The following is a 57,671-nucleotide window of genomic DNA, read 5'->3' as shown; positions in this document are numbered from 1 at the left end:
ATAACTTATTTTAGTAAAAAATTCATTGCGAACTTTGCGAAAACCTTTGTGAACTTTGCGGTTAAAAATAATACAATGAACAAAATATACAATCCAAAACCAGAAACGTGGTCTAGTATTTTAGAACGACCTACAAAAACGGTAGATGATATTGAAGCTACTGTAAAAGAAATTTTCAAAGAGGTACAGAAAAAAGGGGATGAGGCTGTGACCAAATATACCTCGCTTTTTGATGGCGTTACAGTAGGCACAATGATTGTTACTGAAGCTGAAATTCAAGAGGCTATCTCAGCAGTACCGCAAGAGTTAAAAGAAGCAATTGCTTTGTCAAAGGCTAATATTACGGCTTTTCACCGTGCTCAAAAAACAGAGCGTGTTGCTGTTGAGACCGTAATTGGCGTTTCATGCTGGCAAGAAAAAAGACCTATTCAAAAGGTAGGTTTGTATATTCCGGGAGGAACAGCGCCCTTGTTTTCAACAGTGTTGATGCTTGCTGTTCCTGCTAAAATTGCAGGTTGTAAAGAAATTGTTTTATGCTCTCCACCTGATAAAAATGGGCAAATTAATCCTGCCATCTTATTTGCAGCACATTTGTGCGGAGTTACAAAAATTTTAAAAGTAGGAGGCATTCAGGCTATTGCAGGATTAACATTTGGTACAGAAACGATTCCTAAAGTATATAAAATCTTTGGGCCTGGAAATCAATTTGTAACCGTTGCAAAACAGTTGGCTACACAATTTGGCGTAGCAATCGATATGCCAGCAGGCCCCTCAGAATTACTGATTGTTGCTGATGATTCAGCGGTTCCCGCTTTCGTAGCATCCGATTTATTATCGCAAGCAGAACATGGAGCAGACAGTCAGGTTATTTTAGTTTCAACATCTAAAAAACTGATTGATGCCGTTGAAGATGAAATTCAGCTTCAAATAGAGCAATTACCACGTAAAGAAATTGCCGAAAAAGCTATCGCCAACTCCAAATTAATTTTTGTCGAAAATGATGAAATTGCTTTGGATTTAATAAACGAATACGGACCAGAACACTTTATTGTATGCACCGCCAACGATAATTTTTATATTGACGAAATAGAAAATGCAGGTTCTATTTTTATAGGAAATTATACCCCAGAGAGCGCAGGCGATTACGCATCTGGTACCAATCATACTTTGCCTACAAACGGGTACGCAAAAAACTATAGTGGTGTAAATTTAGATAGTTTTACAAAAGCAATGACGTTCCAAAAAATTTCTGAAAAAGGAATTCAAAATATTGGTAAAGCTATTGAAATCATGGCCGATGCCGAAGGTTTACAAGCTCACAAAAACGCAGTTACACTACGATTAAAAGCAATAGAAAATGGAAAATAATTTTGATATCAATAATTTGGTTCGGGAAAATGTAAAAAACATGAAGCCCTATTCATCTGCTCGAGATGAATTTGAGGATTTTGATACTGCCGAAATGATATTTTTGGATGCCAATGAAAATCCGTTTGAAAATGGAGTAAATAGATATCCAGATCCACAGCAAGCGAATGTAAAAGAGGTTTTGGCAAAGCAAAAAGTTGTCAAATCAAATCAGATTTTATTAGGAAACGGAAGCGATGAAGTACTTGATTTACTTTTTAGAGCTTTTTGTGAACCAAAAATAGACAACATAATTACATTGCCACCAACGTACGGAATGTATGGTGTTTTGGCCAATTTGAACGCAGTAGAAAATAGAGAAGTTCTTTTAACCGAAGATTTTCAGCCAGAGATTGAAAAAATCATGGAAGCGGTTGACGCCAATACCAAAATGATATTTTTATGTTCGCCAAACAACCCAACGGGGAATTCGTTTTCTGACGAGAGTGTAGCGTATCTTTTGCAAAACTTTAAAGGGTTAGTGGTTATTGATGAAGCCTATATTGATTTTTCTAAAAAGGACAGTTGGATTAATGAATTAGATGAATATCCTAATTTGATCATTACGCAAACGCTTTCAAAAGCATATGGTTTAGCTGGAATCCGATTGGGAGTTTGTTACGGGTCTGCAACAGTAATTTCGGTTTTGAATAAAATAAAACCACCATATAATGTAAACGAACTTACTCAAAAAAGAGCTTTAGAGCGATTAGAAAATATAGATATTATTAAATCTGAAGTAGATTCAATAATAGAGCAAAGAGAAGAGTTGCTTAAAGTTTTACTTGATGTAAAATTTGTTCAAAAAATCTATCCAACAGAGGCTAATTTTATCTTAGTAAAAGTAGATGATGCTAATAAAAGATACGCTGAATTAATTGCAAAAGGAATTGTAATTCGAAATAGAACTACACAAGCACTTTGCGAAAATACGTTACGTTTGACAGTAGGAACAGAACAAGAAAATAAAAAATTAATTGAGGTGTTAAAACAACTTTAAACCTTAAACTTTAAACTTTTTTTAATGAAAAAAATACTTTTTATAGACCGTGATGGAACGATGGTTTTGGAACCAAACGATTACCAATTAGACAGTTTTGAAAAATTAGAGTTTTACCCAAATGCTTTTCAATATTTGGGTAAAATTGCCAAAGAATTGGACTTTGAATTAGTAATGGTGACCAATCAAGATGGTTTAGGTACCGCTTCGCATCCCGAAGAGAATTTTTGGCCCGTACATAATTTGGTAATGAAAGCTTTTGAAAATGAAGGTGTTGTTTTTAGTGACGTTTTAATTGATAAAACATTCCCACATGAAAATGCTCCTACACGCAAGCCAGCAACAGGCTTACTGACTCAATACATCGATAATCCAGCATACGATTTGCAAAATTCATTTGTAATTGGTGACCGAATTACAGATGTGGAATTAGCGAAAAACCTTGGTGCAAAAGGAATTTTCATCAATACGGATGAAGCTTTAGGAAGTGACGAAATAGCTTCAAAAAGAGAAGAATTGGACTCAGTTATTGCGCTACAAACCACGGATTGGAAGACGATTTATGAGTTTTTAAAACTAGAAGAACGTTCAGCAACCATTTCAAGAAAGACAAATGAAACTGATATTTACATCAATTTAAATCTAGACGGAACAGGTAAGAGTAAAATTGAAACCGGAATTGCGTTTTTTGATCACATGCTGGACCAAATTGCACGTCATGGTCAAATGGATTTAGAAATTTTAGTAAAAGGTGATTTAGAAGTAGATGAACACCACACTATTGAAGATACTGCAATAGCTCTTGGAGAAGTTTTTGCAAAAGCATTGGGTAATAAATTAGGAATAGAACGTTATGGTTTTTGTTTACCAATGGACGACTGTTTAGCACAAGTGGCTATTGATTTTGGTGGTAGAAATTGGCTGGTTTGGGAAACCGAATTCAAACGAGAAATGGTAGGTAAAATGCCAACTGAAATGTTCTTTCACTTCTTTAAATCGTTTTCAGATGGTGCCAAGGCCAATATCAACATCAAGGCTGAAGGGACCAATGAGCACCACAAAATTGAAGCGATTTTTAAAGCTTTTGCAAAAGCGATAAAAGTAGCCGTGAAGCGTGATACCGAAAAAATGATTTTACCAAGTACGAAAGGGATGCTTTAATAAGTCATAAAGTCAAAGGTCTAAAAGTCAAAAGTCCCTTAAAAGGATTTTGCAAATGACTTTAGGACTTTCGACTTTCGATTTTAAGACTAAATAAATGAAAATAGTAATTATAAACTACGGAGCCGGAAATATACAAAGCATTATGTTTGCTATAGAACGTTTGGGTTTTACAGCTGCGCTTAGTAATGATTGGAAGGAAATAAAAGCTGCAGATAAAGTGATTTTTCCTGGAGTTGGTGAGGCAAGTTCTGCGATGAAAATGCTTGTAGATAGTGGTCTTGATGTATTGATTCCTACTTTGAAACAACCTGTTTTAGGGATCTGTTTGGGTATGCAATTGATGTGCAACAAATCCGAAGAAGGAAACACTGCTGGTTTGGAAATTTTTGATGTAGATGTGGTTAAATTCACTTCAAAAGTAAAAGTACCACAAATGGGGTGGAATCAAATTTATAATTTGAAATCAGATTTGTTCAAAGGAATTTCTGAAAATGAATACATGTATTTGGTACATAGTTTTTATGCGCCAAATTGCTCCGATGCCATTGCTACAACAAATTATGAAGTAGAATATGCCTCAGCATTGAAGAAAAATAATTTTTACGGAACACAATTTCACCCCGAAAAAAGCGGCGATGTTGGCGAACAAATTTTAGGGAATTTTTTAAAATTATAGGATTGAAAAATTCAAAGATTGAAAAATTAAGGAGTCAAAAATTTAATTGACTAACAGTATTAATCTTTAAATAATTCAATTATTAAATCTTTAAATTAAAATAAATGAGAATAATACCAGCAATAGACATCATCGACGGGAAATGTGTCCGTTTGTCCAAAGGAGATTACAACACCAAGATTATTTACAACGAAAACCCGCTAGAAGTTGCAAAAGAATTTGAAGCGCACGGAATTGAATATTTACATTTGGTAGATTTAGATGGAGCAAAATCAAGCCAGATTGTTAATTATAAAATTTTGGAACAAATTGCAACACAAACCAGTTTAAAAATTGATTTTGGAGGTGGTTTGAAAGCTGATTCCGATTTGAAAATTGCATTCGAAAGTGGTGCGAATCAAATTACTGGTGGCAGTATTGCTGTGAAAAATAGAGAACTATTCGGAAAATGGATTGCAGAGTACGGTGCGGATAAAATCATTTTGGGAGCAGATGCTAATAATGAAAAAGTCGCTGTTTCAGGCTGGTTAGAAGATTCAAATGAAGATTTGATTCCGTTTATTCAAGACTATCAAAGTAAAGGAATTCAATATGTAATTTGTACCGATATTGCTAAAGACGGTATGCTTGAAGGACCATCATTTGATTTGTATGCTAAAATTTTGGCAGAAGCCAAAGGAATAAAACTAATTGCTTCAGGAGGAATTTCGACTTTTGATGAATTACCAATACTAGCTGAACTTGGTTGTGAAGGAACTATTATTGGCAAAGCAATTTACGAAGGACGTATTTCATTGAAACAATTGGAACAATATATATTAAACAAATAGATTATTTCGCGAAGAAGCACAAAGAAGACGCAAAGATTCGCCAAGATTTTTGTGTATCTCTGCGAAACCTTTGCGAATCTCTGTGTAACAACAAAAAATATGCTTACAAAAAGAATAATCCCTTGTCTTGACATAAAAAACGGAAGAACCGTAAAAGGTGTCAACTTTGTAGACTTACGTGATGCCGGTGATCCTGTTGAATTGGCCAAAATCTATTCGGATGAAGGAGCTGATGAATTGGTTTTTCTAGACATTTCGGCAACCGAAGAAAGAAGAAAAACATTAATTGATTTGGTTCGAAAAGTAGCTGCAACTATTAATATTCCATTTACAGTTGGTGGCGGAATTTCCTCTGTTAAGGACGTCGATGTTTTATTGCAAAATGGAGCTGATAAGGTTTCGATAAATTCATCGGCTGTAAAAAATCCGCAGTTGATCAATGATTTGGCACAAAAATTTGGAAGCCAATGTGTTGTGGTTGCAATTGATGCCAAGCAAATAGAAGGTCAGTGGATTGTGCATTTAGTAGGTGGTAAAGTACCTACCGAATTGAATTTATTTGATTGGGCAAAAGAAGTTGAGCAACGTGGCGCAGGTGAGATATTATTTACCTCGATGGATAATGACGGAACTAAAAATGGTTTTGCAAATGAGGCTTTGGCCAAACTTTCGGAACTAGTTAATATTCCAATTATTGCATCGGGTGGTGCAGGAAACATTCCGCATTTTGTAGATTCATTCCTAGAAGGAAAAGCTGATGCAGCCTTAGCAGCTAGTGTGTTTCATTTTAAAGAAATTGAAATCAAAACATTAAAAGAAGCTCTTAAAAATAACAATATTGAAGTACGAATTTAATATTTTTACTTTAAGACATTCGACTTTAAAACTTTAGACTTAAAATTATGAACATAGATCTCTCAAAAAAAACAGACGGATTAATTCCAGCCATTATTCAAGATAGCGATACGAAAGCCGTTTTGATGTTGGGTTACATGAACGAAGAAGCATATCTTAAAACTATCGAAACACAAAAAGTAACTTTTTTTAGCCGTTCTAAACAAAGACTTTGGACAAAAGGTGAGGAGAGTGGTCACTTTTTAAACTTGGTTGATATAAAAAATGACTGCGATGGCGATACTTTATTAATACAAGCAAAACCAGTTGGACCAACATGCCATACAGGTGCAGATACCTGCTGGCAGACAGAAAACAAAGCTGATTATGGGTTTATTTCACGCTTAGAACAAACTATCGAAACCCGAAGAGAAAAAGCTGACTCTGAAAAAAGTTATGTTGCTTCTTTATTCCAATTAGGAATTAACAAAATAGCCCAAAAAGTAGGGGAAGAAGCAATAGAAGTAGTTATTGAAGCCAAAGACGATAATGATGATTTATTCTTGAGTGAAAGTGCTGATTTATTGTTTCATTATTTGATTTTGCTTCAAGCCAAAGGATTCAAATTAAACGATGTAGTAGATGTATTGAAAAGTCGTCAGAAATAATCTGACAAAAAAATAAATTGTAACCCAATAGAGAATTTTAATCTATTGGGTTATTTTTTTAAAGTAGTTTTCATTTGCACCTGTCTTATTAAAAGAGATAGAGAAACGGTATGTAGACCTTTTTAAAAATCTTTTTAAATAATATTTAGGCAACATTACTTTTAAGTTTAGCTTTAAATTGTTTTTATATCTTCGTGTACATGAATAGTATTGTGCTAACCGTTTGAATCTCCCTTTTATGAAAAAATTTGTTTGCATTTTTAGTTTTTTAGGATTGTTAAGTTGTAAATCACAAATTCCTTCAACAGCAAGTCAACCATTAAAAACTAATGAAAACACTAGCTTTACTATTGCTTTTGGTTCCTGTGACAATCAAAAAATTAAAAATGAACTCTGGCCTGAGATAAATAAAAACAATCCTTCAGTTTGGATTTGGGGTGGAGATAATGTGTATTCGGATACAGAAGACATGCAGTTTCTTAAAAACAATTATACTATTCAGAAACAAGATCCTGAATATCTAAAATTCATTGATGGCAAAATTATTCTTGGAACTTGGGATGATCATGACTATGGCGCTAATGATGCAGGAGAAGAATATCCATACAAAAAAGAAAGTCAGCAACTATTTTTAGATTTTTTAGATACTCCAAAAGATGCTCCAGAACGAAGTAGAGAAGGAGTTTACAGTTCAAAAACGATTGAAGTTGATGGGAGTAAAATTAAAATTATCGTATTAGATACCCGTTATTTCCGAACAGCGTTAACCAAAGATCCTAATTCAAAAAAGCGTTTTAAGCCTAATAAATTTGGCGAAGGAACTATACTTGGACAAGCGCAGTGGGAATGGTTATCAAAAGAGCTATATAATTCAGATGCGCAATTCCATGTGATAGTGAGCAGTATTCAATTTTTATCAAACAAGCATGGCTTTGAAACATGGGGAAACTTTCCGCATGAAGTTGAAAAACTAGAACAATTACTGGTTTCCTCAAAAGCAAAAGGGGCTTTTATCATCTCTGGAGATAGACACATTGCAACCTTTTCATCAAAAAATGTAGCGGGTTTGTCCTATCCTCTTGTAGATTTTACTGCAAGCGGATTAACTCACACCTATACTGCATTCTCTGGTGAAGAAAACCCTTATGTACAAGGTGAAGTTGTTAAGGAGATTAATTTTGGTTTATTAAAATTTGATTTTAAAAATCATAAAGTCTTAATGGAAATTCTTGGCAGAGAAAATAAAACATTACAAAATTATTCTGTTTCCTTTTCGAAAAATTAGGGAATAGTTGTTTGTTTTTGATTCTAAACTCTATTTTTGTACTAAATAATTGCACTATGAAAAAATATTTTGGTTCTATTTTAATATCCTTTTTACTTTGTAATTCGGTCAATGCTCAAGGTTTATTAGATGAAAAAGCACCTTTATTTACTAGACAAGATACCCTTAGAGGGAGTATTACTAAAGAAAGAGCTTGGTGGGATGTAAAAAGGTATCATCTTGATATTAAAGTAAATCTTAAAGACAGCACGATCACAGGCTCAAACACTATAAAGTATCAGGTTGTTCAGGAATACAACAGCATGCAAATTGATTTGCAAACCCCAATGAACATTTACAAAGTTACCCAAAATGGGAAAAACTTGGAGTTCAAAAGGGAAGGCAATGCTTTTTTTATTGCATTAAAGGAACCTCAAGTAAAAGGAAGCATTAAAGAACTTACTGTTTTTTATGGCGGAAAACCTAAAGTGGCTGTAAATCCGCCGTGGGATGGAGGAATTACTTGGAAAAAAGATAAAAATGGCAATCCATTTATAGCCTCATCATGTCAGGGATTGGGAGCAAGTGTTTGGTGGCCTAATAAAGATCACATGTATGATGAAGTAGACAATATGCTCATTAGTGTTAATGTTCCTGCTAATTTAACAAATGTTTCTAACGGGCGCTTGCAAAGTGTAAAAACCTTGAAAGATGGAACTAAAACCTATAATTGGTTTGTAGCTAATCCTATAAATAATTATGGTGTAAACATCAATATTGGGGATTATGTTACTTTTTCTGAAAAATTCAAAGGTGAAAAAGGAAATTTAGATTGTACGTATTTTGTTTTGAGAGACAATTTGGCGAAAGCTAAAAAACAATTTCAAGACGTTCCTAAAATGTTAAAAGCGTTTGAACATTGGTTTGGACCTTACCCATTTTATGAAGATAGTTATAAATTAGTTGAAGCTCCATATCTCGGAATGGAACATCAAAGCAGTGTTACGTACGGAAATGGTTATCAAAATGGATACCGTGGAAGGGATTTAAGCGGAACTGGCTGGGGATTAAAGTTTGATTTTATTATCATACACGAGTCTGGTCACGAATGGTTTGCCAATAATATCACCTATAAAGATATTGCAGACATGTGGATTCACGAAAGTTTTACGAACTATTCTGAGAGTCTCTTTTTAGAATATTACTATGGAAAGGAAGCTGGATATACTTATGTTAGAGGTCTTAGAAATATTATTGAAAATGATAAACCTATCATTGGTAAATACGATGTAAACAATGAAGGTTCAGGGGATATGTATCCTAAAGGAGCAAATATGTTGCATACTATACGTCAATTAGTGAATAACGATGAAAAATGGAGAGGAATACTAAGAGGTTTGAACAGTACTTTTTATCACCAAACGGTAACTACCAAGCAAATTGAGGATTATTTAAGCAAGCAAGCAGGTATTGATTTGTCGATGGTTTTTAATCAGTATTTAAGAGATACTCGAATACCAAAATTAGAATATACAGTAAAGAATAACCAGTTAGCATATCGCTGGACAAATAGTGTCACAGGTTTTAATATGCCAGTAAAAGTGACTCTAAATGGTAAAGAAGAATTGCTTCATCCAGAAACAGAATGGAAAACTATCCCACTAACTAGTGACAACCTAAAAGTGGTAGTAGATCCAAATTTTTATGTTACTAATTAACTAAAAACACATTACTGATAAAAAAAGGGATGCATAAAGTATCCCTTTTATTATTCGTAATATCTTATAATCAATATCTAATATTGATATTTTGTGTATTCTTTTGTTAAGTTGAATACTCTATTTTAAAACTGGATTTTCAAACAGTTGTACTTGACTTTTTAACCTTTCAACCAGCATGCTCATCATTCGTTTGTTTAAATTAGAGCTATTATTGGTGTAGATTTCATATTCAGAAATGGTAAATAATCCCGAAATCATTCCTTTGAGCGCATTTCTAAATTTAATGTCCTTTTGAACCGCATTATCTATAGTTTTCATTTTCTTATCTAAAGAGAAATTATTGAAATCTATTTTATTTTTTTTTAAATAATGTGAAAAAGAAGAACATATTATTTCGTTCTGTAATTTTAAAATAGGGCGAAGTACTTCATTTTGAAACGTTTCTTCAAGGGTGGATTGATTTGTAATCATCCCAATTGATTTTCCTCTGAATTCTTCTAGAAATAGATCTCTTGCTTCCATTTTTTTCTTTAAAATTAAAAAATATAAAAGTAAAAAAGGTTTATTTTTACAAGTAAATTTTAAATGATGAGATTTCACACTAGGAAATGGGTAAAACCCGAAGATTTAAATCCCAATGGTACTTTGTTTGGTGGAAAACTGCTTGCTTGGATTGACGAAGAATTAGCTTTGTATACTATTGTGCAGCTAGAAAATGCAAGAATAGTAACCAAATATATGTCTGAAATAAATTTTAGAAGTTCAGCAAAACAAGGGGATATCATAGAAATAGGTATAGATGTTATCAAGTTTGGAACCACATCAATTACTTTAAAATGTGAAGCTCGTAATATGATGACACGAGAAACCATTATTTCTATTGATCAAACCACAATGGTTAATGTTGATGAGCATGGAAAACCTAAACCCCACGGAAAAACTTCAATTGAGTTTGTAAAAGACAGGTTGTAGAATCTGTATTTTAATTGTTCAATTCAATTTTAGATTCGAATATTTCTAAATCAAAATAACCAACAGCAGCTATGATGTGATCAAAAATATCAGACATGATGTATTCATAGTTTTCAAAACGTTTGTCATAAGAGAATGCATATACTTCTAGAGGAACACCATGCTCTGTAGATTGCAATTGTCTACAAAGCATGAGCATATCTTTGTTAAGTCCAGGATAATTGAATAAATATTCGGTAATGTATTTTCTAAACAAGCCTAGATTGGTCAAATTACGACCATTTATAGCTAGTGATTTATCTATTTTATTTTCAAGATTGAATCTTTCAATTTCATTTTTTCTTACGTCAATGTAGTGGCTAATCAAGTGTATTTTTTTTAAATCAACCAGCTCTGCTTCTTCAAGAAAGCGAATGCTACTTGTTTTAATTAAGATGTGTCGTTTAATTCTTCGTCCATCTGAGTTGAGCATTCCACGCCAGTTTTGAAAAGAATCTGAACTCAAACTATAGGTAGGAATTGTAGTGGTAGTATTGTCAAAATTTCGAACCTTAACGGTAGCTAAATTGATTTCAATTACATCTCCGTCTGCGCCAAATTTATCCATCGTAATCCAATCCCCAATTCGAACCATATCATTTATAGAGACTTGCACACTCGACACAAAACCTAAAATTGTGTCTCTAAAAATCAAAATGATCACCGCAGATACGGCTCCCAAAATAGTTAAAAGTTCGCCTTTGTCAATATCAAATAGCTTGGATATAATTAATGTAGTACCGATGACCCACAATAAAATCATGATTACCTGAATAAAACTATCTATCGGTTTGTCACTGTAACGAGGTTTTAGTTTTAAATAATCTCGTAAAGCATTAAAAATAGTTCTGATAATCCACAATACGAGGACAATAATATAAATCCCAACTATTTTTGCAAAAATCCCTTCCCAATATTCAAATCGGTCTAAAATTACGGGTACCGATTTGTAAATAAATAAAAGCGGTATTAAATGCGCAATGTATTTTGCCGTTTTATTTGAAACCAGTAAATCGTCAAATTTTGTTTTAGTTTTTTGAGCAATTATAGCTAGAATAGTTACTAGTAGTAGTCTAAAAATAAGGTAAATAACATAAGAAAGTACACAAAGTACAATAATATTAAGCAGCAAACTTAAATAAGATGCAGCACTACTTCCCAAACCTATTTTGCGTAAAATGGGGTAAATAAAAGTGAAAATTTTCTCGATGTATTTAAACATTTTTCAGGTATTTTCTTTCTATGTAAAAAGTACCAAAAGGAGGAATAGAGGCTATGCAAATGATAAAATATTTTTTAAAATCCCATTTTTCAGTAAATTTTAAAACAGTAGCTAAAACTATATAAGCAGTAAATAATACGCCATGAGCCATTCCTATGTGTTTTACATAAATAGGATCATTAAATATATATTTCATTGGCATGGCAAAGAAAAACAGCAATAAAGCAGAAATTCCTTCAATGATAGCGGTGATTTTAAAAATTTTAAGCATTTGTATTTTTTTATTTTGAACACAAAATTAAGTATAAACATTGATTTTAGATGCTAAAATCACAAAACTAAATTACTTTTGTATGCATAAACTTTGATAATGAGCAAACGCGATTTAAAAAAATATTTAGCTGAACTGAATAAAGAACAACTCGAAGAGCAAATCATAGAGTTGTACGAGAAATTTAGTCCCGTAAAAGTCTATTATGATTTCGTTTTTAATCCAAAAGAAGACCAGCTATCTAAAGAAGCTAAAGTAAAAATTGCTTATGAATATTTTCCAGTAAAAAAATCAGGTAGGCGAAGCCGACCTAAAATGAGACGTTCTGTTGCTCAAAAATACATCAAGCACTTTATATCCTTAGGGGTTGATCCTTTTGTAATAGCTGATTTAATGCTGTATAATATTGAAATTGCACAAACTTTTGCTTCAGAAAATGCAATCAAACAAGATCTTTTTTATAAAAGTATGTTCAATTCCTTTGAGCAAGTCGTAGTTTATTTAATAGCAAACGCCATTTTAGCTGATTTTAAAGCGAGACTCAACCAAATACAGCATACTGTTATAAATCAAAAATGGTACAATATCTCTGAATTTGATGCTATTATGGATAGATTAGAGTATTAAAAACTTTCCTTAATTTAAATTAATTAATCAGATGCGGTTTTTTTTAAATAAAATTGACAATTAAACTGTTTTTTAGGTGTATTTTTGCAAAAATCCAATAATTAGCAATGTCCCAAAACACCTTAGAAATAGAAATAGAAGACAAAAAACAACTCTACGCATACCAACAAGGCGATATTGATGCCATTTTTGAGCGTATAGATAATGCACCTCCACAACACCATTTATTATATCAGTTGCCTACTGGTGGTGGAAAAACAGTTGTTTTCTCAGAGATTGTTCGCCGTTATTTATCTCAACATGATAAGAAAGTTGTAGTCCTAACTCATAGAATTGAGTTGTGTAAGCAAACTTCAAAAATGTTGAAAGGTTTTGATGTAAAAAATAAAATCATCAACAGTAAAGTAAAAGAGTTACCGGACCAAAATGACTATTCTTGTTTTGTTGCCATGGTAGAGACTTTGAAAAACCGTATCAATGATGATAAATTACACCTAGATAATGTAGGTTTAGTAATTATTGATGAGGCACATTACAACTCTTTTAGAAAATTATTAAGTTCTTTCAAGAATGCTTTTATACTAGGAGTAACCGCAACTCCATTGAGTTCTAACATAAAATTACCCATGCACGAGAGCTATGATGAATTGATAGTAGGTGATACTATAAGTTCATTAATAGAAAATGGTTTTCTTGCAAAAGCAATTACGTATAGTTATGATGTAGGTTTGACTTCTCTTAAAGTAGGTATAAATGGAGATTATACCGTAAAATCTTCGGATGATTTGTATACCAATATGGCTATGCAAGAAAAATTACTGCATGCTTACACCGAAAAATCATTGGGTAAAAAAACCTTGATTTTTAATAATGGTATCAATACATCTCTTTATGTCTACGAAACCTTTAGAGAAGCTGGTTATGCCATAAGACATTTAGATAATACCAGCAGTAATGAGGAACGAAAAGACATATTACATTGGTTCAAATATACTCCGGATGCTATTTTAACCTCAGTAGGGATTCTTACAACAGGTTTTGATGAGCCTACTGTTGAAACCATTATCTTAAATAGAGCTACTAAATCTTTAACTTTATACTATCAAATGATAGGCCGTGGATCTAGAAAATTACCTGGCAAGGACAGTTTTAATGTAATAGATTTAGGTAATAATGCAGCCCGTTTTGGACTGTGGAGTGAACCTGTAAACTGGCAACACATCTTTAAATCTCCTGAGTTCTATCTAGAAAACTTAAGAGACGACACTGAAATCGAAATGTATTTTAAATACACGATGCCTCTAGATGTGCGAGCCAAATTCAGTAAAACCGAAGTTGTAACTTTTGATGTAGAAGAGGAACATAAACTTATTATAAAACTAAACTTACGTTCAAAGGAGGTTTTGGATAAATCATTAGATCAACATGCAGCTATGTGTGTTGACAATTCCGAAACGTTACAAGAAGCAAAAGCTTTAGGTAAATTATTAGATGATGATATTGAATGCCGTATCAAGCGTTATGCAAAATGTTTGAGTCAGTGCAGTAAAAACTATAGAGAATGGTTAGTAGATGATTACAAACTCAAATTGGTTCTTTTAACGGGTAAAAAATACCGAGAAAAAATCATGAATGAACCTGATGAAGATTAATTTCTTTATTAGGAGCTAATCCTGCTGTACACTGTATCTTTTGTGGTCTCAAAAAAGAGACCACAAAAGGATGCCGTTCCCATCAGGGCTAAAATTTCGTTACCAAAGAATTATTATTTTAAAATACAAAAACAAATGCAAAAACAATTCTCAGATTTAGGATTAGCAACACCCGTACTTAAAGCAATAACCGAATTGAAAATTGTTATTCCTACTGAAATTCAAGTACAAACCATTCCTTTGCTACTCGCAAATAAACACGACTTGGTAGGTATTGCAAAAACCGGTACCGGAAAAACAGCTGCATTTGGACTTCCTATTTTACAATTGATAGATACTAGTGTAGCAGCCATTCAAGCCGTAATTTTAGTGCCAACTAGAGAATTGGGGCACCAAATCTTTAAAAATTTAGAAGATTTTGCAAAATACATACCTCAAGTTTCTATAGCTGCAACTTGTGGAGGAATACCCATAAAACCGCAAATAGAAAGACTTACTTTGCCTACACACATTGTTGTAGCAACACCAGGACGACTAATTGATTTGATACAACGTAATGCCATTAACCTAAAAGAAACGAGATTCTTAGTACTCGATGAAGCGGATGAAATGGTCACGATTCTAAAAGAAAGTCTTGATGAAATTGTGGCACAATTACCTAGTTCACATAAAACATTTTTGTTTTCGGCAACGATGCCGGGTACAATTAAGCAATTGATTCAAAACTATTTGAATAAGAATGTTGTGCAAGTAAGCGCTAACATGGAAACAATAGGAAATCAAGGGATAGATCATCAATACATTGTAGTAGATCCTATCGAAAAGCTTGATGTTTTAATGCATTTCTTGAACTCCAAAGAGGGTGAACGTGGAATCATTTTTTGTAAAACAAAAGCAGCCGTAAACAAATTGGCCAAAAACTTAGCTATAAATAGATTTTCATCAGGTGCCTTGCACGGCAGTTTGTCTCAAGGTATTCGAGATCGAATTATGGAGCAGTTTCGTGAAGGCCACATTAATATTTTAGTCGCAACAGATCTTGCAGCTAGAGGAATAGATGTAAAAGAAATTTCATATGTTGTAAATTATCATTTACCTGATGTATACGATGCTTATGTACACAGAAGCGGTAGAACAGCAAGAGCAGGAGCAAAGGGTCTAGCCTTAACTGTGCTACAACAAGAAGAAGTTGTTGAAATTGCTGATTTTGAAAAAGAATTGGGCATCAAATTTTTACCTTTTGCTAAACCGAACAAAGCAAGTATTGAAGAAAACAATACGTTCTTGTGGGCCAAGCAAATTTTTAAGACCAAACCCAATCACGAGGTTGCAGCTGAATTAAAAGAAAAAATAAAAACGGTTTTCCATCATTTAACGAAGGACGAACTGATTGAAAAATTAATAGCAAATCAAGTGCTACAAACTAAAAATGAAGCACAACAAAAATTAGAAAAACCTATCAAAAAACTAAAAAAGTAAGTTTTCTACAAAAAAAGATACAACTAGTACACCCTCAATTTAAATAGAGGGTGTACTAGTTTTTTTTATTCTTTTTTTGCCTAAAATCAAGATTATTAATGCAATTATGGTAGAAGCGGTTAAGATAAAAACCATAGGCAAAATTGAATTCTTAACAAATAAACCTACCGCAAACGATGCCACCGCACCCAAACCTAACTGAATGGCGCCCATTAATGCAGAGGCACTGCCAGCATTTTTTTCAAAAGGAGCAAGAGTGAGTCCCGCAGTATTTGGATTAGAGATTCCTAAACAGGCCAAGAATACAAAAAGCATGGCTATGGTTTCATACAATCCTAGCAAATTATTTACAGCCAATATTAAAAAGACTATACTAATAATGGATTGTATTATTAATGCACCTACAATCATTTGTTCACTTCTAAATTTTCTTAACAATAAAGAATTTAACTGACTTGCACTAATAAAGCTTAAAGACATAAAAGCAAATATCCAACCGTACGTTTTTGCATCTACCTTATAAATGTCCATAAAAATAATAGGAGAGGCAGCCACATAAGTAAACAACCCAGAGAAAGCAATTGCTCCTGCAAACGCATAGGTATAAAATTGTGGTACCTTAAGTATTGAGATAAATCCGCTAACTATTGGTTTAGGTTTTAAGGAAATTGAAGTGTCAGGTACATAAGTATTAGGTAAACCTATTTGTGCAGCTAGTAAAATTAAAATCCCCATACACATCAAAATAAAAAATACGGTATGCCATCCAAAATCTTCTGTGATATAACCGCCTATAGTAGGAGCTAGCATTGGCGAAAGCCCTACCACTAACATTAATAGTGAAAATACTTTGGGAATATCTTTAACTGGAAACAAATCCCTTACCATAGATACAGACGCCACCGTTGCAGCACAACTACCTATGGCTTGAATAAATCGTAAACCAATAAAAGTATCAATATCTGTAACAAATACGCAGCCTAATGAAGCCAAAATATAAACCAACATTCCTATGAATAATGGCTTTTTTCGACCAAAACGATCTAACAATGGTCCATACAGCAACTGACCTGCTGATATTCCTATAAAATAACTGGATAATGTCAAGGATACATTTGCCACGGTGGTATTCAAATCTTTTGCAATACCCGCAAATCCGGGTAGGTACATGTCAATTGAAAAAGGACCAAGGGCTGTTAAAGATCCTAGAATAAGTATTAATTTGATGTATTGTGAACGTGACATTACATTTTGTACCTTCATATTTTATTTTTTGCAAAAGTAGCCAATATAAATGGGATGCTACGGTTGTTTATTTTTTTAAAAGCAAAACAAATCCAGATACAAATAAGAGCGAAAGCATGATTTTTTTTAACATAGTATCATTCAAAAAAAGATATACCTTTTTTCCCAATACTAAAGCCAAAATAAAAAAAGGCAATACATAAAGGGAGTTGTACAGTTGTTGCCACGTTAATATTCCTTCAAAAGCAAGAACAGGAATTCTAAATAACGTAATTAAACCAAGAACCCCAAACATTGTTGCTCTCATAATCTTCACATCCGAAGTTTCATTTTTAACAATGATCAAATATAGTGGTCCACCAGTGGAGAAAAGTCCTGAAAAAAAACCTCCTAAAAAGCCAAAGAGAAACTTCATTTTAGAAAATAATTTGATTTCTTTAGCACTACGCAAACTATTTAAGACAAACAAAATAATGAAAATTCCTAAAGCTTTTTTTAATATTATCGGTTGTCCGTAGGCTAAAACAATAATGCCTACAAGCAAACCAAAAAAAGAGGAAACAGCTAATTTTTTTAATAAATCTAAATTAATGTTGTGCCACTCTTTATAAACATGAATTGGAGTAGAAATCATGTAAAAAATAGATAAATATCCCACAGCGTCTGGCAATGGCATGGCAAATAATAAAAAAGGCAATGCAATTAGAGCGCCAGCAAATCCAGTAATTGTTTGAACAAAAAAACCTGTAAAAATCCCAAGTGAAAGTAAAATCATCATTGTATCCATTTTGCAAAATTAAAGGATGAATAACAGTATCAAAAATGTTTTCAATGGTAAAAAAGTTAAAAAACACATTTTTAAATCGTAATTTTGTCATTTAAAAACTTTTTTATGGTTGACGCATTGGATTTAAAAATTATTGAATGTCTAAAAGAAAATGCACGATATTCATTTGTAGAAATTGGCAAGCAAGTAGAACTTTCGCCATCTGCAGTTAGAGAGCGAATCCAAAAACTAGAAGATTTGGAGGTTATTAAAGGATATCGAGTAAGATTAGACAATACAAAACTAGGATTCGGACTTGAAGTTTTCATCATGTTTAAATTATACAGCGGCAAATTGAATGTTTTTTGTGAAAATTTAGATCAATTCCCAGAGATTTTTGAAATTCACAGAATTACAGGAACGCATAATATTTTTATGAAAGTGATTTTAAATAATCAGTTGCATTTACAAAAATATATTGATCGATTACTGGTTTATGGTGAACCAACAACTCATTTAATATTGTCTAATCTAAAAGATGATATTTAGTGATTGGCTATTTTTTTTAGATATATATATTGAACTATAATTTATATTATGTAAAATAGAAAATATAGAATTAAAAAAACATTGCTCTTTGCAATGTTTTTTTAATTAGCTTTTTGAAGTTTAAATCTATTAAGTATGATTTATGTTTATTTGATTTGAACTGGAATTGACCAATTATCCCATTTTAAACTAAATGTATTTGAGTTAATTTCATAAGTCAATTTTTCATATGCAGATCTAAGTACTTCTGGTTTTACAACAACTCGCAATTGATCATCTTCTTGCTTGTATTTATAAGCTCCCCATTGTTTAGCTACTTTATTAAATATGATTGTACACTCATTGCCATTTGGAATAATAAAAAAAGAATATTTTCCGGCTGGTAATTTTGATCCTTCTACAGTAAGATCTTTATCTGTTTCAAATGTTGTGGCATCATTTGCACCAGCGCGCCAAATTTTGTCAAATGGCACCAATTCGCCCCATATTTTTCTTCCATTAACAGATGGACTACCGTAGTCAACAGTTATTGTGGCGTCTTTAATTTTACCTGTGATTGTTTCTTTACTACTCGTAGGCTTACTTTGAGCTCCCATTACATTTACTAGCAGTAATGCAATTATTGCAAAACCAGTCTTAATAATTGATTTCATAATTTTTATTTATTAGTTACTGTATAAAATTAAAAAAACTGTGCAACAAACTTATATACACAGTCTTATTTTATGAAAAAATTAAGGAATGTATAATTTAATGGTAAACCATTTACAAAGCTATTGTATCTGTCTATTATTTGCTATTTTTACACTAGAAAAACAAACATTATGAATTCTATTGCTGAGCAAATTGCAGACTTTTTGAGTGATTACGCGCCTTTTAATTATTTAGCGTTTGAAGAACTTTCACAAATAGCTAGTGATGTAAAAGTTGTTGTTTTAGAAAAAAATCAAACTTTATTTCAAATAAATGATTTTCTTCATGACAGTTTTTATGTAGTATCATCAGGTATAATCAATTTGTCTGTGATCTCTGATTCTGAGGAGACTTTATTGAACAAATGTGCTGCAGGTGATATTTTTGGTTTAAGACCTTTTTTTGCCAAAAATAATTATATGATGACGGCTAAGTCCCGAGAAGAAACTATTGTTTATGCTATTCCTATTGCTTCGTTTAGGCCTTTTGTAGCTAACAATCCGGATGTATTGAATTTTTTACTGGAAAGTTTTGCAGTAAATACTAGAAATCCTAAAGACAAGGAAAATTTAATAGGAAAGTTGATATCTGACAATGTTTTTTATTCTGATCAGCAGTCTGAGATGCAGTATTTTCAGTCCTTAACCTATAATTTAAATCCCTTAAAGACAACATTGCATTCTAGTGTTCAAGATGTAGCACAGCAAATGACTGCTTCTTTAACAAACAATATATTAATTTGTGAAAATGATTTTCCAGTCGGTATTGTTACTGATACTGATATAAGAACAAAGATTGCTACTGGAAGATTTCCCATTACAGTAACTGTTGATAAAATCATGTCCTCACCCGTAGTTACTGTTCTTGAAAATGTTTCATTAGCCGAGGCGCAATTATTAATGCTTAAAAACAATGTAACGCACCTATGTGTAACATTAGACGGAACGGATAAATCACTAGTTAAAGGAATCATAAGTGAGTACGACTTGATTGTTGCACAAGCCAATAGCCCTGGAGTACTGGTTAAAGAAATTAAACGCAGCCAAACTGCAAAAGAACTCAAACAAATAAGAGATAGAGTTGCAGATTTGATACAAACATCCATTTCTAAAAACGTTCCTTTATCTCATGTTTTTAATATTACAAGCGAAATTAATTTGGCATTATTAAAACGCACTGTTGAATTGTCAATATTAGATTTAGGCTCCCCTCCTGCTCGTTTCGCCTGGTTAAGCATAGGTAGTCAAGGTAGAAAAGAACAATTATTATTTACAGATCAAGACAGTATTTTAATATTTGAAGATGTTGCTGCAGAAAAGTATCGTGATGTAAAAGATTATTTTTTGAAATTAGGAAAAAAGACAACTGCTACACTTGAAAAAATAGGATTTTCATCCTGTCCTAATGGTCATATGGGAAGTAATATGCAATGGTGTAAGTCATTGACTGATTGGATTAAACAATACGACAACTGGATGAATACTCCAGGCGAAAACAGTTCAGACTTAAGTAGTATATTTTTTGATTATGAAATCATTTTTGGCGAGCAAAAAATAGAGGATGCAATTACTGATGTCATTTTTAAAAATGTTATGAAGAGTACACTTTTCTTTGATTTCTTAGGTAATGATGCTCTTAGAAATAATTCACCATTAACGTTCTTCAAAAAATTTCATGTTGAAGAAGAAGGTGAACATAAAGATAAATTTGATATTAAAACACGTGCTCTTATGCCATTAATTGATGGAGCCAGATTGTTTTGTTTGTCCTTTGAAGTAAAGGGCATTAATAATACTTTTCAAAGATTCAAGCAATTATCTATTACAGATCCTAAACATGCTGAAATCTATTTAAACTGTGCAGAAGCGTTCCTTACATTATCAAAATTTAGAACTTTAGAAGGGCTGAAAAACGATAATGATGGTCAATATATTAATCTTGAGGAATTATCAAAAAATGATAAAGAGAAATTAAAGAATGCTCTAGCCCCAATGCGAGATTTAGAAGAATTAATTAAAAGTAAATTTCAACTTACACAATTTTCATAGTATGTTAGATTGGTTAAAAAATATAAATAAAGAATATCCTGATTTTTGGAAAGCTTATACAGCCAAGTTTGAGAAAAAGTCCTCCAGATTTGTAGTTTTTTCTACTGAAACAACGGGTTTAAATCCTAAAAACGATGTGATTTTGTCTATTGGTTCTTTTTCTGTAGTTAATAATTCCATTGTAATTGGTGATAATTTTGAAGCGGTATTAACGCAGTATAAATACTTTCATGACAATGGTTTGACAAATGAGTTTTTGGTTGAAAGTAAATTAAAAAAAATAAGTGAACCAGAAGCTTTAAAGTCTTTTTTGGAATACATAGGTAACTCAGTATTAGTAGGACATCATGTTGATTTTGATGTTGATATTATTAATGAATCCCTTGAACGAATGGATTGTGGAAGGTTGAAAAATGAAGCACTAGATATTGATGTTATGCATAGAAAACTTCAAGATATTACAGATAAAGAAAGTCCGCTTGATGAACTTTGTGAGTTTTATAAAATTCCAGTAAGTGACCGTAATTCAGCAGCAAACGATGCTTATAAAACGGCGCTGTTGTTTTTAAAATTAAAATCTAGATTGGGAATCAAATAATTTTAGTCAATTAACTGTATTCCTTTCCAATATTTACCATGATGCGTTATGGAAATGGGTTTTTCTAGCATTGAATTAGAATCTATTATGAAGGGAATACCATTTTTTTTAAAAATTTCAATATTAGGATTAATGCATTTGATCCTTTTAAATTGCTCCTTATTTGTAACAGCAATAGTGTAAATTGAATTATTTTTAATTGTGCTTTGGGTAAAATAGGATCTCCCCTTTATTACAACGCTTCCTAAAATGGCATCTTGGTAAATACATTCTAGTTGTAAAGGAAAAAATCCTCTTATTCCTGTTTCCCTATTATATATTTTATAGGCTGCTTCTTTTCTAGACCATAAATTCCAGACCATTACGTCTGGAAATTCAGTTGATGCTATTAATTTTTGTTCGTTTATGGTAAATATTTTTTTTAAAAAACCTTTTCGCTTCCAATTGCTTTCTTTTGAAGCCAAATCTAAATCGACGATATCATTCCCTATCATTTTGAGGTCGGATTACATCTTTTCAGATAATTTAGTTTCAATAATTTCTAAAGCTGCTTTTACGTTGATCATGCGTTCCATAGCTTCATTATCAATAATGATATCATATTTTTCTTCAATGTCCAAAATAACATCTACTAAATTAGCGGAGTTGATTTTTAAATCATTTATAAAATCGGTGTCTTCGGTAAGTGTGTCAAATGCTTCTTGATTTGCGATATATGGTTTAACTATATTCTTTAATTCTGCAATGGTTTGTTCTTTATTCATAAGTAATATTTTAATAAATGTAATGATTTTTTGTTTTGCTGCAATTAGTCCTGTTTGTATCTTTTGAAAATCACACATCCATTAACATCTCCAAAACCAAAACTAGCTTTTGCAATTATATTTAATTCCATCTCAATAGCTTGTTGTGGTATTCTTGTTTGGTCAATTAATGCTGTGATTTCTGGATGTAAATCGGGACAATTAGTATTCGGAAAAATAAATCCGTGATGTAATTGTAAGATGGATGCTACACTTTCGATGCTTCCGGCACCTGATAAACAATGGCCTACCATAGATTTTAAGGAGTTGATATATGGGAAATCTATACCATTTCGACCCAAAGCTTCACACCAATTTTGAATTTCTAGGCTGTCTTTTGAAGTGGCTGTCAAATGTCCGTTGATTGCATCTATGTCTTTTGCTGTGATTTCGGCATTTTTTAATGCTGTAGTAATACATTTTTGTACTGCAACAGGATTGGGTGCTGTCATTGTCCCAAGTCCGCGCTGACCGCCAGAATTAACATGCCCACCTAAAACTTCGGCATAAATTTTAGCGCCGCGAGCTATGGCGGTTTCCAAATCTTCCAAAACCAAAGCTCCTGCTCCACTTCCAGGAACAAATCCTGAAGCACTCTCAGACATTGGCCTTGAGCCGTGTACTGGATCTTGATTGTGCTTAAAAGTACACACTTTCATAGCATCAAAACCACCCCAAATATACGGTCCTGAATCACTGGTACTTCCTGCTAAAATACGTTTGGCTTGACCTGATTTAATACGGTCATAGGCTATCAAAATGCTTTCTGTACCCGTTGTGCAGGCCGAAGAATTTGTAGTGACTTGGTTACCCAAACCTAATTTACCTCCTAAATACGCACTTACACCACTATTCATAGTTTGCGCTACGGCAGTACTACCCAAACGACGCGTTTGAAAATCGTCAATTTTATAAATGCTTTCACGAAATTTATCAATTCCAGAGGTTCCTGTCCCAAAAATAGTTCCGCTATCCCAATCTGGTTCTTCATTGATTGTTAAAGATAATCCGGCATCTTTCCATGCATCAATACCCGCTATTACACCATACAAAATTCCAGTTGAATTGAAATTTCTTAATTCTAGTTCTGAAAAATAATGCAATGCTAATTCATTAGAAATTTCAGGTTTTCCTGCTATTTGACAAGAAAATTGTAATCTTTCTAACTCTGGATCATGTTTAATTCCTGAAATTCCGTTTTTAATGGCATGTGTGAACGCATCAAGTCCAACCCCATTTGGAGCAACAACACCTAGACCCGTAATAACAACTCTTTTTTTCATTTATTTAGAAATTATCATTCCTGCAATTATTCCTGTACAAACCTCTTCACCTTTTTCATTTTTCATGATGACTTTACATTTTAATTTTCCGAATCTAAAATAAATTTTCTCGGAAAAAACGGTCACTTTTTCTTTAGGAAAAACAGGTTTTAAAAATTCAATATCTGTTGATGTTAAAGCAATTGCGATATTTTTATTTAAGCTTTCATTTAATAAAAATATACCTAAACATACTAGGCCAATTTGTGCCATCACCTCTGTCAAGATTACTCCTGGTGTCACTGGATTGTCTTTAAAATGTCCGCTATAAAAGTCAAGATTTTCATCAAAAGTATAGGTTCCTTCTACTCCATTTTCATCAATTGAAATTATTTCATCTACAAAGAGAAACGGTTTAGAATACGGTAATTTGTATAGGATATCTTGGTTTGTCATTGCTTTTAAACGTGAATTAAAATTGTAACAAAACTCTTTGGGCGGAAAATCCTGGACCAAAACTCAACATTAAACCCTTTTCCCCTTTTTTAGGCTGATTGTCCATTATTCGTTCTAAAACATATAAAACCGTTGCACTAGACATGTTTCCGTACAATCGTAAAACCTCTTTGGTATCGTCTATATTTTTACCCAAACTTGAAAACAAACTTTCTACCGTTTGTACTATTTTCTTTCCTCCTGGATGAAAAATCAGATGATCGATATCTTCCATTTTTAAATTATTTTTTTCTAAAAAGGGATGAATAATATCAGGAAAATGCGAAGCAATCGTTTCGGGAACTTCAATGTCCAATACCATTTGCAAACCCGAATTGGTGAGTTTAAAACCCATCATGTGTATATTGTCATAAAAATGATACATCTCTTCAGCTAGAATTTCAGGTCCGTCGTCGTCTTCATGTGATGATAAAAGGACACAAGCCGCTCCATCGCCAAAAATGGCGGCACTTACTATATTGGCCATAGAAAAATCATCCAATTGAAATGTAGCTGTTGGACTTTCAACTGCAATTACAGCAGCACGTTTTCCAGGATTGGCCTGCAAAAAGTTTTTTGCATAAATAATTCCTGAAATTCCTGCAGCACAACCCATTTCAGTCACAGGAAGTCGCACGATATCTTGTCGCAATTGTAATTTATTAATTAAATAGGCATCTAATGATGGAATCATAATTCCAGTGCAACTTACTGTGATGATATAATCTAAATCTTCAGGGTTCCAGTTGGCTTTTTCTAACGCTTTTTCTAATACTTTTTCGCCTAAATCAATCACTTCGCGTACATAGATGTCATTTCTTTCTTCAAAAGAAGTTTTGGTAAATACTTCAATTGGATCCATGATAGAATATCGCTTATCAACAGCAGCTCCCTCAAAAATTTTCTTTACTTTCCTGATAAATCGTTCATCTTGTCCTGTCAACCAAGTGTCCAAAAAAGGAATAATTTCAGCAGTTGATCTTGAATATTTAGGTAGTTGTTTGGCGACTGTTTTGATTTTTACACTCATATTTTCGAAATTATCCATTGGTATCGAAAAGCCCATTTCCAATGAATTTTATAGTTTTTAAAATTTAATTTTTTAGAAAAATGAATCAGTTCTTCTTTTTTAAAACCTCTTAAAATAGAAGTCAAGCCATCCTCTCTAGACATATCATTCAATTGAAATACAAAACACAAACCTTGGAATAAGCGGTAAGCAATTGGACTTCGATGTAAATCATTAATTACAATTCCTATCGAGGAATTCGTATGGAAAACTTTTAATAAATCTTCAATTTCATGGTTTTTGAAATGATGTAATGTTAATGTACACAAGATAATATCGTATTTTAATTCCTTAAAAGAATCCTTAAAAATATCTTCACACCGATAACTAATGTTCGTATATTTTTCGGATAATTGTATTGCATGAGAAATTGTAAAATTGTTAGCATCAATCCCTATCAACTTAAAATTTAGATTATTATTGATACCAAAATCAGCTAAAGTTCGCAGCATATCACCATTTCCACAACCTACGTCAACAATTACAATTTCTTCTTTTTTAGATAGTTGAATAAGTTCTTGTACTCCTCTTAAAGTCAACTGATTTCCACCTAATAGCTGATTGATTTTTGCTATTTTGTCTAAAGCATCTCTTAAAATTTCGCCCTCTAAGGCAAAATCATCCATTATTTCTGGTTTATCAGTTCTGTACTTAGTATTTAATGCCATTTAAAATTGTAAAAGGATTGCTTTTCCGTGTGTTTTTTTAATAATTTTAGATAATAAAAAAGGAAATATACTTAATAAAGGCATTAATACCCCTGAAAGTTTTTGCTTTTGCAAAATATTTGATAAAAACCGACCCATTTTAAGTCGTTCTTTAAAGTTAAAATTCCATTCCTGTATGTATTTTTCTTCTAATTCTCCTCGAGATTTGATTTCATTGGTATAGTATTTATCAACTAATTCTGAAGCAATTTTAGCGCTATGAATTGCCATTGCCATCCCGTTGCCGCATAAAGGATGAATAAGTCCTGCAGTATCTCCAATCATTAAAATATGATTCTCAACAGCTTGTTTTTTTTCAAAAGATACTTGGCTTATTGTTAAAGGTTTTTCATAAAGCATTTTTGTTTTATTGAAAATGACGTTCAAATGAGGGTTTTGCGCTAGAACATTACTTTGAAACTCTTCAATATTTTTATATTGTTTAAATGTTTCATAATCTGCTAGATAGCAAATATTAATAATATCGTTTTCCACTTTAGAAACGCCACAATATCCACCTTTGAAATTATGAAGCCCTACTAAATCATTAGGAAAATCTCCTGTGTAGTGGGCCTTAACTGCAAGCCAATGAGACTTTTTAGTTATGAAATCCCGATTCATTTTTTGGTCAATATTAGAACGTTTGCCAAAAGCACCAATAACAATTTCAGATTTTAAAATGTTGTTATTAAGTGTAGTTACGTTAAATTCATTGTTTTTATAGACAATTTTCTCTACAGTATCTTGTAAAAAGATACAGCTATTTTTGATTGCTATTTGATACAAATATTGATCCAATGCAAAACGACTAATACCAAAACCTCCAAGTGGTAGGTTGCTTTTAATAGTTTTTCCTCTTGATGTTGAAAATTCAAGATGAGTAATGTGCGTAGGATTTAAATGAGATAGGTCAAGACCAAGCCAGTTGAAATAAGGTAAAACTTCGTTAGAAATATATTCTCCACAAACTTTATGTTTTGGAAAACTATTTTTTTCAATAACCGTTACTTGAAGTCCAATTTTAGACAAATGAATTGCAGCAGTCAAACCTGCTAAACCACCACCAATAATAAGTACTTCTTTGTCTTTCATCTGGAAGTAAATTTATGGATAAGTTTATTACCATTTGCTATATAAAACTTAAAAAAACTTACATAATTATGGTCTAAAAAAATAGAGCAAAAAAAAAAGCCGCTTTAAAATAAAACGGCTCTTCTTGTAATTAAACTTTTCCTTCTTTAATTTCCTCAACAATTTCAGGATTTAATAAGGTTGTAATGTCACCAAAGTTAGAATAATCTCCTTCGGCAATTTTTCTTAAAATTCGCCTCATAATTTTTCCTGAACGAGTTTTTGGCAAACCAGAAACAAATTGAATTTTATCCAACTTAGCAATAGGTCCAATATGATCTGAAATATGTTGGTTGATTTCCTTAGTTAAGTTCTCCTTATTACGGGTTTCACCTGCTTCCTTTAGGATAACAAAACCGTACAAAGCATTCCCTTTGATATCATGAGGAAACCCTACAATAGCTGATTCAGCAACAGCAGGATGTTCATTGATAGCATCTTCAATAGGAGCTGTTCCTAAATTATGACCCGAAACAATAACTACATCATCTACGCGACCTGTAATACGGTAGTAACCAACTTCATCTCGTAAAGCGCCATCGCCTGTAAAAAATTTACCGGGAAAAGCTGAAAAATAAGTATCCTTATAACGTTGATGGTCACCCCAAATAGTTCTGGCAATTCCTGGCCAAGGAAATTTGATACACAAACTACCTACCACTTGATTTCCTTCGATTTCATTGCGCTTGTCATCCATCAAAACAGCTTGTACTCCTGGAAGCGGCAAGGTTGCGTAGGTTGGTTTTGTGGGAGTTACAAAGGCAATTGGAGCAATCATAATTCCTCCTGTTTCTGTTTGCCACCAAGTATCTACAACTGGACATCTTTTGTCCCCAACATGGTCATTGTACCAGTGCCAAGCTTCTTCATTAATAGGTTCTCCAACGGATCCAATTACTTTTAAAGATTTTAATGGATATTTTTGTACAAATTCTATGTTTTCTTTAGCTAAAGAACGAATGGCTGTTGGCGCGGTATAAAATTGAGTGATTTTATGTTTTTCGATTACCTCCCAAAAACGACTAAAGTCAGGATAAGAAGGAACTCCTTCAAATATCACTGTAGTTGCCCCATTTAAAAGTGGTCCATAAAGAATGTATGAATGACCAGTGATCCAACCGATATCAGCCGTGCACCAAAATACATCACTTTCTTCATAATTAAAAACATTTTTAAAGGTGTATGCCGTATACACCATATAACCCGCTGTGGTATGCACCATTCCTTTTGGCTTACCAGTAGAACCCGATGTGTATAAAATGAATAAAGGATCTTCGGCATCCATTATTTCTGCAACATTATTATCCGAAGCTTCATCTAAAAGAGGTTGTAACCATTGGTCACGACCCTCTTGCATGCTGATTTCGGTGTTAATTCTTTTGGCTACTAAAACTTTTTCGACAGATGTACACTTCTCTAGTGCTTCATCAATAATACTTTTCAAGTCAATTGTTTTGTTTCCTCTAAAACCACCGTCAGCCGTAATCACCATTTTGCAAGAACTATCATTAATACGACTGGCTACTGCCGATGCTGAAAATCCAGCAAAAACAACTGAATGTATGGCTCCTATTCTGGCGCATGCCAATACAGAAACTGCTAATTCTGGAATCATGGGTAAATAAATGCAAACTCTATCCCCTTTTTTAATTCCTTGTTCACGCAACACATTTGCCATTTTACAAACACGCTGGTGCAATTCATTATAAGTAATGTGCAGAGCTTCTTCGTCTGGATTATTTGGTTCAAAAATTATAGCGGTTTTTTCTCCTCTTTTTGCCAAATGTCTATCAATGCAATTTTTGACAATATTCACTTTGGCTTCCGTAAACCATTTGATGTCGGCCTCGGCCATATTAAATTCTACAACCTTGTCCCACTGCTGGTACCAAGTGAAATTTTCCTCTGCTATTTTTCCCCAAAATTTTCTAGGTTCACGAACTGATTTATTGTAATGTTTGAAGTATTGTTCTAGATTGTCAATTTTGTAGTAACTCATAGTGTAATTTTTTATAAAAGTATTAAATCTATGCTTATTGAGAAAATTATTTAAATGATAAATACCAACAAAAAAAAGTAAAATCGAGAATGTTTGATGTGATTTTTTATTAATATGTAGGTTATTAGCCTATTTGAAGCAAATAGATATCATACAAAAAGGCGAGAAAGTGCAATCTTTCGCGCCTTAATGAAAAACAAAAATATATAAAAAACAATTAAAATTTTGTCGTCCGAAATCTTGTTCCAAAAATGAAAGTAATTTTCGGCCTCCTGTCGGTTTAAAAAAAGTAAGTTTCATTAGCATTAAAAATCTCGAATATAAATGCAAATAATCGCTCCTTTTTTGGAACAAAAAATGGGATTAACCCACTTAACTCGCAGAAATTTAGAGTTAAGTAGGTGTAAAAGCATCCATATCGATCATTGTAACACTTTTTAACTAACTCAAGACATTATGAAATCAAATGATATAGTGCCAATCCCGCCACATCCTCATATGTGGAAATTTATTTTATTTTTAATCTAATTTTTTCATAGCTGTCATCGAAGCACGCAACCATTCTCCAACTTCTTCAATAGGATGTTGTCTTATGGTTTTGTTAACTGCAATCAAAACGCTATTGTCTACTCCGTTTGAGGTTGAAAATGGTTTCCCAATTACATTTGTTTGTACCGTTTTCATAAAATCAACCAATAAAGGTTTACATGCATGATCAAATAAATAACATCCGTATTCAGCAGTATCCGAAATAATGCGATTCATCTCGTATAATTTTTTTCGAGCGACAGTATTAGCAATCAAAGGCAATTCATGCAATGATTCATAATACGCCGATTCTTCAATAATTCCAGATTGAGTCATGGTTTCAAACGCTAGTTCAACTCCCGCTTTCACCATTGCTATTAATAAAACTCCATGATCAAAATATTCTTGCTCAGAAATAGGAGCTGTAGTTGGTGCTGTTTTTTCAAAATTAGTTTGAGCTGTAGCTGCTCTCCAAGTCAATAAATTGATATCATCGTTAGCCCAATCAATCATCATATTTTTAGAAAACTCTCCCGAAATAATATCATCCATGTGTTTTTGAAACAACGGACGCATAATTTCTTTTAATTCATCCGCCAAACGAAAAGCTTCAATTTTAGCAGGATTCGAAAGGCGATCCATCATGTTTGTAATTCCACCGTGTTTTAGAGCTTCAGTAATCGTTTCCCAACCGTACTGAATTAGTTTCGATGCATAAGCAGGGTCAATTCCCTCTTCCACCATTTTATCAAAACACAAAATCGATCCGGTCTGCAACATACCACACAAAATGGTTTGTTCGCCCATTAAATCCGACTTTACTTCAGCCACGAAAGAAGAAAGCAAAACCCCTGCTCTATGACCGCCAGTAGCTACTGCATAGGCTTTGGCTTGGGCCAAACCTACATTATTTGGATCGTTTTCAGGATGTACTGCAATTAAAGTAGGTACACCAAAACCACGCTTGTACTCTTCACGAACTTCTGAGCCTGGACATTTTGGAGCACACATAATTACTGTGATATCCTTGCGAATTTGCATCCCTTCTTCTACAATATTAAAACCATGTGAATATGCTAATGTAGCACCAGTTTTCATCAAAGGCATAATGGCAGTTACAACAGCTGTGTGTTGCTTATCTGGTGTTAAATTACATACTAGATCAGCAGTTGGAATTAATTCTTCGTAGGTTCCAACAGTAAATCCGTGATCGAAAGCGTTGTTAAAAGAAGCTCTTTTTTCTGCAATTGCTTCCGCTCTTAAAGCATATGATATGTCTAAACCTGAATCTCTCATGTTCAATCCTTGGTTCAAACCTTGGGCTCCACATCCCACAATAACAACCTTTTTACCAGCCAATGCATTGATTCCATCTGAAAATTCAGATTGGTCCATAAATTCGCAAACGCCTAATTGTTCTAATTGTAATCGAAGTGGTAGTGAGTTGAAATAATTTGCCATTTTGTATTTTTTAAGGAAAATATAGTTTTAGTTTTTAGTTTTTTTTTAGTTTATAGCTACAGTTGCTCGAGCAAAGAAGAAATTTGCATTTTTTCTTTAGAGACTGAAATTCGGCCTGAACGAACAAATTGCATAATTCCAAAAGGCTGCAACTTTTCGTATAAATCTTGAATTTCAGCACGCTGTCCTGATTTTGAAATCACAAAAAAATCACGTGCTACAGTCACAATTTCAGAATGACTTTCTTTGATAATATTTTGGATTTGTTTTTCGTCAAAAAGCAAACTGGATTCTATTTTGAAAAGCGCATTTTCAAGAAAAATTGTTTCTTCGTCAACGTGGTAAAACGCTTTGATTACTTCAATTTGTTTTTCAATTTGACCTACAATATTATGTACCCATTTTTCAGTAGTGTTTACCACGATGATAAATCGAGACACGTTTTCAATCTCTGATTCAGATACGTTCAGACTTAAAATATTGATGTGGCGTTTTAAGAATATACCTGATATTCTGTTCAATAAACCCACGTTGTTCTCTGAATATACGGAGATGGTAAATGTTTTATTTTCCATTTTAATTTTTGTTTAAAGTTTATATGTTTAATGTTCAAAGTTTCTCTACTCTAAACTCCAAACGATAAACTATTTTATGACAAACGAATGTCCGATACCGATGCTCCAGTTGGGATCATTGGGAATACATTATTTTCTTTTTCAACCATCACTTCTAAGAAATAGGAATCAGGTGATGCTAACATTTCTGCAACAGCGTCATCCAAATCTTCTCTTCTAGTGACTTTTTTTGCTTTAATGTAATAGCCTTCGGCAATTGCAATAAAATTTGGATTGATCATTTCGGTTGAAGCGTATCTTTTGTCAAAAAACAATTGCTGCCATTGACGTACCATTCCTAAAAACTCATTGTTTAAGACTACAATTTTTACGGGAACTTTGGTCTGGAAAATAGTCCCTAATTCTTGAATGGTCATTTGAAAACCACCATCACCAATTATAGCTACTACTTCACGATTTGGCATTCCCATTTTCGCCCCAATTGCTGCGGGCAGAGCAAAGCCCATAGTTCCTAGTCCACCTGATGTGACATTACTTTTGGTCGTATTGAATTTCCCGTAACGGCAAGCAAACATTTGGTGTTGCCCCACATCTGAAACGAAAATAGCATCTCCTTTAGAATGTTTGTTAATCATTTCGATAGTTTCACCCATTGAAATCCCTTCTTTTTTGGGTTGCAACTCCTCATTTATGACAGCTTCTAATTCAATTTCATATTTAGCTTTAAATTCATTGTGCCAAGAATCATGCGTATTGTTTTCAATAAGCGGTAGCAAGGCCGTTAACGATTCTTTCAAATCGGCTACAACGGCTACATCTGTTTTTACGTTTTTATCAACTTCGGCTGGATCAATTTCAAAATGAATTATTTTGGCTTGCTTGGCATAAGTAGCAAGGTTTCCAGTCACACGGTCATCAAAACGCATTCCGAGAGCAATCAATACATCACATTCATTTGTGAGTACATTGGGTCCGTAATTACCATGCATTCCTACCATTCCTACATTGAGAGGATGTGCGGTAGGCAAAGCTGATAAACCTAAAATAGTCCATGCAGCTGGAATACCTGATTTTTCAACTAAAGCTTTTAATTCGGCTTCTGCTTGACTCAAAATAACACCTTGACCCCAAATAATAAAAGGTTTTTTAGCGTTATTAATTAAAGCTGCGGCTTCTTGTACCTTATTAGCATTAAGGATCGGCTTAGGATGATAGCTTCGAATACTAGTACATTTTTTGTAACTGAATTCCATTTCATCAAACTGTGCATTTTTGGTAATGTCAATTAAAACCGGTCCAGGACGACCCGATTTGGCGATAAAAAATGCTTTTGCAATAATTTCTGGAATTTCAGAAGCTTCCGTAATTTGGTAATTCCATTTGGTAACAGGAGTTGAAATTCCGATAATGTCGGTTTCTTGAAAAGCATCTGAACCCAATAAATGTTTACCAACTTGACCTGTGATGCAAACCATTGGTGTCGAATCGATTTGAGCATCCGCAATTCCAGTAACTAAATTGGTAGCTCCAGGCCCAGAAGTTGCAATTGCTACTCCAACTTTACCAGTTGCACGAGCATATCCTTGTGCAGCGTGCGTAGCTCCTTGCTCATGACGCACTAATACGTGATGTAATTCGTCTTTAAATTTGTAAAGTTCATCATAGACTGGCATAATGGCACCACCCGGATACCCGTAAATGATATCCACACCTTCTTCTAATAAACATTTGATAACGGCTTCTGCGCCAGATATTTTTGTATTTCCCATTTGTATTTCTTTTGTGCTGCTTCTTTCAGATTTTTTTAGATTTATTTTGAAAAAAGCTATTTATCAGTTACGCAACCTGTTGAGGCGCTTGAAACCGACCGAATATATTTTAGTAAAACACCTTTTTTTATTTGCGTTTCTGGTTGTTTCCATTGTGATTTTCGTCTTTCAAACTCTTCATCCGAAATTTTAAGATTGATGGTGTTTTTTATGGCATCAATCGTTATAATGTCACCATTTTGAACTAATGCAATACCACCACCATCATAAGCTTCAGGAGTAATATGTCCAACCACAAAACCATGCGAACCACCAGAAAATCTGCCATCTGTAATCAAAGCAACACTTTTTCCTAAACCAGCACCCATGATGGCTGACGTAGGTTTTAGCATCTCTGGCATTCCTGGCCCACCTTTAGGTCCGCAGTATCTAATGACGACTACATTTCCAGGTTTAACCTCGCCGTTTCGGACTCCTTTTATAACATCATGTTCATTTTCGTATACAATGGCATCTCCTTCAAAATACTCGCCTTCGTTACCACTTATTTTTGCGACACAGCCTTCAGAAGCCAAATTGCCGTATAAAATTTGAATATTTCCTGTACTTTTTAATGCTTTTTGAATTTCATGAATTACATCTTGACCGTCATTTAAGTTTGGTACAGAAGCTAAGTTTTCGGCCAAAGTTTTACCTGTGACCGTCAAACAATGTCCGTGTAATAGACCTTCTTTTAATAAATATTTCATGACAGCAGGAACTCCGCCCACAGCATGAAGATCCTCCATGAGGTATTTCCCACTTGGTTTTAAGTCGGCTAGCAAAGGCGTTTTATCACTAATTCTTTGAAAATCATCCAAAGTTATTTCAATATCAACCGAGTGCGCCATCGCTATTAAGTGCATGACAGCATTGGTTGATCCTCCTAAAACTGCTACCATCGTAATGGCATTTTCAAAGGCTTCGCGCGTCATGATATCTTTAGGTTTGATATCTTTTTCTAACAGAATTTTAATGGCTTTTCCCGCATCAAGGCATTCTTGTTTTTTTTCGGGGCTTAAAGCTGGATTCGAAGAGCTGTAAGGTAAACTCATTCCCAAAGCTTCGATAGCTGATGACATGGTGTTTGCGGTATACATTCCGCCACAAGCACCCGCACCAGGACAAGAGTTTTGAATCACACCTTTGAAATCTTCGGGTGAAATCGTATTGTTAAACTTTTTTCCAAGGGCTTCAAAAGCCGATACAATGTTTAGCGATTCTCCTTTCCATTTTCCAGAATGAATGCTGCCACCGTAAACCATGATCGCAGGACGATTGAGTCGACCCATTGCCATAACAGATCCTGGCATGTTCTTATCACAACCTGGAATTGCAATTACTGCATCGTACCATTGTGCGCCAACAACTGTTTCAATAGAGTCAGCAATAACATCTCGTGATACCAATGAAAATCGCATTCCATCCGTACCGTTTGACATTCCGTCACTTACACCGATCGTATTAAATATCAATCCCACTAAATCTTCTTGCCAAACCCCAGTTTTGATGTCTTTGGCTAAATCATTTAGATGCATGTTACACGGATTTCCTTCGTATCCCATGCTAACTATGCCCACTTGAGCTTTATTCAAATCAGCTTCGGTTAAACCAATTCCATACAACATGGCTTGCGCTGCAGGTTGTGTTTCGTCTTGAGTAATCGTTTTGCTGTATTTATTTAATTCCATTATATGATTGTTTCTGTATTTTAAATTTATTCCAAAAAAAAACCCCCCAAAATAATTGGGAGGTTTTAAATATTTTTTCAATTATATTTATACCATTCCCTCTGCACATGTGATAATCACATTGACATTAATTACAGAAATTATAATAATTGAAATTCTCATGTTTTCTTTTTATAAGACGCAAAATTATAAAAACTAATGCTACTAAAAAAAACAAAATCTCAATATTTTAAATTATTCTTATAGTTAATGTCATTACTTTAACAAAACATCCTATACAATAGTAGATTGTCCTATGTAAACATTGTCGCTTTTAAAATACAAGTCGTCTTTGCTTAGAATATAATTGGCAATAAAATCGCCCACTTCATTGGTTCCGAATTTAGAATACGGATTCAAATCAGCGGTTACGACATTTAGTTCAATTGCTTTTTGCACCGCTTCGCACACTTTTAAAGATTCGGCATGCAAACCAAAGTGCTCCAATAACATTGCTGCTGAAATAATTGAGGCAATAGGATTAGCGATGTTTTTATTTTTCCCTTCCGGAAAAGAGCCGTGAATGGGTTCAAAAAGAGCCGACGAACTTCCTAAAGATGCCGATGGCAATAAACCGATTGCGCCGGTTATAACACTAGCTTCGTCTGATAAAATATCTCCAAATAAATTTTCAGTTAAAATGACATCAAATTGTTTTGGATTGATTATAATTTGCATCGCAGCAGCATCCGCTAGTAAAAATTCTAGAACTACGTCAGGATAGCTCTCTGAAAGTTCAGTGACCACCTTGCGCCACAAACGCGAGGTTTCTAAAATATTTGCCTTGTCAACTAAGGTTAATTTTTTCTTTCTTTTTTGTGCAGTTCGAAAAGCTAAATGACTGATTCGGATAATTTCTTCTTCAGAATATTCGCAAAGATCAGAGGCAAACGTACCCGTTTCGTTGCTTTTTTTCTCACTAAAATAAGATCCGCCAGACAATTCTCTAAAAATAATAAAATCAGCTCCTTCGATAATTTTTCGTTTCAACGGAGACAAATCAAGCAAATCAGCATACGGTTTCACAGGTCTTATGTTGGCATAAAGACCTAGCGCTTGACGCAAGTTCAATACTCCTTGAATTGGTCTTACTGCAGCGCTTGGTACCGTATCATTAACTGCTCCAAATAGTACAGCATCTGTATTTAAACAAAGATTTAAAGTTTGTTCAGGTAATGGATTTCCCGTCTTTTCTATTGCAATTGATCCAATTAGGGCATCTTCGAAAACAAATTCATGATCGAAAACGACACCAATGGCATACAAAGCTTTCTTGGCTTGTAAAATTACTTCTGGTCCTATTCCATCTCCTGCAAGTGCTGCTATTTTTAAGTTCATAATATTTGATTTTAGTTTAGGGGATTTGTTTAATTTAAAACTAACTCCTTATTGATTTTACAAGCTTCAATTATTTGATGAATGTCTTGATCTACTACTTCTTTTTTAATATCAGCAAATTTTAAGAATTCAATATAAACCACATCAAGTTGCATTTTAGTCAATTCATAACCTACTTTTTTTGCTCTGTAAGCCAATGCTGCTCTACCACTTCGGGCGGTCAATACAATCGAAGATTCATTTACACCCACTTCAAGCGGATCCATGATTTCATAAGTAGCTCTATTTTTTATAACTCCATCTTGATGAATTCCGGAACTATGTGCAAAGGCATTTGCCCCAACAATTGCTTTGTTGGGCTGTACAATCATTCCCATACTTTCACTAACCAATTGACTCATTTCGTTCAATTGTCGAGTATTAATATTGGTATCTAAATTCAAATACGGATGCTGTTTGAAAATCATTACCACTTCTTCAAGTGCCGTATTTCCTGCTCGCTCTCCTATTCCATTGATAGTGCATTCTATTTGTCTAGCTCCATTTATAGCACCTGCGATTGAATTGGCGGTTGCCATTCCTAAATCATTGTGGCAATGACATGATAAAACCACATTTTCAATACCTTTTACATTTTCTTTGAGGTATTTTATCTTTGCACCATATTCTTCGGGCAAACAATAACCTGTTGTATCTGGAATATTTAATACGGTAGCGCCTGATTTAATAACTTCTTCACAGACTCGTGCTAAAAATTCATTATCGGTCCTTCCAGCATCTTCAGCGTAAAACTCTACATCTTCTACGTACGATTTGGCGTGAGCTACAGCCGCTTTGGCACGTAGAATAATATCTTCTTTGGTAGTATTTAATTTATGAAAAATATGCGAATCAGAAGTTCCGATACCCGTATGAATTCTAGGTTTTTTGGCATATTGAAGCGCTTGTGCGGCTACATCAATATCATTTTTTACAGCGCGAGTTAATCCGCAAACTACGGCATTTTTAACAACCTTACTTATTTCTGAAACAGATAAAAAATCACCTGGACTAGAAACAGGGAAACCAGCTTCAATAATGTCTACACCCATTTCATCCAATCGATTTGCAATCACTAATTTTTGGTTGCTGTCTAACTTACATCCTGGGACTTGCTCTCCATCACGTAAGGTGGTATCAAAAATTTGAACTTTCTCTCTATTCATTTTAATTTATTTAATGTAATTTGCACAACTTGAAACAAAAATATCTTTCATTAGTTGGATAGAAAACACTATTTCCTGAAATATACTGCTCATAAGGGGTATTTAAACTTTATAAAATACTGATTAACAAAACATTAAGTTATACTATTCTACAATGGCTAACCATCAAAAAGATTTTTTATTTGTATTAATAAAGTCCCTTTCTAAATCTGAGAAAAGACAATTTAAAATTTTTGCAAGTAGATTAGAGACTAGTTCCAATACAAAATTTATCGAACTCTTTACTATTTTAGATAAATCAGAAGCTTATGATGAAAAACTGATTTTAAAAAGTGGGAGTATCAAAAAAGTGCAATTGTCAAATCTTAAATCCTATTTGTACAAACAAATTTTAGTGAGTATTCGGTTGAATATTCCGAGTCAAAATATGCGCTACCAATTGCGAGAGCAAATTGATTTTGCAGCTATTTTGTATAACAAAGGTTTGTATAAACAAAGTTTGAAAATCTTGGATAAAACCAAAATTTTGGCTTTGGAGAATGATGAAAAGTTAATGGCCTATGAGATTGTAGAATTCGAAAAACTAATCGAATCACAATATATTACTCGAAGTATTCAAGGCCGCGCAGATGAATTAGTGGTGCAAGCGAAGGAGCTGAACTATCGCAATACTATATCAAGTAAGTTATCTAATTTGTCGTTGCAGTTGTACGGCATCATGCTCAAAACTGGGTATGTAAAAACCGATGCAGAGTATACCTATATTGATGACTACTTTAAAAAACACACCGCTAAACTCGACGAAAAGAAATTTGGTTTTCGAGAAAAATACTGGTTTTACAATGCTAATTTGTGGCGTAGTTTTTTGGTACAAGATTTTTTGTCTTGTTATAAATATGCCTTAAAATGGGTGACTCTATTTTACGAAAATCCAAGTATGATATACTTGAATCCCGTTTTTTTCTTAAAAGGGAATCATTACTTATTGGAATCCTTGTATATGTTGAAGTACAAAACCAAGTTCAAAGAATATCTTGAATTGCTGGAGGAAACCATTAAAGATTCCCGCTTTCCTGTAAATGATAATATTGCGAGTTTGTCCTTTTTATATGTGTACAACAATAAACTTAATTTACACATTTTGGAAGGTACTTTTGCAGAAAGTGAATATTTGATTCCAGAAGTATTGTATAAATTGAAAATGCATACGGATCACCTTGACGAGCATCACGAAATGTTGTTTTACTACAAATTTGCTTCTATTTATTTTGGTAACGAAAAATATGCAGAATGCATTTTGTACTTGGAGAAAATTATCAACAACAAAAATCTTAGTATGCGTGAGGATTTAATGTGTTTTGCACGCTTGCTGTGCTTGATAGCACATTATGAATTAGGGAAAGATTACTACTTAGAAAATCAACTCAAAAATACGTATAAGTTTTTACTCAAAATGAACGACTTGCATGAGGTACAAAAAGAAATTATCAAATTCCTCAAAAATTTAAACTCTATTTATCCGACAGATATCAAGAAAGAGTTTATCAAAATGCGAACTCGTTTTGTCGAATTAGAACAAAATACCTATGAAAAACGTGCCTTTTTATATCTCGATATCATTTCCTGGTTAGAAAGTAAAATAGAAAATCGCAAGATTAGCGTCATAATAAAGGAAAAAGCAAAACTAAACAATCGGTAAAAAACAAAAAGGAGGCTAAAATGCCTCCTTTTCTATTCAATTTCTTTACGACCGCGCAATATATCCTCAAAACTGGAACATTTTACAAACTCTTGTTCACCATCAATAAGCATTGGTAAATAAATAAATTCTACTTCTGAAAGGTCTTCTTTCAAGTAAAAAGCCATATCATCTAATTTATAAAACCATTCTTTGTCAAATTGTACTTTATTTATAGTGGCATCTTTGACTAATAATTTTTCGTTAAGCGGCTTCATGACAACGTTTTTATTTTTTTTCCAAAAATAGAAACATCATTTTGTTACTACAAATTCAATTGAATTATTTTCGAAAAAAATGCACAACAATAAAAAGTTTGGAATGTAAAAACTTATAGTTACTTTTAATAAAAAAATATGAACGGATTTTTTAAAACTATCATCGCCGGATATGGCGCAAAAAAATTAGGAGGCGGTTGTTTTGGAACCATCCTCCTTTTTATCATTATATATTGGATTTTAGGGTATTTTTAGAATTAAAATACTAAAAGCAACCTAAAATAACTTCCAAATTAGTACGCCAACAAGGCATTAAGAGCATTTTCAAACCTGCCTTTGGGTAAATATTGATCCTCTAATGCTTTTGTAAACGGAATTGGTGTGTCTAGACTTGCAACACGCTGAACTGGTGCATCAAGATATTGGAAACAATTCTCCATAATCATGGCTGATAAATCACTAGCAATTCCGCCAAACATGGAATCTTCCTGATAAATAATAGCTCTCCCCGTTTTCTTTACAGAAGCAAAAATAGCTTCGGTGTCTAAAGGTTGAAGCGTTCTTAAATCAAGTAAATCTGCTGAAATTTCAGGATTTTTATCCAATGTATCAATTGCCCAATGAACTGCCGCTCCAAAAGCAATAATAGTTACCGAATCACCCTCTTTCAAAACAGCCGCTTTCCCTAATGGTAAAGTATAATAATCTTTTGGTACATCCTGATACACGCTTCGATACAATTGTTTATGTTCAAAAAACAATACGGGATTCGGATCATTTATAGCCTCATTCAACAAGCCTTTGGCATCATACGGAAAGGCTGGATAAACTACTTTTAAACCTGGAGTTTTGGTAAACCATGCTTCATTGGTTTGTGAATGAAACGGTCCTGCTTGAGTTCCTCCGCCACAAGGCATTCGTACCACAACATCGGCTTTTTCTAGCCATCTATAGTGCGATTTGGCCAATAAATTTACTATTGGATTGAATCCTGTAGAAACAAAATCAGCAAACTGCATTTCAACAATCGCTTTGTAACCATTAATAGAAAGTCCCATTCCCGCTGAAACTATTGCACTTTCGCAAATAGGTGTATTGATCACGCGCTCTTTGCCAAATTGCGCTACAAATCCATCAGTAATTTTGAATGCTCCACCATACTCAGCAATGTCTTGCCCCATGATGACTGAGTTTTCAAAGCGCTCCATAGACTGTTTCAAAGCACTGGAAATAGCATCTATAAAGCGGATGTTTTCTTTTTCCGTTGAAGGTTTAACTTCCTCATATATAAATGGTTTGTATACATCATTTAGCTCTTCAGTTAAGGAAGCCTCTATTTCAGGTTCTACATTGGCTAGAGCCAAACTGTCGTCTATATCTTTCTTAATTTCTAATCGTAGCGCTTCATCAAATTCAGTTGTAAGAATCTTGTTCTCTGACAAAAAGTTTCTAAAGTTTTCTACAGGATCTTTTTCAGCCCACATATCCATTAATTCCTGCGGAACGTATTTTGTTCCACTCGCCTCTTCGTGACCGCGCATTCTGAATGTTTTAAATTCTAGCAAAACAGGACGTGGATTTTCTTTCATAGAAGCTTTTAACTCTGATAACAAGTTTACAACTTCCAATATATTATTTCCGTCTACAATATGACTTTCCATTCCGTAACCAATGCCTTTATCAGCTAAATTTTCACATCTATATTGTTCATTTGTTGGTGTAGAAAGTCCGTATCCATTATTTTCAATTACAAATAAAACAGGTAATTCCCATACCGAAGCAATATTCAAAGCTTCGTGAAAGTCTCCTTCACTTGTGGCTCCTTCTCCCGTAAAAACTGCGGTAACTTTACCGTTTTTCTTGAGTTTATTTGCCAAAGCAATTCCGTCAGCCACACCTAACTGCGGTCCCAAATGCGAAATCATTCCGATAATTTTATATTGTTGCGAGCCAAAATGAAAACTACGATCGCGACCTTTTGTAAAACCATTGGCTTTGCCTTGCCATTGCGAAAAAAGGCGGTATAACGGAATATCTCTTCCTGTAAATACTCCCAAATTTCTATGCATAGGCAAAATGTATTCATCTGAATCTAAAACTGCGGTAACCCCTACAGAAATTGCTTCTTGACCAATTCCTGAGAACCATTTTGATACTTTACCTTGACGAATAAGGATTAACATTTTTTCCTCTATTAGTCGTGGTTTTAGTATTCGTTTATATAAATCTAATAATTGAATGTCAGTAAGATTTTTTCTGTCGAAGATCATGGTTTCGGTTTTAATGTATGGTTCAAAGATAAAAAAATATAACAGTTTTATATTATTTTGTTATATTTTTTCATGTTGTTTGTAAAATTTAAAATTCAGATATAAAATTATTCTTTACATTTGTAACTGCAAGATTTATTCCTTGCAATTTATAAAATTATTTAAGTATGCAAAACATTCCTAGTGTTGACTTGCGTGATTTCCTGTCGGATGACCCGGCACGTAAACAAAAATTTGTAAATGAAATCGGAAGTGCATTTGAAGACATTGGCTTCGTAGCACTCAAAGGGCATTTTTTAAATGATCAGTTAGTTGAAGAATTGTATGGTGAAATTAGAAATTTTTTCGCCCTACCATTAGAAACCAAACGCAGTTATGAAATTCCTGGAATTGGCGGACAAAGAGGTTATGTTTCTTTTGGAACAGAACACGCCAAAGGCAGAAAAGAAGGAGATTTGAAAGAATTTTGGCATTTTGGACAGTATGTGTCTGAAGATTCGAAATATGCTGCAGAATATCCTGAAAATGTTGAAGTAAAAGAATTACCTCGTTTTAACGTGGTAGGAAAAGAAGCCTACCAAATGTTAGAAAAAACAGGTGTTTTTGTATTAAGAGCATTAGCATTGCGATTAGGATTAGATGAATTTTATTTTGACAATTATGCCAAAGATGGAAATTCTATCCTAAGACCTATTCATTACCCTCCAATTACATCAGAGCCTGAAAATGCTATTCGAGCTGCTGCTCATGGTGACATCAACTTGATTACGTTGTTAATGGGTGCTCAAGGTAAAGGATTGCAAGTTCAAAATCACAATGGAGATTGGATTGATGCAATTGCTGAACCAGATGAATTAGTTATTAATGTAGGTGATATGTTATCACGTCATACGAACAACAAATTGAAATCGACTATTCATCAAGTAGTGAATCCTCCACGTGAATTATGGGGAACTTCACGTTATTCTGTTCCGTTTTTTATGCATCCAGTGAGCGATATGCCATTGAATTGCTTAGAAAATTGTATCGATGCTGAAAACCCAAAACAATTTGAGGACATTACTGCAGGTGATTACCTTTACGAGCGTTTAGTAGATTTAGGTTTAATCAAAAAATAAATTTTAATTCAATAGTTCAAGAAAGACATCGAGTTCGCTTGATGTCTTTTTGTTTTTCCTAGAATTGGATCGCGGATAACGCTGATTTCACAATGATTTACACTGATATTTGAATTTATGAGTAGTATTTTACATCAAGAATTAACTAGGTCAATTATAAAAATATTCTTTGACGTTTACAATGAGTTAGGATATGGTTTTCTGGAAAGAGTATATCAGAATGCATTATATTTTGAGCTGAAAGCCAATGGTTTTCATGTTGAAGCTCAAAAAAAAATCAAAGTATATTATAAAGAAATTGAAGTTGGTGATTACTATGCTGATATTATCGTAAATGACTTAGTAATATTAGAGTTAAAAGCTCAAGAGTATATAGTCGAAGCAAATGAATTTCAACTAATCAATTATTTAAAAGCGACAAATTGCGAAGTTGGATTGCTTTTAAACTTTGGTAAAAAACCAGAATTTATTAGAAAAGTATATCAAAATAATAGAAAATAAAATCCGCGTAAATCCGTAAAACCCGTATTATCCGCGTTCAAAATTATAAAGTTATGGACTTACAAGACCAATTAAAAAACCTTTTCCCTGATCACGAACCCTTGCCAGAAGAGGTTGTAACACCTGAACCCCACGAATTATACGTTCAAAAAGAGCCAATGATTTGTAAATTTGAAAAACGTAAAGGAAAAGCAACCACCATCATTGAAGGTTATGAAGGAACGGATGAAGATTTTAAAATCTTAGCCAAAGAAATCAAAACCAAACTGAGCGTGGGCGGTACCTTCAAAGACGATTCGATTATCATTCAAGGGGATTACCGAGATAAAATAATGGAAATATTAAAACTAAAAGGATTCAAAGTAAAACGTGTTGGAGGATGATAATGAGTAGTTTGCAGTCTCAGTGAACAAGCTTAGTGAACAGACTTAGTGAATAGTCTTAGTAAATATTCTCAGTTTTAATATTCAGTTGAGCAACTTAAAACCTTAAACTTTAAACAAAAAAAATAATGATACAATCATCAGAATTAATATTAAATCCAGACGGTAGCGTTTACCATTTGAATTTAAAACCCGAAAATATTGCGCACGATATCATCTTTGTTGGAGATCAAAATCGTGTGGAGAAAATCACTCAATTTTTCGATAGTATTGAATTTTCGACTCAAAAAAGAGAATTCAAAACCCAAACCGGAATTTTTAAAGGCAAGCGCATTACTGTGATGTCTACCGGTATTGGTCCCGATAATATTGACATCGTAATCAACGAGCTTGATGCTTTGGTAAATATTGACCTTGAAACGCGTCAGCCAAAAGAAAATTTAACTTCCTTGAATATTATTCGTATCGGAACTTCGGGTTCTTTGCAAGCTGATATTCCTGTGGATAGTTTTGTACTATCTAAATTTGGATTGGGATTAGACAACATGCTTCGCTCCTATTTAATTGACGAAGTTTCGAATCTAGAGATAGAAGATGCTTTCGTAACACATACTAATTGGGATCTCAAAAAAGGAAAACCGTACGTAATTGCTTGTTCTGAAAAATTAGAAAAAGTGATTGAAAGCGACCAAATGCACAAAGGAATCACAGCAACTGCTGGTGGTTTTTACGGACCACAAGGACGCATTCTCCGTTTGAACATTCAGGATGAAGCATTGAATTCAAAAATGGATAATTTTAAATTTGGAGAAAGTCAAATTACCAATTTAGAAATGGAAACCGCTGCAATTTATGGACTTTCGGCACTTTTAGGACACAATGCCTTGTCATTAAACGCCATCATTGCCAATCGTGCATCTGGAACTTTTAGCGAAGATCCTTATAAAGCAGTAGATGCCTTAATTGCGTATACGCTAGATAAATTGGCCGCAGGAATCTAAATCCATAATTCTCGACACATACATTTGTAGTTTTAAAAAACAATTTATTCTTTTTTAAAACTACATTTGTTTTTTGAACAAACAACGAATGAAAATAATACTTACCGGTGCCACGGGCGTTTTAGGATCGCACGTCATGTATGAAATTCTAGAACTTTTTAGTACTTCTAATCCCGATGGGAAACTCTTTTTGATAGCGCGAAACAAAGGAAAAAAATCGGCCCACGATCGTATCAAAGAATTACTGACAAGCAGCTACACACCTTCTGTTTTGCTTCAGCAAGGTTCTGAAAAACTTCAAAAATTTATCGAAATCATTGATACAGATTTAGCTGATATTCAAAATACGGTAACCGAAAAAATCAAAGGAGCGTATTTTATTCACTCGGCTGGTTTGGTCAATTTGTCTACAGACGAATCCCAGCGCGAAAGAATTTTTAACGAAAACACTACGATCACCAAGTCTATTTTTGAACTTTTTCATCCGTTTATTACCAAATTTATTTACATCGGAACAGCATTTTCATCAGGCAACCGAACAGGAATGATTGATAACGATTTTCATTCCTTAAATTTTGAGCCTGAACACCGCAATGCTTACGAAAACGCGAAATTTGCTTCTGAAAATTTCATTGCAACAGCTTGTACAAAAATAGGTTTGCCTTTTCAAATTTTGCGTCCCAGCGTTATCGGCGGCAACTTGCTTACTCCTGAAAACCCCTATTTTATCTCAAAATACATGGTGTTTTATTTGTTGGCCAAATTTTTCCACTTTACCTCGCAACGCAAAGGCGATCAAGAAAACGTGAGGTTTATTGTCAATCCCGATACGGTTTTAAACATTATTCCTGTAGATTATGTTGCAAAAGTTATTGTTTCAGTTTTTCAACGAAAAGATATTGAACAGTTAAACATAGTCCACAGAAAAAGCTTTAACATGGCTAACGGATTGAAATTGATTATGAAAGAGGTTGGCTATTCTAATTTTACTTTAATAGAAAACACAAAAGACTTTACCTATCAAAACACGATCGAAAAATTGTATTACGAGAGCATTGGTAAGCATTTGAGTCCGTATTTTACAACAGCGGCTAACGAGTACGACACCGAAATTCTGAACCAAATTTTAGAAATTCCGAGTTTAGATGACGACGCTTTTACCAACATGATTCGCTACGCAAAAAAACAGCATTTTAAAGATATAAATGTGTAATTTTAGGAGCTGTTTCCTGCTATCCGCTGTATCTCTTGTGTTCGCTAGCGCTACCACAAGAGGATGCCGCTTCTATCAGGGCTAAAAAAAAAAAAAACGAACATGAAACTCAGAGTAGCCAGACATACAAATGATTTAGAAAAAATTAAGGTTTTTTACCTTTCTATTTTAGAATTTGAACTACTTGGAAGCTTTAAGAATCATGATTTTTACGATGGTATTTTTATAGGGAATTCTAACTTAGATTCGCATTTTGAATTTACACAATCAACTGATAACGCAAAACATCAATTTGATGAAGATGATATTATAGTTCTTTATCCTGAAACAATAAGTCATTATAATTCAATCCTTAACAAAGTTTTAGAATCTAACATTTCAATAATTACTTCCAAAAATCCATATTGGAATACCAATGGAAAAATGTTTTTGGATCCAGATGGATATCGCATTATTATTTCACCATTAAAAATAAAATGAATGGACCTTATTTTAGAAACTGACCGATTACTTTTACGAGAAATGAAACTTTCAGATGCCGAAGCTTTATTCGAAATGGATCGAAATCCTAATGTGCATCAATACCTTTGGAACAAACCCGTAAAAGATATTAGCGAAGTACACGCAACTATTGAATCTGTACAATTGCAATACATAAATAATAATATTGGACGTTTTGTAATGGTTTTAAAAGAGAATCAAGAACTTATTGGTTGGGCAGGATTAAAATTCAACACCGAAATAGTCAATAACAAAATCCATTTTTACGACATTGGGTATCGCTTAGATGAAAAATTTTGGGGCAAAGGCTACGCCAGTGAAGCTAGTTTTGCGTGGTTGGACTATGGTTTTAAAACTATGAAAATTCCGGTTATGGAAGCAGCTGCACATACCGACAATATTGCTTCAAACAGAATTTTGCAAAAAATTGGACTACAAATTACCGAAACTTATTTAGAAGACGGTGTTTCTTGGAATTGGTACGAATTAAAAAATCCCAATCTATAATGAAAACTATAAAAATAGCAGGAGTTCCAGAACACTTTAATTTGCCTTGGCATTTAGCCATTGAAAACGGCGATTTTGAAAACGAAAATATAGACTTACAATGGACTGATGTTCCTGAGGGAACTGGTAAAATGTGTCAAATGCTTCGGGATGGCGAAACTGATATTGCTGTTATCCTTACCGAAGGAATTGTAAAAGACATCACAGCTGGAAATCCGAGTAAAATAGTGCAAGTATATGTTGAAAGTCCTTTAATTTGGGGTATTCATGTTGCTGCTAATTCAAGTTTTATAACCTTAGCAGATTTAGAAAACGCTAAAATTGCTATTTCCCGATTGGGCTCTGGTTCGCAATTGATGGCTTACGTAAACGCTAGTAATCAAAATTGGGATACAACTAATTTACAATTTGAAATTGTAAACACTATCGACGGAGCTGTTGAAGCCTTAACAAACGGAACCGCAGATTATTTTATGTGGGAACGTTTTATGACAAAACCACTCGTAGATCAAGGAATTTTCAGACGAGTTGCTGATTGCCCTACTCCTTGGCCGTGCTTTGTAATTGCAGTTCGCGACGAAATACTGCTCGAACAACCAGAAATAGTTGCGAAAGTATTAGAGATCATCAACCAAACCACGCAAGAATTCAAGGACATACCAAGCATTGACAAAACCTTGGCTCAAGCCTACCATCAAAAAATAGAAGATATTCAAGAATGGTTGCGATTAACGCGTTGGTCTCAAAAAGGATTAGAACATCAAATGTTAAACAAAGTTCAAAATCAACTTTTTGAACTCGGAATTATTGATAAAAAAGGTACTTTTGAGGACATTGTAAAAACAGTATAGGGAACTGTTTTTATTGTAACTATGATACAAAAAAAAGAAATTAATTTTCAGGGAATTAAACATCGTTTTCAGGTCAAAAAACCTTGGGATGATGTGATCATTTTTGTACTGAATGTATTAATTGCCATTCCTCTTTTTATCATTTTACATCAAAACTTAATTAATCCCAATTGGTTTTTGAACATTGATCGCGTAGTGATTTTTATCGTTATGGTCGTAATAATTCAGTTAATTTTAAGGTTATTACGTACCATTATCATACTTTGTATATTTGTTTACCTACTTGCTTTAATTTACGGTTCTACTATTGGTAATTATGGTTTTAATAGTGTTTATGAAGATTACAATTCCATGCTTTACACCATGTCTGATAATCCGTATCCCCAAGACATTATTATTGCTAAGTTGCTTCCGTTTCCAAACAAATCAAAAATTGTCAACGCAATAGAATATCAAAATCCAAAAATTAGAAATTTTGCCTTAATGGCCACGAATAAGCATTTTAAAGGACTAAAAGGCTATTCAGATTACAGAACCATTATTCAATGTTTTGCCGTTTTTAAAGAAATTAATAGCCGTTGGAATTACGTAAGCGACCCAAAAGCGCGTGATTACATTGCAACTGCATCAGAATCTTTGCTTTATTTTTCAGGAGATTGTGACGATCATTCTATTTTAATGGCAGCAACTATCAAATCCATTGGTGGAACACCACGACTGATACACACGACAGGACACATTTATCCAGAAATTTTAATTGGAACTGAAGCCGATTTAGAAAAAGTAAATTTTTTAATCAAGAATATCCTTTTCCCTAAGGAAAGTGCCAGTCAAAAATTACATTATCACGTTGACGAACGCGGACAAATTTGGATGAACTTAGATTATACGGCTCAATATCCGGGTGGACCGTTTTTGTCAGAAGAAATTTTGGGAGCCTTGACATTAGATTAAACAAACATCTTTTTGGTAATTCTTTAAAATTAATAAAATCAAAAGTGTAATTTCTTTCAGTAAAAAAAGCAATAACAATAGTGGAAAACACAAGAACATATTGGACTCTTTGTCTCGAATGTAAAGGACGTGGTAAAAAAAGTAAAGGGCTAAGCAAGAAGGTTCGAAATAAATTTTTACTTGAACTCGAGGTTTTTAATAAAAAAAATCAAGATAAACCAGCTCCAACACCACCCAAAGGACACTTGTATGCTTGCTCACAGTGCAGCGGATCTGGCTTAGTTAAAACGTTACATCCACCAAAAGCAGACAAAGAAAATTACCCACATGTTGCCATTATTGGCGGTGGTATTGGTGGAGTTGCTCTTGCTGTTGCTTGTTTACATCGTGGAATTCCTTTTACAATATTTGAGCGCGATAACAACTTTGAAGCAAGATCTCAAGGCTACGGGCTTACTTTGCAACAAGCCAGCAAAGCTATTGAAGGCTTGGGAATCATTTCATTAAATGAAGGAGTAGTTTCAACAAGACATGTAGTTCACACGATTGATGGAACAGTTATTGGCGAATGGGGAGTTAGAAAATGGATACAATCGGATGCGAAAACTTTTCAAAAACGCACCAACATTCATATTGCACGACAATCTTTGCGCTTAGCACTTCTGGAGCAGTTAGGCGGGCATGATGCAATACATTGGGGTCACCAATTAACAGATTTTAAAATATGTAAAGATGAAAGTGTCGATTTAAACTTTCAAGTGGATGGAAAAATAAAAAGCTACAAAGCAGATCTTGTCGTTGGAGCGGATGGCATTCGTAGTTCGGTACGGAGGTTACTTATTGGTGATGATAGTAGTACTTTACGCTATCTCGGTTGTATTGTAATATTAGGTATTTGCCCTTTAAAAACCCTTGAAGGTCTCGATAGTCCGCTACTGGATTCGGCTACTGTATTTCAAACTGCCAATGGCAAAGAACGAATCTATGTTATGCCTTATGATTCAGACTCAGTAATGTGGCAATTGAGTTTCCCAATGCCCGAAGAAGAAGCTAAGGCTTTGAGTGCTCAAGGAGCTCAAGCATTAAAGGAAGAAGCGTGTCGTAGAACGCTGTGGCATAATCCTATTCCTCAAATTTTACTAGCAACACTAAAAGCTCAGATTTCTGGCTATCCTGTTTATGATCGAGAATTACTTAAGTCGGAGATTTTGGCGAAAGTCGGATCAGTAACCTTAATTGGAGATGCAGCTCATCCTATGAGTCCATTTAAAGGTCAAGGTGCGAATCAAGCTTTGCTTGATGCACTTTATTTGGCTCGCGTAATAACAAAAGGATGCAGGCCATTATCGCAATGGAGAAAAGTTGGAATAAGGGAAAGTATATTAACCGAGTTTGAATTAGAAATGTTAGAACGTAGTGCTACAAAAGTAAATGACTCTGCAGCTGCAGCGCAGTTTTTGCATTCCGAAATTGTGCTTCATGAGGGTGATGAACCAAGGGGAAGATGTTTGAACAGATAAATCGATTTGTTTTTTTAGTACAGTGGGGACTTTCTATTTTTATAGTTTATTGGAATTAAAAAAAAACAAATGAAAAATAAATAAACTCCATTATTTCTAATGGAGTTTATCTTTTGAAATGTCAGGGACTATAATCAAACATTCTATTAAAAGATTCGCCTCTGGTCTTATTGGGATTTATTTTAATTTAGAAGAAAAACTGCCTTTGCAAATTCTTTTCCCAAATCAATATAACCGTCACTTCTATAATGATATTTATCTGAATATTTATAGCTGCTTGTCGTTCGCACAATGGTAACATTGGGTTCGGTTATTGCAAATTTTTCTTGTCCATATTGCACCAATTCTCCAAAACCCCAAACTTTTCCATCGACATCATCACCGGAATCAGATATTTTTCCAATGACTATTGGTAAATCATTGTTTCTAAAAGTCGCTCGCATGAGTTCCATCAACCTTTTCAAATTTGCATAATATTGATTGCCGATTTGTTCTGTTTTATCGGCATCACTTTCTCCTTGCATCCAAATAATACCGCTTGGAATCAAAACATCTTCAATTCCATCACCGTTTATGTCTTGTACAGCCATAGCATTGTTGACTGTTTTTAGAAAATAATCGTATTGATTGATTCCTTTTCCTCCTCTAAAATCAGGCTCCCAAGCACCAAAATAGGCAGTCCCGCTACTATCAATCGATGATCCATTTCTAGCATATTTTATAATCGCCAGTTTTTGGTTTGGATATAATTCTTGTAGTTTTTTGGCAAACGAAAGCTCCACACCAAATCGATCCGAAAATGTATTGCTTTTTCCATCCGAAGCAAATCCGGTTCCGTTCCCGGGCTGAAGCACATCCCACTTTCCTAGACCTCCAGATGCATCATTATCTCCGACAGGGTTTCCTTGGTAAATAAAAACATTTTTATTCTTTTTATTTAAAGAATCTGGAAGCTCTTTTACATACCCATACCCCTGCATATTCGACTGACCTCCCAAATAAAATACTCTGATGGTGTCTTTTTTGGTTTGTGCCAAAAGCAAAAAAGGCACTAGAAAAAACATTAAAATATATTTCATATAAATTATTTAAGTCATTTTACCAATTCAAAACTGTCTCTCAAACGAATATCTGCCGAAGATGATCCAATCATCAGATCAAAATCACCCGGTTCCGAAACAAACTCCAATGCATTGTTGTAAAAAGACAGTTTTTGATTGTCTATCGTAAACTGAATGGTTTTGGTTTCACCGCGATTCAAACTGATTTTTTGAAAATCTTTCAGCTCGATTATCGGACGCACCACCGAACCCACTTTATCTCTCAAATACAACTGAACCACTTCTTCTCCTTTCACGCTTCCCGAATTTCTTATGTTTACCGAAACCGTAATGGATTCACTTTTCTTCATTGATTTTTTAGACAATTTCAAATCCGAATATTCGAAAGTCGTATAACTCAATCCGTATCCAAACGGAAATTTTGGAGAATTGGGCAAATCAATATAGGCGGATTTATACACTTTATCTTCATTGATGGAAGGCCTTCCTGTATTAAAATGGTTGTAATAAATCGGAATCTGTCCTTCGGTTCTTGGGAATGACATTGGTAATTTTCCAGAAGGGTTGTAATCCCCAAAAAGAACATCGGCAATGGCATTTCCCGCCTCAGAACCAAGCCACCAAGTGTACACAATAGTTGGCATATTATCGGCAATCCAGTCAAAAACGAGTGGTCTTCCCGCATTTATCAAAATCACTATTGGCTTACCCGTTTTTTGAAGTTCTTTGATTAAATCTTCCTGAACTCCGGGTAATTGCAGACTGCTTTTGCTTTTGGCTTCCCCGCTTTTATTGAAGTTTTCTCCAATACTCAAAATGATAACCTCTGCTTGGCTAGCAACTAATAAAGCATCTGCAAAACCTTCTTTGCTTTTACTTTCTACTCCGCATCCTTTGGCATACAAAATTTTGGTTCTTTTTCCTACTTTGTTCTCCAAGCCTTCCCATTGGGAAACAATATAAGTGGAATCCACCTCTTTTAAATCAACAGCCCAAAATCCGTGATTGTCTCTTTTGGATTTTACCATTGGCCCGATAAAAGCGATCGTTTTTAATCCTTTAGAAAGTGGCAAAACATCTCTTTCATTTTTCAAGAGAACAATACTTCTAGCGGCTATTTCTCTGGCCGCTTTGGTATGTTCCGGATTATTCAGTTCTCTTTGTTCTCGTTCTAGTTTACAAAATTTATAAGGGTCATCAAACAATCCCAATTCAAATTTCTTGCGCAAAATTCTTTTGACAGCATCGTCAATTAAAGCTACAGAAACTTTATTTTCTTTTACCAATTGTTCCAAATGATAACGGTAGGCATTACTTTCCATATCCATATCACTTCCGGCATTTATTGAGGCTAGAGCTGCTTCTTTGTTGTCTTTTACGTAACCGTGATTCACCATTTCGCCTATGGAACCCCAATCGGAAACCACAAAACCTTGGAAATTCCATTTTCCTTTCAAGATATCCCTAAGCAAATAGGTATTTCCACTCGCCGGTATTCCGTTAAGGTCATTAAACGAATTCATGAAAGTGGCAGCGCCCGCATCCAGAGCTGCTTTGAAAGGCGGTAAATAGGTTTCCCAAAGCATTCTGTTGCTCATGTCAACCGAGTTGTAATCGCGTCCGCCAATGGCTGCTCCATAGGCCGCAAAATGTTTGACACAAGCCATAACCGAATTCACATCGCCCAAGTTGCCTTGAAATCCTTTGACTCTGGCATAGGCAATTTTTGAACCCAAATAGGTGTCTTCACCGGCACCTTCCATCACTCTGCCCCAACGCGGGTCACGGGAAATATCCACCATTGGCGCAAATGTCCAGTGAATTCCTGAGGCAGCAGCTTCGGTTGCCGCTATTCTGGCCGAAAGTTCTATAGCAGTTAAATCCCAACTTGCCGCTTCGGCCAGCGGAATTGGGAAAGTTGTTTTGTATCCATGAATCACATCTTGACCAAAAAGTAAAGGGATTTTCAATCGGGATTGCATGGCTAATTCTTGGTATTGCCGTGTATATTTTGTTCCCAAAATATTTAACATGGAACCAATTAATCCTTTTTTAATTTCACTTTGTTTATTGGAATTAATGGTAATAGGTCCCGTAGCGGCATTGTCTCCTGTGTATTGGTTGAGTTGCCCAATTTTCTCTTCGAGCGTCATTTTCTTTAGCAAAATTTCTACATTCTGATCTGTGGTTTGCTGTTGCGAAAAGGCAAAAACCGAAAAGAATAGTAGTGCTAATGTTATTGTTTTCTTCATTATTAAAATTTTATATGCAATGAGCCAAATCACTAGTCTGATTTAGCTTCTTTTTTAAACTCCAAAAAATCAAGATTAAAATTTCCTCCTGCGAATTATCCGCGAATTATATTGATTCTTTGTTTTAGAACTTTATTTTTTGAGTGTAGCTTGTTAGCTAATAAATAGAATCTATTTTGCTTAAACACCTCAACTTTTATTTTTGCATTTGCTCCCAGAGCGATGGTTTTAAAGCATCGTGATTAGATATTGCAGCATCTTTTTCTAGGTCTCCGGGAGTTTTATGCAAGTATTATAGTATGTCTGTTTTGTTGCGATAGGTTATTGAATTCCCTTTATTCTACTTACTTTAGAATAAATGAACGTACCTAAAATCACTTTTAACGACTTTTCTTTATTACGATTGCAGATTTAACTTCGAGGTTATTGGTCAAGCGTAAAATATAAACTCCATCAGGTAAATTATTCATGTCTATTGAATTTGTACTTTCTTTTGAATCTATTTTTGTGATTGAATATTGTTTGCCAGTAAGGTCAAAGATTTGTGCAGTGTATTTGGTAAAGCCTTCTGGAACACTAAAATTTAATTTATCAGAAACTGGATTTGGAAATACGGCAAACTCATTCTCATTTATTAGAGTCTTTTCAACCGATATTTTTGCAGTAGTTGAAGCGTAATTAAAAGATTCCCAACCAGACACGGATTCTCTGTTACAATTCATGCCAGTAACTGCGCCTCCTTCTGAACAAAGAAATTTTCCATTGAATCCTTTTAAGGCTACTTGTTGTCCAATATTAATCCACTCAAATGATTCCCATCCACTAACAGCAATACTATTAGACGTAACAGGTGAAGCTCCGTTTTGCGAATTCATATATTTTCCATTACTGTCTTTTAGAGCAATTTTATTGTCCCCCGCATTTACAACTGTAAATTTTTCCCAACCTTGAGCTGTACCTCTATCTGCAGTTACCACTCCCACGCTATTGTTTGAAGAAACATATTTACCGCTATTTTGGAGTGCTATTACGCTGCCAATAGGAGCAATAGGTCTGAGCCTGTCTTGTAATGTGCTGACTAAATTACAATTGGCTAATAAAGATTTATTACAAATTTCATTAGTTGCTGTTATTGCATCAGCTATACTAGGTTTGGCACTTCCAAATTTCACATAATTACAAAGCGCATCCCATTTTGGAGTACCAGGAAAAGAGTAAATAGATCGATCTGTATATTGTCTTTTCCAAGCCCAAAATGCCCAACCAACGTTGGCAGCATCATAATCTATTCTGGCATCACGAATCCAATCCAAGGTATTCTCTCCAAATTCTCCCGCCCATACAGGAATATTCAATGCGGCACCTTGTCCTTTTATTAAATTCAAATCAGGATTGGGATCTAACTGCCCTTGTGGTCCATAATAATGATTTTCGAATACGAGATTTGAGTCCCATCGTTGCAACATATCATAAAAATCACTGCCATAATAATTTCCTTGTGCAAAAATGAGATGATTTGAATCGACCTCTCTGATTCTTGCAGTCATTACTTTATAAGAAGCCATTAAACTACTTTTTTGACCATTTCCATTGTCCAAAACTGGTTCATTAAGCAAATCATAGCCCGCAATCCACTCGTTACCAACAAAATTTTTATAATGATTTGCTATATGATTCCAAATACTCGCAGCAATGTTAACATTGTTCCAGTTGTTCCAAAAATCTGGTATCGCACCGTTTGGATTGTCGCAAGTATAACTTTTACTTTGATAACCTGGTGCTGTATGCAAACAAAGAATTACGTGTATATTATTATTTTTGGCCCAAGTCACTGCTTTATCTAGCCAAATGAATCCATCAATAGTAAGAGTACCAGTATTTTGATTCCAAAACATATTGTATGCAAACGGGATTCTAACAACGTTATAGCCTAGCGATTTTGCTTGAGCAAAATCAGAATTTGTGATGTATGAATTTCTCCAATTATTTTCAAAACTTACTGTTTTCGCTTCATCATTTCCAAATAAGTCTTTAAATAATCCTCTAATTTGAGTAGGCGATTTTTCTCGCACATTGCCACCTGGTTCAATATTCATCATGTATCCCTCCCAAACAAGCCAATTGCCAAAATTCACACCTCTTAAGGTTATAGGGTTTCCGTCTTTGAGTATCTTGGCTCCTGTGTTTGAAACAGTCAGTCTCTGGGAGTTTACTTGTAAACAAAGAAATAAGAGCATCATGCTAATACTACTTTGTTGAAATCCAAGTTTCTGGTTTATTCTGGTTTTTGGTTTATTGTTCTTCATAGTTTTTGGTTAGTTAATATTATATAAAGATTATACAAAAGAGTTGATCTCAAAAAAAATCACTTTTCAACCAGACATCATTAGATCAATACTAAAAATATGTAGCATTAATGAATATGATCTGTAAGGAGCAATTCTAAAAGGTCATTTAGACCTTTTAGGCTATATTTTGTAATTAGTTTTATACTTAAATATATAAGAAAAAGATTAGCCTATTACCTTAATAAACCAATGTTTGAATTGCATTTGGCAAAATAGTAATTTGGGTAGCTTGAGTTCCTACACACAAATTGTAAATTACACTAGCCTCACTTTGATTCATTACAACAGTTACCATTTTACCATCTTTATTTAAAAATGAAGTACTCAACAAACTACTTCTGCTCACAGCAGTACTCACTCTTTTGGCTTCTGGACGAATGAATTTTGAAAAATGTCCAATATAGTAATACGATGGTGTATAAATTAAATCACCCGTTGTAGTGTCCGCATGAATGGGTGCAAAACAAAAATTTCCAACATGATTGGGCCCACCCTTTTCATCCAAAAGAATATTCCAATCTGTCCAGCCCACAGTTCCGTTATTAAAATCGTTTATCATAGAATTTCCATAACGCTCTCCATTGGCCCACAGTTGGTAATATTTGGCATCAAATTTTTCTACGCAACCTTCGGTAAACAGCAAGTTTTTATCCGGATACGCTTCATGCACACGGGCTACATTATCAAACATTGGGGAACCACCTGCCCAAATTTCGTACCAATGAAAACCCATTCCCCAAGCATATTTTGCTGCTTCTGGATCTCCAAAAATAGTATTGGCACGTTGCACCATCAAATCTCGATTGTGGTCCCAAACTATTATTTTTTTAGCTCCTAAGCCTTCTTTTTTCATTGTTGGACCAAGGAAATTCTTTAAGAAATCCCGCTCAGCTTCGGCAGTAAAAACACAGGATTCCCATGTTTGAACTGCCATTGGTTCATTTTGAATTGAAATACCCCAAATTGGAATTCCTTCTTTTTCATAGGCTTTTACAAACTTGGTATAATACATTGCCCAAGACTGGAAATACTCTGGCAAAAGAGTCCCACCTTTGAGCATGCCTTTATTGCTTTTCATAAAAGCGGGAGGGCTCCATGGACTTGCATATAAAGTCATTTTTCCGCCAGCAGTTTCTGTTGCTTTTTTAATCAGTGGGATTTTAAACTCTCTATCATGTTCTATAGAAAAAGTTTTCAATTCAGTATCGCCTTCTTTTACATAGGTATAACTTCCAGAGGCAAAATCTGAACTGTGAATTGTGGTTCGCATCAAAGAATATCCAATTCCTTTGTCCTGACTGTAATATGCATTCAAGAATTCTTGCTTTTTATCACTCGATAATTTGGCAAAAACTTCGGCACTGGCATCCGTAACTGCACCTCCAATTCCCAGAAATGA

The 57,671-nt window shown here is 34.1% G+C and carries 53 protein-coding genes (1 of these 53 cut by a window edge); 27 read left to right on the top strand and 26 right to left on the bottom strand.

Annotated features, from left to right (window positions below):
* Positions 1–75: 75 nt before the first annotated feature.
* The 9 genes from hisD to K5V07_RS07770 all read left to right on the top strand — a co-directional run bounded on the left by hisD (position 76) and on the right by K5V07_RS07770 (position 9,561).
* Entirely contained in the window at positions 76–1,368 is a 1,293-nt protein-coding gene (hisD, locus tag K5V07_RS07810) for a histidinol dehydrogenase (RefSeq protein ID WP_221917024.1), read from the top strand.
* Positions 1,358–2,407 carry a histidinol-phosphate transaminase gene (hisC, locus tag K5V07_RS07805; protein WP_221917023.1) on the top strand — a complete coding sequence of 350 codons (1,050 nt, stop codon included), beginning with the start codon at positions 1,358–1,360 and terminating at the stop codon, positions 2,405–2,407. Before hisD ends, hisC begins: the two co-directional genes overlap by 11 nt.
* 24 nt (positions 2,408–2,431) lie before the next feature.
* Positions 2,432–3,568: a bifunctional histidinol-phosphatase/imidazoleglycerol-phosphate dehydratase HisB gene (gene hisB, locus K5V07_RS07800; protein ID WP_221917022.1), complete on the top strand. Its 1,137-nt coding sequence runs from the start codon at positions 2,432–2,434 to the stop codon at positions 3,566–3,568.
* Positions 3,569–3,665: 97 nt separating this feature from the next.
* Positions 3,666–4,247: an imidazole glycerol phosphate synthase subunit HisH gene (hisH, locus tag K5V07_RS07795; protein ID WP_221917021.1), complete on the top strand. Its 582-nt coding sequence runs from the start codon at positions 3,666–3,668 to the stop codon at positions 4,245–4,247.
* A gap of 104 nt (positions 4,248–4,351) precedes the next feature.
* Positions 4,352–5,077 (top strand): 1-(5-phosphoribosyl)-5-[(5-phosphoribosylamino)methylideneamino]imidazole-4-carboxamide isomerase, encoded by a 726-nt coding sequence (gene hisA, locus K5V07_RS07790; protein ID WP_182651396.1) that lies wholly within the window; start codon positions 4,352–4,354, stop codon positions 5,075–5,077.
* Positions 5,078–5,176: 99 nt separating this feature from the next.
* Positions 5,177–5,932 carry an imidazole glycerol phosphate synthase subunit HisF gene (gene hisF, locus K5V07_RS07785; protein WP_221917020.1) on the top strand — a complete coding sequence of 252 codons (756 nt, stop codon included), beginning with the start codon at positions 5,177–5,179 and terminating at the stop codon, positions 5,930–5,932.
* A 47-nt stretch (positions 5,933–5,979) separates the two neighbouring features.
* On the top strand, positions 5,980–6,579 hold the full coding sequence (gene hisIE / locus K5V07_RS07780; RefSeq protein WP_221917019.1) for a bifunctional phosphoribosyl-AMP cyclohydrolase/phosphoribosyl-ATP diphosphatase HisIE: 600 nt from the start codon (positions 5,980–5,982) through the stop codon (positions 6,577–6,579).
* A 238-nt stretch (positions 6,580–6,817) separates the two neighbouring features.
* Positions 6,818–7,864 (top strand): alkaline phosphatase D family protein, encoded by a 1,047-nt coding sequence (locus K5V07_RS07775; RefSeq protein WP_221917018.1) that lies wholly within the window; start codon positions 6,818–6,820, stop codon positions 7,862–7,864.
* 56 nt (positions 7,865–7,920) lie between these two features.
* Entirely contained in the window at positions 7,921–9,561 is a 1,641-nt protein-coding gene (locus K5V07_RS07770) for a M1 family metallopeptidase (RefSeq protein ID WP_221917017.1), read from the top strand.
* 120 nt (positions 9,562–9,681) lie between these two features.
* Here the strand turns inward: K5V07_RS07770 and K5V07_RS07765 are convergent, their stop codons facing one another.
* Positions 9,682–10,086, bottom strand: coding sequence for a glyoxalase (locus K5V07_RS07765; RefSeq protein ID WP_182651391.1), 405 nt, complete (start codon positions 10,084–10,086; stop codon positions 9,682–9,684).
* A 66-nt stretch (positions 10,087–10,152) separates the two neighbouring features.
* Between K5V07_RS07765 and K5V07_RS07760 the strand changes: the two genes are divergently transcribed.
* The gene (locus K5V07_RS07760) at positions 10,153–10,536 is read left to right on the top strand and encodes an acyl-CoA thioesterase (protein WP_144890837.1); all 384 of its coding nucleotides are present in this window, start codon (positions 10,153–10,155) and stop codon (positions 10,534–10,536) included.
* Positions 10,537–10,546: 10 nt separating this feature from the next.
* On the opposite strand, the gene K5V07_RS07755 is transcribed toward K5V07_RS07760, so the two are convergent.
* Positions 10,547–11,797: a mechanosensitive ion channel family protein gene (locus K5V07_RS07755; RefSeq protein WP_221917016.1), complete on the bottom strand. Its 1,251-nt coding sequence runs from the start codon at positions 11,795–11,797 to the stop codon at positions 10,547–10,549.
* A complete protein-coding gene (locus K5V07_RS07750; RefSeq protein WP_182651389.1) occupies positions 11,790–12,068 on the bottom strand; it encodes a DUF3817 domain-containing protein in 279 nt (92 codons plus the stop codon). Before K5V07_RS07750 ends, K5V07_RS07755 begins: the two co-directional genes overlap by 8 nt.
* 99 nt (positions 12,069–12,167) lie before the next feature.
* Between K5V07_RS07750 and K5V07_RS07745 the strand changes: the two genes are divergently transcribed.
* From K5V07_RS07745 to K5V07_RS07735, 3 genes are all read left to right on the top strand, one after another.
* Positions 12,168–12,695, top strand: coding sequence for a DUF6155 family protein (locus tag K5V07_RS07745; protein WP_221917015.1), 528 nt, complete (start codon positions 12,168–12,170; stop codon positions 12,693–12,695).
* A gap of 107 nt (positions 12,696–12,802) precedes the next feature.
* Positions 12,803–14,347, top strand: a complete 1,545-nt coding sequence (locus tag K5V07_RS07740; protein ID WP_144890829.1) for a DEAD/DEAH box helicase — start codon at positions 12,803–12,805, stop codon at positions 14,345–14,347.
* 135 nt (positions 14,348–14,482) lie between these two features.
* Complete coding sequence (locus tag K5V07_RS07735; RefSeq protein WP_221917014.1) at positions 14,483–15,826, top strand: DEAD/DEAH box helicase; 1,344 nt, start codon at positions 14,483–14,485, stop codon at positions 15,824–15,826.
* A 39-nt stretch (positions 15,827–15,865) separates the two neighbouring features.
* Here K5V07_RS07735 and K5V07_RS07730 read toward each other — a convergent pair whose 3' ends face one another.
* A complete protein-coding gene (locus K5V07_RS07730; protein ID WP_370632461.1) occupies positions 15,866–17,089 on the bottom strand; it encodes a multidrug effflux MFS transporter in 1,224 nt (407 codons plus the stop codon).
* Positions 17,090–17,138: 49 nt separating this feature from the next.
* The gene (locus K5V07_RS07725) at positions 17,139–17,849 is read right to left on the bottom strand and encodes a sulfite exporter TauE/SafE family protein (RefSeq protein WP_255577834.1); all 711 of its coding nucleotides are present in this window, start codon (positions 17,847–17,849) and stop codon (positions 17,139–17,141) included.
* Between the two features lie 114 nt (positions 17,850–17,963).
* Between K5V07_RS07725 and K5V07_RS07720 the strand changes: the two genes are divergently transcribed.
* The gene (locus K5V07_RS07720; protein ID WP_182651385.1) at positions 17,964–18,386 is read left to right on the top strand and encodes an Lrp/AsnC family transcriptional regulator; all 423 of its coding nucleotides are present in this window, start codon (positions 17,964–17,966) and stop codon (positions 18,384–18,386) included.
* Between the two features lie 146 nt (positions 18,387–18,532).
* Here K5V07_RS07720 and K5V07_RS07715 read toward each other — a convergent pair whose 3' ends face one another.
* A complete protein-coding gene (locus K5V07_RS07715) occupies positions 18,533–19,039 on the bottom strand; it encodes a DUF2911 domain-containing protein (protein WP_144890820.1) in 507 nt (168 codons plus the stop codon).
* A gap of 171 nt (positions 19,040–19,210) precedes the next feature.
* Here K5V07_RS07715 and K5V07_RS07710 point away from each other — a divergent pair, with 171 nt between their 5' ends.
* Positions 19,211–21,127, top strand: coding sequence for a DUF294 nucleotidyltransferase-like domain-containing protein (locus K5V07_RS07710; RefSeq protein WP_221917013.1), 1,917 nt, complete (start codon positions 19,211–19,213; stop codon positions 21,125–21,127).
* 1 nt (position 21,128) lies between these two features.
* Entirely contained in the window at positions 21,129–21,725 is a 597-nt protein-coding gene (locus tag K5V07_RS07705; RefSeq protein ID WP_221917012.1) for a PolC-type DNA polymerase III, read from the top strand.
* 2 nt (positions 21,726–21,727) lie between these two features.
* On the opposite strand, the gene K5V07_RS07700 is transcribed toward K5V07_RS07705, so the two are convergent.
* The 14 genes from K5V07_RS07700 to K5V07_RS07635 form a co-directional block, all read right to left on the bottom strand.
* Positions 21,728–22,219, bottom strand: a complete 492-nt coding sequence (locus K5V07_RS07700) for a 4'-phosphopantetheinyl transferase superfamily protein (RefSeq protein ID WP_221917011.1) — start codon at positions 22,217–22,219, stop codon at positions 21,728–21,730.
* Between the two features lie 12 nt (positions 22,220–22,231).
* A complete protein-coding gene (locus K5V07_RS07695) occupies positions 22,232–22,489 on the bottom strand; it encodes an acyl carrier protein (RefSeq protein ID WP_144890812.1) in 258 nt (85 codons plus the stop codon).
* Between the two features lie 44 nt (positions 22,490–22,533).
* Complete coding sequence (locus K5V07_RS07690; protein ID WP_221917010.1) at positions 22,534–23,811, bottom strand: beta-ketoacyl synthase; 1,278 nt, start codon at positions 23,809–23,811, stop codon at positions 22,534–22,536.
* Positions 23,812–24,246 (bottom strand): 3-hydroxyacyl-ACP dehydratase FabZ family protein, encoded by a 435-nt coding sequence (locus K5V07_RS07685; protein ID WP_221917009.1) that lies wholly within the window; start codon positions 24,244–24,246, stop codon positions 23,812–23,814.
* Between the two features lie 16 nt (positions 24,247–24,262).
* Entirely contained in the window at positions 24,263–25,315 is a 1,053-nt protein-coding gene (locus K5V07_RS07680) for a type III polyketide synthase (RefSeq protein WP_221918158.1), read from the bottom strand.
* Positions 25,312–26,022, bottom strand: a complete 711-nt coding sequence (locus K5V07_RS07675) for a methyltransferase domain-containing protein (RefSeq protein ID WP_221917008.1) — start codon at positions 26,020–26,022, stop codon at positions 25,312–25,314. The genes K5V07_RS07680 and K5V07_RS07675 overlap by 4 nt, the downstream gene beginning before the upstream one ends.
* Positions 26,023–27,153, bottom strand: a complete 1,131-nt coding sequence (locus tag K5V07_RS07670; protein WP_221917007.1) for an NAD(P)/FAD-dependent oxidoreductase — start codon at positions 27,151–27,153, stop codon at positions 26,023–26,025. It abuts the gene before it with no gap.
* Between the two features lie 130 nt (positions 27,154–27,283).
* A complete protein-coding gene (gene acs / locus K5V07_RS07665) occupies positions 27,284–29,191 on the bottom strand; it encodes an acetate--CoA ligase (RefSeq protein WP_221917006.1) in 1,908 nt (635 codons plus the stop codon).
* A gap of 519 nt (positions 29,192–29,710) precedes the next feature.
* Complete coding sequence (gene ilvC / locus K5V07_RS07660; RefSeq protein WP_221917005.1) at positions 29,711–31,180, bottom strand: ketol-acid reductoisomerase; 1,470 nt, start codon at positions 31,178–31,180, stop codon at positions 29,711–29,713.
* A gap of 56 nt (positions 31,181–31,236) precedes the next feature.
* Positions 31,237–31,755, bottom strand: a complete 519-nt coding sequence (ilvN, locus tag K5V07_RS07655; protein WP_221917004.1) for an acetolactate synthase small subunit — start codon at positions 31,753–31,755, stop codon at positions 31,237–31,239.
* A 74-nt stretch (positions 31,756–31,829) separates the two neighbouring features.
* Positions 31,830–33,524 carry a biosynthetic-type acetolactate synthase large subunit gene (gene ilvB / locus K5V07_RS07650; RefSeq protein ID WP_221917003.1) on the bottom strand — a complete coding sequence of 565 codons (1,695 nt, stop codon included), beginning with the start codon at positions 33,522–33,524 and terminating at the stop codon, positions 31,830–31,832.
* Between the two features lie 56 nt (positions 33,525–33,580).
* Complete coding sequence (gene ilvD, locus K5V07_RS07645) at positions 33,581–35,254, bottom strand: dihydroxy-acid dehydratase (RefSeq protein WP_221917002.1); 1,674 nt, start codon at positions 35,252–35,254, stop codon at positions 33,581–33,583.
* Positions 35,255–35,527: 273 nt separating this feature from the next.
* Positions 35,528–36,631 carry a 3-isopropylmalate dehydrogenase gene (leuB, locus tag K5V07_RS07640; RefSeq protein ID WP_221917001.1) on the bottom strand — a complete coding sequence of 368 codons (1,104 nt, stop codon included), beginning with the start codon at positions 36,629–36,631 and terminating at the stop codon, positions 35,528–35,530.
* A gap of 29 nt (positions 36,632–36,660) precedes the next feature.
* A complete protein-coding gene (locus K5V07_RS07635; protein WP_221917000.1) occupies positions 36,661–37,836 on the bottom strand; it encodes a 2-isopropylmalate synthase in 1,176 nt (391 codons plus the stop codon).
* 154 nt (positions 37,837–37,990) lie between these two features.
* Here K5V07_RS07635 and K5V07_RS07630 point away from each other — a divergent pair, with 154 nt between their 5' ends.
* Entirely contained in the window at positions 37,991–39,535 is a 1,545-nt protein-coding gene (locus K5V07_RS07630; protein WP_221916999.1) for a hypothetical protein, read from the top strand.
* Between the two features lie 32 nt (positions 39,536–39,567).
* Here the strand turns inward: K5V07_RS07630 and K5V07_RS07625 are convergent, their stop codons facing one another.
* A complete protein-coding gene (locus tag K5V07_RS07625) occupies positions 39,568–39,792 on the bottom strand; it encodes a hypothetical protein (protein WP_221916998.1) in 225 nt (74 codons plus the stop codon).
* Positions 39,793–40,085: 293 nt separating this feature from the next.
* Entirely contained in the window at positions 40,086–42,062 is a 1,977-nt protein-coding gene (locus K5V07_RS07620) for a thiamine pyrophosphate-dependent enzyme (protein WP_221916997.1), read from the bottom strand.
* Positions 42,063–42,229: 167 nt separating this feature from the next.
* Between K5V07_RS07620 and K5V07_RS07615 the strand changes: the two genes are divergently transcribed.
* The 10 genes from K5V07_RS07615 to K5V07_RS07570 all read left to right on the top strand — a co-directional run bounded on the left by K5V07_RS07615 (position 42,230) and on the right by K5V07_RS07570 (position 50,611).
* Complete coding sequence (locus tag K5V07_RS07615; RefSeq protein ID WP_221916996.1) at positions 42,230–43,180, top strand: isopenicillin N synthase family oxygenase; 951 nt, start codon at positions 42,230–42,232, stop codon at positions 43,178–43,180.
* A gap of 117 nt (positions 43,181–43,297) precedes the next feature.
* Positions 43,298–43,681 carry a GxxExxY protein gene (locus tag K5V07_RS07610; RefSeq protein ID WP_166134453.1) on the top strand — a complete coding sequence of 128 codons (384 nt, stop codon included), beginning with the start codon at positions 43,298–43,300 and terminating at the stop codon, positions 43,679–43,681.
* 53 nt (positions 43,682–43,734) lie between these two features.
* On the top strand, positions 43,735–44,064 hold the full coding sequence (locus K5V07_RS07605; RefSeq protein ID WP_210789620.1) for a translation initiation factor: 330 nt from the start codon (positions 43,735–43,737) through the stop codon (positions 44,062–44,064).
* 128 nt (positions 44,065–44,192) lie between these two features.
* Positions 44,193–45,065 carry a nucleoside phosphorylase gene (locus K5V07_RS07600; RefSeq protein WP_221916995.1) on the top strand — a complete coding sequence of 291 codons (873 nt, stop codon included), beginning with the start codon at positions 44,193–44,195 and terminating at the stop codon, positions 45,063–45,065.
* 88 nt (positions 45,066–45,153) lie between these two features.
* Entirely contained in the window at positions 45,154–46,278 is a 1,125-nt protein-coding gene (locus K5V07_RS07595) for an SDR family oxidoreductase (RefSeq protein ID WP_221916994.1), read from the top strand.
* Positions 46,279–46,380: 102 nt separating this feature from the next.
* Positions 46,381–46,758: a VOC family protein gene (locus K5V07_RS07590; RefSeq protein ID WP_221916993.1), complete on the top strand. Its 378-nt coding sequence runs from the start codon at positions 46,381–46,383 to the stop codon at positions 46,756–46,758.
* On the top strand, positions 46,759–47,286 hold the full coding sequence (locus tag K5V07_RS07585) for a GNAT family N-acetyltransferase (protein WP_221916992.1): 528 nt from the start codon (positions 46,759–46,761) through the stop codon (positions 47,284–47,286).
* Complete coding sequence (locus K5V07_RS07580) at positions 47,286–48,137, top strand: substrate-binding domain-containing protein (protein ID WP_221916991.1); 852 nt, start codon at positions 47,286–47,288, stop codon at positions 48,135–48,137. Before K5V07_RS07585 ends, K5V07_RS07580 begins: the two co-directional genes overlap by 1 nt.
* A 21-nt stretch (positions 48,138–48,158) precedes the next feature.
* Complete coding sequence (locus tag K5V07_RS07575) at positions 48,159–49,091, top strand: transglutaminase (RefSeq protein ID WP_221916990.1); 933 nt, start codon at positions 48,159–48,161, stop codon at positions 49,089–49,091.
* An 80-nt stretch (positions 49,092–49,171) separates the two neighbouring features.
* Complete coding sequence (locus tag K5V07_RS07570) at positions 49,172–50,611, top strand: FAD-dependent oxidoreductase (protein WP_370632458.1); 1,440 nt, start codon at positions 49,172–49,174, stop codon at positions 50,609–50,611.
* Positions 50,612–50,793: 182 nt separating this feature from the next.
* Here the strand turns inward: K5V07_RS07570 and K5V07_RS07565 are convergent, their stop codons facing one another.
* The 4 genes from K5V07_RS07565 to K5V07_RS07550 form a co-directional block, all read right to left on the bottom strand.
* Positions 50,794–51,690 (bottom strand): sialate O-acetylesterase, encoded by an 897-nt coding sequence (locus K5V07_RS07565; protein WP_221916989.1) that lies wholly within the window; start codon positions 51,688–51,690, stop codon positions 50,794–50,796.
* Between the two features lie 14 nt (positions 51,691–51,704).
* A complete protein-coding gene (locus tag K5V07_RS07560) occupies positions 51,705–53,924 on the bottom strand; it encodes a glycoside hydrolase family 3 N-terminal domain-containing protein (RefSeq protein ID WP_221916988.1) in 2,220 nt (739 codons plus the stop codon).
* A gap of 380 nt (positions 53,925–54,304) precedes the next feature.
* Positions 54,305–56,230 (bottom strand): cellulase family glycosylhydrolase, encoded by a 1,926-nt coding sequence (locus K5V07_RS07555; protein WP_221916987.1) that lies wholly within the window; start codon positions 56,228–56,230, stop codon positions 54,305–54,307.
* Between the two features lie 220 nt (positions 56,231–56,450).
* Positions 56,451–57,671 carry the 3' portion of a glycoside hydrolase family 30 beta sandwich domain-containing protein gene (locus K5V07_RS07550; protein ID WP_221916986.1) on the bottom strand. 237 nt of this gene lie beyond the right edge of the window, so the window shows 1,221 of its 1,458 coding nt (coding positions 238–1,458); the start codon falls outside the window, past its right edge; it ends in the stop codon at positions 56,451–56,453.

The sequence above is a fragment of the Flavobacterium sp. CHNK8 genome (genome assembly GCF_019774515.1).
In the GTDB taxonomy this organism is placed as follows: domain Bacteria; phylum Bacteroidota; class Bacteroidia; order Flavobacteriales; family Flavobacteriaceae; genus Flavobacterium; species Flavobacterium tiangeerense.
The sequence above is the reverse complement of the archived record's forward strand: the minus strand, read 5'-3'. Positions and strand labels throughout refer to the sequence as shown.

Excerpts from the sequence above, each read along its gene's own strand:
- K5V07_RS07750 (WP_182651389.1), bottom strand. The coding sequence starts at position 12,068 with ATGCTTAAAATTTTTAAAATCACCGCTATCATTGAAGGAATTTCTGCT.
- K5V07_RS07610 (WP_166134453.1), top strand. The coding sequence starts at position 43,298 with ATGAGTAGTATTTTACATCAAGAATTAACTAGGTCAATTATAAAAATA.
- hisH (WP_221917021.1), top strand. The coding sequence starts at position 3,666 with ATGAAAATAGTAATTATAAACTACGGAGCCGGAAATATACAAAGCATT.
- K5V07_RS07615 (WP_221916996.1), top strand. The coding sequence starts at position 42,230 with ATGCAAAACATTCCTAGTGTTGACTTGCGTGATTTCCTGTCGGATGAC.
- K5V07_RS07630 (WP_221916999.1), top strand. The coding sequence starts at position 37,991 with ATGGCTAACCATCAAAAAGATTTTTTATTTGTATTAATAAAGTCCCTT.
- K5V07_RS07725 (WP_255577834.1), bottom strand. The coding sequence starts at position 17,849 with ATGATGATTTTACTTTCACTTGGGATTTTTACAGGTTTTTTTGTTCAA.
- K5V07_RS07710 (WP_221917013.1), top strand. The coding sequence starts at position 19,211 with ATGAATTCTATTGCTGAGCAAATTGCAGACTTTTTGAGTGATTACGCG.
- K5V07_RS07760 (WP_144890837.1), top strand. The coding sequence starts at position 10,153 with ATGAGATTTCACACTAGGAAATGGGTAAAACCCGAAGATTTAAATCCC.
- K5V07_RS07715 (WP_144890820.1), bottom strand. The coding sequence starts at position 19,039 with ATGAAATCAATTATTAAGACTGGTTTTGCAATAATTGCATTACTGCTA.
- K5V07_RS07705 (WP_221917012.1), top strand. The coding sequence starts at position 21,129 with ATGTTAGATTGGTTAAAAAATATAAATAAAGAATATCCTGATTTTTGG.
- K5V07_RS07590 (WP_221916993.1), top strand. The coding sequence starts at position 46,381 with ATGAAACTCAGAGTAGCCAGACATACAAATGATTTAGAAAAAATTAAG.
- K5V07_RS07770 (WP_221917017.1), top strand. The coding sequence starts at position 7,921 with ATGAAAAAATATTTTGGTTCTATTTTAATATCCTTTTTACTTTGTAAT.
- K5V07_RS07695 (WP_144890812.1), bottom strand. The coding sequence starts at position 22,489 with ATGAATAAAGAACAAACCATTGCAGAATTAAAGAATATAGTTAAACCA.
- K5V07_RS07730 (WP_370632461.1), bottom strand. The coding sequence starts at position 17,089 with ATGAAGGTACAAAATGTAATGTCACGTTCACAATACATCAAATTAATA.
- K5V07_RS07745 (WP_221917015.1), top strand. The coding sequence starts at position 12,168 with ATGAGCAAACGCGATTTAAAAAAATATTTAGCTGAACTGAATAAAGAA.
- ilvD (WP_221917002.1), bottom strand. The coding sequence starts at position 35,254 with ATGGAATTAAATAAATACAGCAAAACGATTACTCAAGACGAAACACAA.
- K5V07_RS07740 (WP_144890829.1), top strand. The coding sequence starts at position 12,803 with ATGTCCCAAAACACCTTAGAAATAGAAATAGAAGACAAAAAACAACTC.
- K5V07_RS07755 (WP_221917016.1), bottom strand. The coding sequence starts at position 11,797 with ATGTTTAAATACATCGAGAAAATTTTCACTTTTATTTACCCCATTTTA.
- K5V07_RS07700 (WP_221917011.1), bottom strand. The coding sequence starts at position 22,219 with ATGATAGGGAATGATATCGTCGATTTAGATTTGGCTTCAAAAGAAAGC.
- ilvC (WP_221917005.1), bottom strand. The coding sequence starts at position 31,180 with ATGGCAAATTATTTCAACTCACTACCACTTCGATTACAATTAGAACAA.
- K5V07_RS07685 (WP_221917009.1), bottom strand. The coding sequence starts at position 24,246 with ATGACAAACCAAGATATCCTATACAAATTACCGTATTCTAAACCGTTT.
- K5V07_RS07675 (WP_221917008.1), bottom strand. The coding sequence starts at position 26,022 with ATGGCATTAAATACTAAGTACAGAACTGATAAACCAGAAATAATGGAT.
- K5V07_RS07580 (WP_221916991.1), top strand. The coding sequence starts at position 47,286 with ATGAAAACTATAAAAATAGCAGGAGTTCCAGAACACTTTAATTTGCCT.
- hisA (WP_182651396.1), top strand. The coding sequence starts at position 4,352 with ATGAGAATAATACCAGCAATAGACATCATCGACGGGAAATGTGTCCGT.
- K5V07_RS07605 (WP_210789620.1), top strand. The coding sequence starts at position 43,735 with ATGGACTTACAAGACCAATTAAAAAACCTTTTCCCTGATCACGAACCC.
- K5V07_RS07595 (WP_221916994.1), top strand. The coding sequence starts at position 45,154 with ATGAAAATAATACTTACCGGTGCCACGGGCGTTTTAGGATCGCACGTC.
- K5V07_RS07560 (WP_221916988.1), bottom strand. The coding sequence starts at position 53,924 with ATGAAGAAAACAATAACATTAGCACTACTATTCTTTTCGGTTTTTGCC.
- K5V07_RS07765 (WP_182651391.1), bottom strand. The coding sequence starts at position 10,086 with ATGGAAGCAAGAGATCTATTTCTAGAAGAATTCAGAGGAAAATCAATT.
- leuB (WP_221917001.1), bottom strand. The coding sequence starts at position 36,631 with ATGAACTTAAAAATAGCAGCACTTGCAGGAGATGGAATAGGACCAGAA.
- K5V07_RS07720 (WP_182651385.1), top strand. The coding sequence starts at position 17,964 with ATGGTTGACGCATTGGATTTAAAAATTATTGAATGTCTAAAAGAAAAT.
- hisF (WP_221917020.1), top strand. The coding sequence starts at position 5,177 with ATGCTTACAAAAAGAATAATCCCTTGTCTTGACATAAAAAACGGAAGA.
- hisD (WP_221917024.1), top strand. The coding sequence starts at position 76 with ATGAACAAAATATACAATCCAAAACCAGAAACGTGGTCTAGTATTTTA.
- K5V07_RS07680 (WP_221918158.1), bottom strand. The coding sequence starts at position 25,315 with ATGAGTGTAAAAATCAAAACAGTCGCCAAACAACTACCTAAATATTCA.
- K5V07_RS07575 (WP_221916990.1), top strand. The coding sequence starts at position 48,159 with ATGATACAAAAAAAAGAAATTAATTTTCAGGGAATTAAACATCGTTTT.
- K5V07_RS07690 (WP_221917010.1), bottom strand. The coding sequence starts at position 23,811 with ATGAAAAAAAGAGTTGTTATTACGGGTCTAGGTGTTGTTGCTCCAAAT.
- K5V07_RS07620 (WP_221916997.1), bottom strand. The coding sequence starts at position 42,062 with ATGATCTTCGACAGAAAAAATCTTACTGACATTCAATTATTAGATTTA.
- K5V07_RS07635 (WP_221917000.1), bottom strand. The coding sequence starts at position 37,836 with ATGAATAGAGAGAAAGTTCAAATTTTTGATACCACCTTACGTGATGGA.
- ilvB (WP_221917003.1), bottom strand. The coding sequence starts at position 33,524 with ATGGGAAATACAAAAATATCTGGCGCAGAAGCCGTTATCAAATGTTTA.
- hisIE (WP_221917019.1), top strand. The coding sequence starts at position 5,980 with ATGAACATAGATCTCTCAAAAAAAACAGACGGATTAATTCCAGCCATT.
- K5V07_RS07585 (WP_221916992.1), top strand. The coding sequence starts at position 46,759 with ATGGACCTTATTTTAGAAACTGACCGATTACTTTTACGAGAAATGAAA.
- ilvN (WP_221917004.1), bottom strand. The coding sequence starts at position 31,755 with ATGGAAAATAAAACATTTACCATCTCCGTATATTCAGAGAACAACGTG.
- K5V07_RS07625 (WP_221916998.1), bottom strand. The coding sequence starts at position 39,792 with ATGAAGCCGCTTAACGAAAAATTATTAGTCAAAGATGCCACTATAAAT.
- acs (WP_221917006.1), bottom strand. The coding sequence starts at position 29,191 with ATGAGTTACTACAAAATTGACAATCTAGAACAATACTTCAAACATTAC.
- K5V07_RS07735 (WP_221917014.1), top strand. The coding sequence starts at position 14,483 with ATGCAAAAACAATTCTCAGATTTAGGATTAGCAACACCCGTACTTAAA.
- hisC (WP_221917023.1), top strand. The coding sequence starts at position 1,358 with ATGGAAAATAATTTTGATATCAATAATTTGGTTCGGGAAAATGTAAAA.
- K5V07_RS07670 (WP_221917007.1), bottom strand. The coding sequence starts at position 27,153 with ATGAAAGACAAAGAAGTACTTATTATTGGTGGTGGTTTAGCAGGTTTG.
- K5V07_RS07555 (WP_221916987.1), bottom strand. The coding sequence starts at position 56,230 with ATGAAGAACAATAAACCAAAAACCAGAATAAACCAGAAACTTGGATTT.
- hisB (WP_221917022.1), top strand. The coding sequence starts at position 2,432 with ATGAAAAAAATACTTTTTATAGACCGTGATGGAACGATGGTTTTGGAA.
- K5V07_RS07775 (WP_221917018.1), top strand. The coding sequence starts at position 6,818 with ATGAAAAAATTTGTTTGCATTTTTAGTTTTTTAGGATTGTTAAGTTGT.
- K5V07_RS07600 (WP_221916995.1), top strand. The coding sequence starts at position 44,193 with ATGATACAATCATCAGAATTAATATTAAATCCAGACGGTAGCGTTTAC.
- K5V07_RS07565 (WP_221916989.1), bottom strand. The coding sequence starts at position 51,690 with ATGAAATATATTTTAATGTTTTTTCTAGTGCCTTTTTTGCTTTTGGCA.